At 40.6% G+C, this 57,671-nt stretch carries 58 protein-coding genes, 1 tRNA gene and 2 pseudogenes (2 of these 61 only partly in view); 30 read left to right on the top strand and 31 right to left on the bottom strand.

All coding sequences use genetic code 11. The features are described 5' to 3' along the window. The 18 genes and pseudogenes from rplO to rplC all read right to left on the bottom strand — a co-directional run. Positions 1–190 carry the 5' end (the start) of a 50S ribosomal protein L15 gene (gene rplO, locus AC504W_RS01815; RefSeq protein ID WP_015113414.1) on the bottom strand. Its footprint begins 257 nt before the window's first position, so the window shows 190 of its 447 coding nt (coding positions 1–190); the start codon lies at positions 188–190; its stop codon lies off the left edge, out of view. Between the two features lie 113 nt (positions 191–303). Then, entirely contained in the window at positions 304–828 is a 525-nt protein-coding gene (gene rpsE / locus AC504W_RS01810; protein WP_096584530.1) for a 30S ribosomal protein S5, read from the bottom strand. Positions 829–920: 92 nt separating this feature from the next. After that, positions 921–1,283, bottom strand: a complete 363-nt coding sequence (gene rplR, locus AC504W_RS01805; protein ID WP_015113416.1) for a 50S ribosomal protein L18 — start codon at positions 1,281–1,283, stop codon at positions 921–923. Positions 1,284–1,285: 2 nt separating this feature from the next. Then, positions 1,286–1,834 (bottom strand): 50S ribosomal protein L6, encoded by a 549-nt coding sequence (gene rplF / locus AC504W_RS01800; RefSeq protein WP_096584533.1) that lies wholly within the window; start codon positions 1,832–1,834, stop codon positions 1,286–1,288. 93 nt (positions 1,835–1,927) lie between these two features. Next, on the bottom strand, positions 1,928–2,329 hold the full coding sequence (rpsH, locus tag AC504W_RS01795; RefSeq protein ID WP_494875942.1) for a 30S ribosomal protein S8: 402 nt from the start codon (positions 2,327–2,329) through the stop codon (positions 1,928–1,930). Between the two features lie 20 nt (positions 2,330–2,349). Further along, positions 2,350–2,898, bottom strand: a complete 549-nt coding sequence (gene rplE / locus AC504W_RS01790; protein ID WP_096584536.1) for a 50S ribosomal protein L5 — start codon at positions 2,896–2,898, stop codon at positions 2,350–2,352. A gap of 97 nt (positions 2,899–2,995) precedes the next feature. Further along, positions 2,996–3,340 (bottom strand): 50S ribosomal protein L24, encoded by a 345-nt coding sequence (rplX, locus tag AC504W_RS01785; RefSeq protein WP_015113420.1) that lies wholly within the window; start codon positions 3,338–3,340, stop codon positions 2,996–2,998. Further along, positions 3,340–3,708 carry a 50S ribosomal protein L14 gene (rplN, locus tag AC504W_RS01780; protein ID WP_015113421.1) on the bottom strand — a complete coding sequence of 123 codons (369 nt, stop codon included), beginning with the start codon at positions 3,706–3,708 and terminating at the stop codon, positions 3,340–3,342. Before rplN ends, rplX begins: the two co-directional genes overlap by 1 nt. Positions 3,709–3,747: 39 nt before the next feature. Then, on the bottom strand, positions 3,748–3,996 hold the full coding sequence (gene rpsQ / locus AC504W_RS01775; RefSeq protein WP_015113422.1) for a 30S ribosomal protein S17: 249 nt from the start codon (positions 3,994–3,996) through the stop codon (positions 3,748–3,750). Between the two features lie 6 nt (positions 3,997–4,002). Then, positions 4,003–4,230, bottom strand: a complete 228-nt coding sequence (gene rpmC / locus AC504W_RS01770; protein WP_015113423.1) for a 50S ribosomal protein L29 — start codon at positions 4,228–4,230, stop codon at positions 4,003–4,005. Positions 4,231–4,233: 3 nt separating this feature from the next. After that, positions 4,234–4,663, bottom strand: a pseudogene (rplP, locus tag AC504W_RS01765) (50S ribosomal protein L16). Positions 4,664–4,707: 44 nt separating this feature from the next. Continuing rightward, entirely contained in the window at positions 4,708–5,463 is a 756-nt protein-coding gene (gene rpsC / locus AC504W_RS01760; RefSeq protein WP_096584542.1) for a 30S ribosomal protein S3, read from the bottom strand. A gap of 27 nt (positions 5,464–5,490) precedes the next feature. Continuing rightward, the gene (gene rplV, locus AC504W_RS01755) at positions 5,491–5,850 is read right to left on the bottom strand and encodes a 50S ribosomal protein L22 (protein ID WP_096584545.1); all 360 of its coding nucleotides are present in this window, start codon (positions 5,848–5,850) and stop codon (positions 5,491–5,493) included. A 95-nt stretch (positions 5,851–5,945) separates the two neighbouring features. Beyond that, positions 5,946–6,224, bottom strand: a complete 279-nt coding sequence (gene rpsS / locus AC504W_RS01750; RefSeq protein ID WP_015113427.1) for a 30S ribosomal protein S19 — start codon at positions 6,222–6,224, stop codon at positions 5,946–5,948. A gap of 97 nt (positions 6,225–6,321) precedes the next feature. After that, positions 6,322–7,185, bottom strand: coding sequence for a 50S ribosomal protein L2 (gene rplB, locus AC504W_RS01745; RefSeq protein ID WP_096584548.1), 864 nt, complete (start codon positions 7,183–7,185; stop codon positions 6,322–6,324). 6 nt (positions 7,186–7,191) lie between these two features. Beyond that, positions 7,192–7,506: a 50S ribosomal protein L23 gene (locus AC504W_RS01740; protein WP_096584551.1), complete on the bottom strand. Its 315-nt coding sequence runs from the start codon at positions 7,504–7,506 to the stop codon at positions 7,192–7,194. Beyond that, on the bottom strand, positions 7,499–8,131 hold the full coding sequence (gene rplD / locus AC504W_RS01735) for a 50S ribosomal protein L4 (RefSeq protein WP_494878527.1): 633 nt from the start codon (positions 8,129–8,131) through the stop codon (positions 7,499–7,501). Before rplD ends, AC504W_RS01740 begins: the two co-directional genes overlap by 8 nt. Before the next feature lie 105 nt (positions 8,132–8,236). After that, a complete protein-coding gene (gene rplC / locus AC504W_RS01730) occupies positions 8,237–8,872 on the bottom strand; it encodes a 50S ribosomal protein L3 (RefSeq protein ID WP_096584554.1) in 636 nt (211 codons plus the stop codon). A gap of 943 nt (positions 8,873–9,815) precedes the next feature. Between rplC and AC504W_RS01725 the strand changes: the two genes are divergently transcribed. After that, a complete protein-coding gene (locus AC504W_RS01725; protein ID WP_096584557.1) occupies positions 9,816–10,304 on the top strand; it encodes an NAD(P)H-quinone oxidoreductase subunit N in 489 nt (162 codons plus the stop codon). On the opposite strand, the gene AC504W_RS01720 is transcribed toward AC504W_RS01725, so the two are convergent. Next, positions 10,292–10,417, bottom strand: coding sequence for a hypothetical protein (locus AC504W_RS01720; RefSeq protein ID WP_494875939.1), 126 nt, complete (start codon positions 10,415–10,417; stop codon positions 10,292–10,294). The genes AC504W_RS01725 and AC504W_RS01720 overlap by 13 nt on opposite strands. 435 nt (positions 10,418–10,852) lie before the next feature. Between AC504W_RS01720 and AC504W_RS01715 the strand changes: the two genes are divergently transcribed. Continuing rightward, entirely contained in the window at positions 10,853–11,653 is an 801-nt protein-coding gene (locus AC504W_RS01715; protein WP_494875938.1) for a hypothetical protein, read from the top strand. A gap of 335 nt (positions 11,654–11,988) precedes the next feature. On the opposite strand, the gene AC504W_RS01710 is transcribed toward AC504W_RS01715, so the two are convergent. Continuing rightward, positions 11,989–12,537, bottom strand: a complete 549-nt coding sequence (locus AC504W_RS01710; protein WP_494875937.1) for an NUDIX hydrolase — start codon at positions 12,535–12,537, stop codon at positions 11,989–11,991. A gap of 98 nt (positions 12,538–12,635) precedes the next feature. Here AC504W_RS01710 and AC504W_RS01705 point away from each other — a divergent pair, with 98 nt between their 5' ends. The 3 genes and pseudogenes from AC504W_RS01705 to AC504W_RS01695 all read left to right on the top strand — a co-directional run bounded on the left by AC504W_RS01705 (position 12,636) and on the right by AC504W_RS01695 (position 15,425). Beyond that, positions 12,636–13,688: a dipeptide epimerase gene (locus tag AC504W_RS01705; RefSeq protein ID WP_494875935.1), complete on the top strand. Its 1,053-nt coding sequence runs from the start codon at positions 12,636–12,638 to the stop codon at positions 13,686–13,688. Further along, positions 13,672–14,725: pseudogene (locus AC504W_RS01700) on the top strand (N-acetyltransferase DgcN family protein). The gene AC504W_RS01705 and the pseudogene AC504W_RS01700 overlap by 17 nt, the downstream one beginning before the upstream one ends. A 91-nt stretch (positions 14,726–14,816) precedes the next feature. Next, complete coding sequence (locus tag AC504W_RS01695) at positions 14,817–15,425, top strand: cold shock domain-containing protein (protein ID WP_494875931.1); 609 nt, start codon at positions 14,817–14,819, stop codon at positions 15,423–15,425. An 88-nt stretch (positions 15,426–15,513) separates the two neighbouring features. Here AC504W_RS01695 and AC504W_RS01690 read toward each other — a convergent pair whose 3' ends face one another. After that, complete coding sequence (locus AC504W_RS01690; RefSeq protein ID WP_494878525.1) at positions 15,514–15,945, bottom strand: Fur family transcriptional regulator; 432 nt, start codon at positions 15,943–15,945, stop codon at positions 15,514–15,516. 258 nt (positions 15,946–16,203) lie between these two features. On the opposite strand from AC504W_RS01690, the gene AC504W_RS01685 reads away from it, so the two are divergent. From AC504W_RS01685 to AC504W_RS01645, 9 genes are all read left to right on the top strand, one after another. After that, entirely contained in the window at positions 16,204–17,787 is a 1,584-nt protein-coding gene (locus tag AC504W_RS01685; protein ID WP_494875930.1) for a M48 family metallopeptidase, read from the top strand. 69 nt (positions 17,788–17,856) lie between these two features. After that, positions 17,857–18,654, top strand: a complete 798-nt coding sequence (locus AC504W_RS01680) for a COP23 domain-containing protein (protein ID WP_103125867.1) — start codon at positions 17,857–17,859, stop codon at positions 18,652–18,654. Positions 18,655–18,869: 215 nt separating this feature from the next. Continuing rightward, entirely contained in the window at positions 18,870–19,571 is a 702-nt protein-coding gene (locus tag AC504W_RS01675; protein ID WP_494875929.1) for a cyclase family protein, read from the top strand. A gap of 333 nt (positions 19,572–19,904) precedes the next feature. Beyond that, the gene (locus tag AC504W_RS01670) at positions 19,905–21,248 is read left to right on the top strand and encodes an adenylosuccinate synthase (RefSeq protein WP_494875928.1); all 1,344 of its coding nucleotides are present in this window, start codon (positions 19,905–19,907) and stop codon (positions 21,246–21,248) included. A gap of 65 nt (positions 21,249–21,313) precedes the next feature. Further along, positions 21,314–21,613 (top strand): 50S ribosomal protein L25, encoded by a 300-nt coding sequence (rplY, locus tag AC504W_RS01665; RefSeq protein WP_494875927.1) that lies wholly within the window; start codon positions 21,314–21,316, stop codon positions 21,611–21,613. Positions 21,614–21,807: 194 nt separating this feature from the next. After that, on the top strand, positions 21,808–23,358 hold the full coding sequence (locus tag AC504W_RS01660) for a bifunctional aminoglycoside phosphotransferase/ATP-binding protein (protein ID WP_494875926.1): 1,551 nt from the start codon (positions 21,808–21,810) through the stop codon (positions 23,356–23,358). A gap of 84 nt (positions 23,359–23,442) precedes the next feature. Then, positions 23,443–23,937, top strand: a complete 495-nt coding sequence (locus AC504W_RS01655) for a hypothetical protein (protein WP_494875925.1) — start codon at positions 23,443–23,445, stop codon at positions 23,935–23,937. Positions 23,938–24,039: 102 nt separating this feature from the next. Next, positions 24,040–24,831, top strand: coding sequence for a YdcF family protein (locus tag AC504W_RS01650; RefSeq protein ID WP_494875924.1), 792 nt, complete (start codon positions 24,040–24,042; stop codon positions 24,829–24,831). Between the two features lie 249 nt (positions 24,832–25,080). Continuing rightward, positions 25,081–25,305, top strand: a complete 225-nt coding sequence (locus AC504W_RS01645) for a hypothetical protein (RefSeq protein WP_096584591.1) — start codon at positions 25,081–25,083, stop codon at positions 25,303–25,305. 5 nt (positions 25,306–25,310) lie between these two features. On the opposite strand, the gene AC504W_RS01640 is transcribed toward AC504W_RS01645, so the two are convergent. The 3 genes from AC504W_RS01640 to AC504W_RS01630 all read right to left on the bottom strand — a co-directional run bounded on the left by AC504W_RS01640 (position 25,311) and on the right by AC504W_RS01630 (position 30,658). Beyond that, positions 25,311–25,583, bottom strand: coding sequence for a ferredoxin-thioredoxin reductase variable chain (locus AC504W_RS01640; protein WP_494875923.1), 273 nt, complete (start codon positions 25,581–25,583; stop codon positions 25,311–25,313). Positions 25,584–25,969: 386 nt separating this feature from the next. Next, complete coding sequence (locus AC504W_RS01635; RefSeq protein ID WP_494878523.1) at positions 25,970–27,904, bottom strand: 4-Cys prefix domain-containing protein; 1,935 nt, start codon at positions 27,902–27,904, stop codon at positions 25,970–25,972. Between the two features lie 159 nt (positions 27,905–28,063). Beyond that, the gene (locus AC504W_RS01630; RefSeq protein ID WP_494875922.1) at positions 28,064–30,658 is read right to left on the bottom strand and encodes a CHAT domain-containing protein; all 2,595 of its coding nucleotides are present in this window, start codon (positions 30,656–30,658) and stop codon (positions 28,064–28,066) included. Between the two features lie 144 nt (positions 30,659–30,802). On the opposite strand from AC504W_RS01630, the gene AC504W_RS01625 reads away from it, so the two are divergent. Both AC504W_RS01625 and AC504W_RS01620 read left to right on the top strand, forming a co-directional pair. Then, positions 30,803–31,033, top strand: coding sequence for a hypothetical protein (locus AC504W_RS01625; protein ID WP_494875921.1), 231 nt, complete (start codon positions 30,803–30,805; stop codon positions 31,031–31,033). An 86-nt stretch (positions 31,034–31,119) separates the two neighbouring features. Next, a complete protein-coding gene (locus AC504W_RS01620; RefSeq protein ID WP_494875920.1) occupies positions 31,120–31,488 on the top strand; it encodes a hypothetical protein in 369 nt (122 codons plus the stop codon). Between the two features lie 96 nt (positions 31,489–31,584). Here AC504W_RS01620 and AC504W_RS01615 read toward each other — a convergent pair whose 3' ends face one another. After that, positions 31,585–31,881, bottom strand: a complete 297-nt coding sequence (locus tag AC504W_RS01615; protein ID WP_494875919.1) for a hypothetical protein — start codon at positions 31,879–31,881, stop codon at positions 31,585–31,587. A 226-nt stretch (positions 31,882–32,107) separates the two neighbouring features. After that, a complete protein-coding gene (locus AC504W_RS01610) occupies positions 32,108–32,698 on the bottom strand; it encodes a hypothetical protein (protein WP_494875918.1) in 591 nt (196 codons plus the stop codon). Positions 32,699–33,022: 324 nt separating this feature from the next. Between AC504W_RS01610 and AC504W_RS01605 the strand changes: the two genes are divergently transcribed. From AC504W_RS01605 to AC504W_RS01595, 3 genes are all read left to right on the top strand, one after another. Beyond that, positions 33,023–33,904, top strand: coding sequence for a hypothetical protein (locus AC504W_RS01605; protein WP_494875916.1), 882 nt, complete (start codon positions 33,023–33,025; stop codon positions 33,902–33,904). Between the two features lie 294 nt (positions 33,905–34,198). Beyond that, positions 34,199–34,630, top strand: coding sequence for an NfeD family protein (locus tag AC504W_RS01600; protein WP_494875914.1), 432 nt, complete (start codon positions 34,199–34,201; stop codon positions 34,628–34,630). Positions 34,631–34,687: 57 nt separating this feature from the next. Next, positions 34,688–35,686: an SPFH domain-containing protein gene (locus AC504W_RS01595; RefSeq protein ID WP_494875912.1), complete on the top strand. Its 999-nt coding sequence runs from the start codon at positions 34,688–34,690 to the stop codon at positions 35,684–35,686. A gap of 61 nt (positions 35,687–35,747) precedes the next feature. Here AC504W_RS01595 and AC504W_RS01590 read toward each other — a convergent pair whose 3' ends face one another. Next, a complete protein-coding gene (locus AC504W_RS01590; RefSeq protein ID WP_096584615.1) occupies positions 35,748–36,134 on the bottom strand; it encodes a Fur family transcriptional regulator in 387 nt (128 codons plus the stop codon). Positions 36,135–36,280: 146 nt separating this feature from the next. Here AC504W_RS01590 and purS point away from each other — a divergent pair, with 146 nt between their 5' ends. The 3 genes from purS to AC504W_RS01575 all read left to right on the top strand — a co-directional run bounded on the left by purS (position 36,281) and on the right by AC504W_RS01575 (position 39,691). Continuing rightward, on the top strand, positions 36,281–36,559 hold the full coding sequence (gene purS / locus AC504W_RS01585) for a phosphoribosylformylglycinamidine synthase subunit PurS (RefSeq protein ID WP_015113453.1): 279 nt from the start codon (positions 36,281–36,283) through the stop codon (positions 36,557–36,559). A 108-nt stretch (positions 36,560–36,667) separates the two neighbouring features. Next, positions 36,668–37,345, top strand: a complete 678-nt coding sequence (gene purQ / locus AC504W_RS01580; RefSeq protein WP_494875910.1) for a phosphoribosylformylglycinamidine synthase subunit PurQ — start codon at positions 36,668–36,670, stop codon at positions 37,343–37,345. 420 nt (positions 37,346–37,765) lie between these two features. After that, the gene (locus AC504W_RS01575; protein ID WP_494875908.1) at positions 37,766–39,691 is read left to right on the top strand and encodes a hypothetical protein; all 1,926 of its coding nucleotides are present in this window, start codon (positions 37,766–37,768) and stop codon (positions 39,689–39,691) included. Here AC504W_RS01575 and AC504W_RS01570 read toward each other — a convergent pair whose 3' ends face one another. Both AC504W_RS01570 and AC504W_RS01565 read right to left on the bottom strand, forming a co-directional pair. Beyond that, the gene (locus AC504W_RS01570) at positions 39,692–40,780 is read right to left on the bottom strand and encodes a glycosyl transferase (RefSeq protein ID WP_494875907.1); all 1,089 of its coding nucleotides are present in this window, start codon (positions 40,778–40,780) and stop codon (positions 39,692–39,694) included. A 90-nt stretch (positions 40,781–40,870) separates the two neighbouring features. Then, the gene (locus AC504W_RS01565) at positions 40,871–42,058 is read right to left on the bottom strand and encodes an aminotransferase class V-fold PLP-dependent enzyme (RefSeq protein WP_494875906.1); all 1,188 of its coding nucleotides are present in this window, start codon (positions 42,056–42,058) and stop codon (positions 40,871–40,873) included. Positions 42,059–42,247: 189 nt separating this feature from the next. On the opposite strand from AC504W_RS01565, the gene AC504W_RS01560 reads away from it, so the two are divergent. The 7 genes from AC504W_RS01560 to gltX all read left to right on the top strand — a co-directional run bounded on the left by AC504W_RS01560 (position 42,248) and on the right by gltX (position 51,297). Continuing rightward, entirely contained in the window at positions 42,248–43,738 is a 1,491-nt protein-coding gene (locus tag AC504W_RS01560) for a TM0106 family RecB-like putative nuclease (RefSeq protein ID WP_494875905.1), read from the top strand. A gap of 204 nt (positions 43,739–43,942) precedes the next feature. Beyond that, positions 43,943–44,590, top strand: a complete 648-nt coding sequence (locus AC504W_RS01555) for a DUF642 domain-containing protein (protein ID WP_494875903.1) — start codon at positions 43,943–43,945, stop codon at positions 44,588–44,590. A gap of 103 nt (positions 44,591–44,693) precedes the next feature. Further along, positions 44,694–45,869, top strand: coding sequence for an esterase-like activity of phytase family protein (locus AC504W_RS01550; RefSeq protein WP_494875901.1), 1,176 nt, complete (start codon positions 44,694–44,696; stop codon positions 45,867–45,869). A gap of 349 nt (positions 45,870–46,218) precedes the next feature. Beyond that, positions 46,219–47,808: a serine/threonine protein kinase gene (locus tag AC504W_RS01545; protein ID WP_494875899.1), complete on the top strand. Its 1,590-nt coding sequence runs from the start codon at positions 46,219–46,221 to the stop codon at positions 47,806–47,808. A gap of 64 nt (positions 47,809–47,872) precedes the next feature. Continuing rightward, a complete protein-coding gene (locus AC504W_RS01540; RefSeq protein WP_494875897.1) occupies positions 47,873–49,399 on the top strand; it encodes a serine/threonine protein kinase in 1,527 nt (508 codons plus the stop codon). Between the two features lie 158 nt (positions 49,400–49,557). After that, positions 49,558–49,631 (top strand) — tRNA-Asp (locus AC504W_RS01535). A gap of 226 nt (positions 49,632–49,857) precedes the next feature. Then, on the top strand, positions 49,858–51,297 hold the full coding sequence (gltX, locus tag AC504W_RS01530) for a glutamate--tRNA ligase (protein ID WP_494879517.1): 1,440 nt from the start codon (positions 49,858–49,860) through the stop codon (positions 51,295–51,297). Between the two features lie 123 nt (positions 51,298–51,420). Here gltX and AC504W_RS01525 read toward each other — a convergent pair whose 3' ends face one another. Beyond that, the gene (locus AC504W_RS01525; protein ID WP_494875896.1) at positions 51,421–53,991 is read right to left on the bottom strand and encodes a PAS domain-containing hybrid sensor histidine kinase/response regulator; all 2,571 of its coding nucleotides are present in this window, start codon (positions 53,989–53,991) and stop codon (positions 51,421–51,423) included. 395 nt (positions 53,992–54,386) lie between these two features. Here AC504W_RS01525 and AC504W_RS01520 point away from each other — a divergent pair, with 395 nt between their 5' ends. Next, positions 54,387–56,489 carry a tetratricopeptide repeat protein gene (locus AC504W_RS01520; RefSeq protein WP_494875895.1) on the top strand — a complete coding sequence of 701 codons (2,103 nt, stop codon included), beginning with the start codon at positions 54,387–54,389 and terminating at the stop codon, positions 56,487–56,489. A gap of 131 nt (positions 56,490–56,620) precedes the next feature. Here the strand turns inward: AC504W_RS01520 and AC504W_RS01515 are convergent, their stop codons facing one another. After that, positions 56,621–57,671, bottom strand: partial view of an aldehyde dehydrogenase family protein gene (locus AC504W_RS01515; protein ID WP_494878521.1) — the 3' portion only. Its footprint extends 446 nt past the window's final position; only the last 1,051 of its 1,497 coding nucleotides appear in the window; the start codon falls outside the window, past its right edge — the gene reads right to left on this strand; it ends in the stop codon at positions 56,621–56,623.

Below are 57,671 nucleotides of genomic sequence, written 5' to 3'. Positions count from 1 at the left end.
GCTTGGGTATACGACGGTACAGTGGCTGTTGACCACCTTCAAATCCTGGTCTGGTACTGCTACCAGAGCGAGATTTTTGACCCCGCATACCGAGACCAGCACTGGCACCTTGACCAGCCGAAATACCTCTACCTACACGGCGACGGCGTTTTTTCGAGCCTTTTTGCGGCTTAACATCGTTGAGTCTCATAATTTAAAAATGTCAAAGGTCAATAGTCAAAAGTCAATAGTCAAAGGTCAATGGTCAATGGTCAAATTTTTTTACTTTTGACAAATGACTAATGACGAAGGACTAATGACAAATTAAATGTAGAGTTTGTCAATAGCAATACCTCGGTCTTCAGCAACTTCAGCCAAAGTACGCAGGGTTGATAAAGCATTGACGGCGGCTCTAGCATTATTAAGTGGGTTGTTAGAACCGAGTTGTTTAGCGAGAACGTTACGGACTCCAGCTAATTCCAGTACAGTCCGGACAGCACCACCAGCAATTACACCAGTACCAGGTGCGGCTGGACGCATGATGACTTTTGCACCACCACCAATGCCATCAATCGGATGAGGGATAGAATTAGATTTTGTAATGGGAATATCAATTAGGTGTTTTTTACCATCAGCTACACCTTTTTTAACAGCACCAATTACATCCGAGGCTTTCCCTACTCCGACACCAACTTGACCCCGTTCGTTACCAACGACGACGATCGCCCGGAAGCTGAGTTTTTTACCACCCTTAACGACCTTGCTCACGCGTCGGATTTGGATTACGCGCTCTTGCCAGTTGGTTTCTTCTTTTTTCGCGCGGTTAGCTTTACGACGACCTGTTGCCATAATCAATGCCTTTAAAAGTCAAGAGTCAACAGTCAAGAGTCAAGAGTCAATAGTCATTACTTTTGACTATGGACTATGGACTTTTGACAACTTTAAAAATCCAAACCAGCTTCGCGTGCGGCTTCAGCTAGTGTTTTGATTCGACCGTGATATAAGTTACCACCGCGATCAAAGACTACTTTATTAATGCCTTTTTCGAGCGCTCGTGCTGCAATTAACTTACCAACTTTTGCTGATGCTTCACAGTTAGCACCAGAAGCTAAATTTGCTTTTATCTCTGTATCTAAAGTTGATGCAGCCACTAAGGTTTGATGTTGAGTATCATCAATTACTTGCGCGTAAATGTGTTCGTTAGACCGAAATACGGCTAGGCGTGGGCGTTCAGGAGAACCGTTAACCTTGCCACGGACGCGGCGATGACGACGCTGTTTTGATTCTCTACGAGTAAGTTTCATGTTTATTTCTTACCTTTACCTCCGGTCTTACCAGCTTTGCGTCTGACTACTTCACCCGCATAGCGAATACCTTTACCTTTGTAAGGTTCTGGTGGTCTGACGGCACGAATTTTAGCAGCTGTATTACCGACTATTTCTTTGTCATAGCCGCTAACTATGACGTTAGTGTTACCTTCTACAGCAAACTGAATTCCATCTGGTGGCTCAATGTTTACTTGATGGCTGAAACCCATGTTTAAAACTAGGTTACGCCCTTGTACTTGCGCTCGATAACCAACCCCTTGAATTTCCAAACGACGTTGAAAACCTTGGGAAACTCCCTCTACCATATTGGCTACCAATGTCCGGCTTAAACCGTGCATTTGACGAGAGGTGCGGGAATCATCTTTACGAACTACTTGTAAGGTTTCCCCTTCTTGACTCACTGTCACGTTAACAGGTAGATCTCGTGAAAGTTCACCTTTGGGGCCTTTAACTACAACCTTTGTGCCATCAATGGTGATTTGCACTTTGGCGGGAATAGTAATTGGTCGTTTACCAATACGAGACATGATCTTTTGTCCTTTGTTATTTGTCCTTTGTTATTTGCCTTTTGCCAGTTGCCCGTTACTAATGACACATGACTAATGACAAATGACTAATGACTACCAGACGTAGCAAAGTACTTCACCACCCAAGTTCTGACGGCGAGCTTCGCGATCGGTCATAATGCCACTAGATGTAGAAATAATGGCAATACCGATGCCGCCTAGTACTCTGGGTAAGTCTTTTCGGTTGGAATAAACGCGTAAACCTGGTTTACTCACCCGTTTTAAGGCGGTAATCAAAGGCTGACGATTTTTACCCTTGTATTTTAAGGCAACCACTAGATGACGTTTTACGCCTTCTCCGGTTTCTGAAAATTCCGAAATAAATCCTTCTTCCTGTAGTACTTTGGCAATACTACGGGTCATTTTAGTGGCTGGCACTTGTGTTGTTTGATGCCTTGCCATGTTGGCATTGCGGATGCGCGTCAGCATATCTGCAATTGTGTCGTTAGCCGCCATCGTTCCCTCTTTAGATGAACTTATTGATCGCGAAAGGGCATTCCCAATTCTTTGAGTAAAGCGCGGCCCTCTTCGTCATTTTTTGCTGTAGTAATGATAGAAATATCCAGACCGCGAACTTGATCAATGCTATCGTATTCGACTTCTGGAAATATTAGCTGTTCTCTTACGCCTAGAGTATAGTTACCGCGTCCGTCAAAACTTTTAGGACTAATACCTCGAAAGTCACGAATTCTCGGTAGTGTCAAGCTGATCAGACGATCGAGAAAAGCATACATTCTCTCGCCTCTGAGAGTGACCATAATCCCGACTGGCATACCTTGACGAATTTTAAAGCCTGCGATCGCTTTTTTCGCCCTTGTCACTACAGGTTTTTGACCTGTAATCAGTGCAATTTCGTTGATAGAAGCTTCCAGCGACTTAGCGTTTTGTGCGGCTTCGCCCAAACCTCTATTAACAGTAACTTTAATCACCTTCGGTACTTGATGAACGTTGGTGTATTGAAACTGGTTTGTCAGTTTAGGGACGATTGTCTCTCGATATAAGGTTTTGAGTCTTGTTGTCGCCATAGTTTTTTGTCCTGTTATCCCTGGTCTTGGTCAGGGAAGATTATGAAGGATGAAGATAAAATAAGGAGTATTTAGACTTCAGGCTTTACATTCATCCTTAATCAATAATCTCGCCAGTTTTTTTGAGTTTTCTCACCTTCTTACCTTCTGGTGTAAAGGTATAGCAAACGCGACTAGCGACATTTTGTTTTGTGGAATAGAGCATCACATTAGAACTATGGATCGGGTACTCCTGAGTCATGATCCGCCCAGATTCCCCTTCTTGTTGGGGTTTAAGGTGCTTAGTCTTAATGTTGACACCTTTAACAACAACTTTGCTCAGTTCCGGTAATGCTTTAATGATTTCGCCAACTTTGCCTTTGTCTTTGCCAGCAATCACTTGCACGGTGTCGCCAGTTTTGACGTGCATTTTATGAAATTCTTTTTCCTTTTGCCTTGCCATTACAGCACCTCCGGGGCTAAGGAAACAATTTTAGTAAAGTTTTTGTCTCGTAATTCCCGTGCTACTGGGCCAAATACCCGTGTGCCTCTGGGATTACCATCTTTGTTGATGATCACTGCGGCATTATCATCAAAGCGGATAGTCATACCGCTATCACGATGAATGTTGTGACGAGTACGAACAATCACAGCTTCCACAACATCTGATTTTTTCACAGCCATGTTAGGAATAGCATCTTTGACAACAGCAATAATTTTGTCGCCGATAAAACCGTAACGACTGTTACCCGCGCCTAGAACTCGGATACACATCAGTTTACGAGCGCCGCTGTTATCTGCCACATTCAAGTAAGTTTGGGGTTGAATCACAATTGGTCTCCCTTGTGCAGTTGCTAGTTGAATAACAACTTATGAATTTTTAGTGTTGAGGATTTCTGTGACTTGCCAGCGCTTGGTTTTGCTCAGGGGTCTGGTTTCCTGAATCCGCACGCGATCGCCCACTTTGCATTTATTTTCTTCATCGTGAGCTTTATAGCGGCGGGTTTTCACTACAATCTTGCCGTACTTGGGATGGGGAGCGCGGTTTTCAATGGCAACTACCACTGTTTTCTGCATTTTGTCGCTCACTACCAAGCCAACTCGTTCTTTGATTGCCATAATCTCTTATTTTTCTTCCTTAACCGGTTGATTTGCTGCCCGTTTGCGTTCTCCCTCTACCGTTAAGAGTTGGGCGAGGCGATGGCGAGCATGGCGGAATTGGTGAGGTTTTTCTAGTTGTCTGGTTGCCTTTTGCAAGCGCAACTGAAACAGTTGTCTTTTAGTGGCGATAATTTCCTCAGATAATTTCTCGTCACTTAATTCTCTAGCTTCTGAAATCTTGGGAAGCGGCATAACCTACTCCTGCTCCTCTTCTATTTGAGGGCGCACAATAAATTTGGTTTTAATTGGCAGCTTAAATGCAGCTAGGCGCATAGCCTCACGGGCAATTTCTTCCGAAACACCAGCGATTTCAAACAAAATCCGCCCTGGTTTAACTACAGCTACCCAAAATTCTGGATTACCTTTACCAGAACCCATCCGGGTTTCTGCGGGACGCATGGTAACAGGTTTATCTGGGAAAATCCGAATCCAGATTTTGCCACCCCGACGAATATAACGAGTCATCGCCCGACGGGAAGCCTCAATTTGCCGAGAGGTTATCCAAGCTGGTTCTTGTGCTTGGAGTGCAAAATCACCAAAGTTGAGGGTGCTACCCCGATGGGCTAAATACCGCCATCCGCCCGCGCTGTTGTTTGCGGAATTTAGTTCTTCTAGGACTTAACATGATTTGTCAAGGGTCAAGGGTCAAGGGTCAATAGTCAATATTGACTATCCTTCATTGGAACGGTCTTCAAACTGCTGGCGACGGCGCTGTTGTTGGCGGCGACGAGGTTCACGTTCGCGGGTTGTGGGTTGGGGTTGAGTTTCTTCCTGTCCAGGAATAATTTCTCCTTTAAATACCCACACTTTGATGCCCAAAATACCGTAAACAGTTTTTGCTGTGCAGTAAGCGTAATCAATGTCAGCCCGCAAGGTGTGTAAGGGTACTCTACCTTCACGCGTCCACTCTGTCCGAGCAATTTCTGCACCGTTGAGCCGACCACTGACTTGAATTTTAATTCCTTGAATTCCAGCGCGTTGCGCCCGTTGAATTGCTTGGCGGACTACGCGACGGAAGGAAACACGGCGTTCTAGTTGTTGAGCAATGTATTCTGAAATTAAGTAAGCATCAGCATCAACTCGTTGTACTTCGACAACGTTGATCCGAATTTGGCGATTGCTACCCAACAAATCTTGTAATCCGGTGCGTAAGGATTCGATACCTTGTCCACCACGTCCTACGACTACGCCTGGGCGTGCTGTCCGCACTTCTAAATCAATTTGATCTGCTTTGCGCTCAATTCTGACTTCAGAAATGCCAGCATTATTTTGAGCAAGTCTACCCAGTTTTTGTTCTATATACTTACGAAGTTTGTGATCTTCTTGTAAAAGTTCTGGATAGCGTTCAGGATCTGCGTACCAACGGGATTGGTGTTCTTGGGTAATTCCGAGGCGAAAGCCAACTGGATGAATTTTTTGTCCCACAAATGCTTCCTCTAAAGTTTCTGGTAATTATTCCGCAGTGTCGCCAGCAGCTACAGCTACTGTGATGTGACATGTAGGTTTGCGAATTTGGTAAGCTCGACCTTGCGCTCTAGGTTGGAAACGTTTCAGGACTGGGCCTTGATCAGCGTAAGCTTGGGTAATCACCAGTTGAGCGCGGTCTAGACCTGCATTATGTTCAGCATTTGCGGCTGCGCTTCTGATCAGTTTCAGTACTGGTTCACAAGCCCGATAAGGCATGAATTCCAGGATTATCAGCGCTTCTCTATAAGACCGCCCCCGAATTTGATCAAGTACACGACGCACCTTAAAGGGAGACATACGTATATAACGGGCGATCGCTTTTACTTCTGTAGTATTAGTTGCCATGTTTTTCTCCTTGAGTCGGTCAATGGTCAATGGTCAATGGTCAATGGTCATTTGTTGGGACTCTTGACTATTGACTTTTGACTTTGGACTCTTTCTTATCTACCCGCTTTTTTGTCACTTTTGCCATGACCCCTGTAGGTGCGTGTTGGGGCAAATTCTCCCAACTTGTGTCCTACCATTTGATCACTGATAAACACAGGTACGTGCTGTCTGCCATTATGAACAGCAATAGTGTGTCCTACCATTTGGGGCAGAATTGTTGATGCTCTTGACCAAGTTTTAATAACTTGTTTTTCGTTTCTATCATTCAGCTTTTCAATTTTGCTGAGTAAATGATCGGCAACGAAAGGCCCTTTTTTTAGTGAACGACCCATAGTTAAATTTAAGATTTAGGATTTGGGATTTTGGATTTATTAATTTGGACTTTGGATCATGTATCAATCTAAAATCCAAATTTTGAAATCTAAAATTTTAAGACTGACGACCACCACGACCACGTTTGGAAGATTTGCGCCGACGACGCACAATCAACTTACTGCTAGGTTTCTTGGGTTTGCGTGTCTTGGCTCCCAATGTTGGTTTACCCCAAGGTGTGACTGGGCCAGATCTCCCAATGGGCGCTCTACCTTCACCACCACCATGTGGGTGATCCACTGGGTTCATAACGCTACCTCTAACCTTTGGACGGCGACCTTTCCAACGGTTGCGTCCCGCTTTACCAGCACTTAGGTTTCTCGCATCGGTGTTGCCTACTTGACCGATGGTGGCGTAGCATTCACGTCGCACCATCCGCACTTCTCCTGAAGGCAATTTGAGAGTTACATAATTACCTTCTTTTGCAACTACTTGGGCTGTAGCGCCAGCAGAACGGACAATTTGACCACCTTTACCAGCGGTAAGCTCAACGTTATGAACGCTTGTACCCAAAGGAATGTTTGCTAATGGTAAGGCGTTACCATCTTCAATAGGAGACTCAGGGCCAGCAATTAAAGTTTTACCTACAGTCAATCCATTGGGTTGGAGAATGTAGCGTTTTTCCCCATCCTGATATTGCAGCAAGGCAATGCGAGCGTTCCGGTTAGGATCGTACTCAATTGCTAATACTGTAGCGGGAATGTTTCGCTTATCTCTTTTAAAATCGATAATCCGATAAAGTTTTTTGTGTCCGCCACCCCGACGACGGCTGGTTATCCGCCCTTGATTATTGCGACCTTTGGCGCGATGGATATAAACTGTCAGAGACTTTTCCGGCTCAGTTTTGGTAATTTCTGAAAAGTCGGAGATAGTAACTTGACGAGTGCTGGGGGTATAAGGGCGATAAGAACGAGTACCCATCTTGTGTTAGACCTCTGGGAATAGAATCTGTCTAATCTTCTGTGCGTCCCCAGGTGAGACGGTGACAATAGCTTTTTTATATTGAGGCTTGTAGCCAACAAATTTGCCAACACGACGTTTTTTACGTGGCTGTGTAGCAGTATTAATTTTGACTACCTTGACTTGAAACAAGTCTTCGATCGCTGCTTTAATATTTGGCTTGGTTGCTTTAAGTACTACTTCAAAAGTGTATTGATTCTGTTCCATCAGAATCGTCGCTTTTTCAGTAACAATTGGGCGACGTACCAAGTCAGGCAGATCACGGGGGTCAATTTTAGGCACTGTAGACCTCCTGGATTTTTTCTAATGCTGGTGCGGTGACTACAATTTTGTCAGCGTGCAGCAAGTCATAAACATTGAGCTGATCTGCTGCAATAATTTTTAAATTTTCTACGTTGCGTCCAGACAAATAAATGGTATCGGCAAGCTCAGACAAAATTAATAAGCTCTTTTGCTCTGGATTTGCTCCCCAACGTGCCAAAGCGGCAACTAAGTCCTTCGTTTTTGGGCGAGAAAGTTCGTTACTGAATTCCTCTACCACAATTAAGTCATCAGCACGACTTACGAAAGCTGTCCGTAATGCTAACCGCCGTTCTTTACGGTTCATTTTGAGGTCGTATTCTCTGGGTTTTGGCCCAAAGATCACACCACCACCACGCCATAATGGCGAACGAATAGAACCTGCACGAGCGCGACCTGTACCTTTTTGCCGCCAAGGTTTGCGTCCACCACCTCGAACTTCCGAGCGAGTTTTTGTACTAGCGGTTCCTTGACGAGCGTTGGTCGTTTGTCTAACTAAGGCGCGGTGTACAATATGCGCCGCTGTTTCTTCTTTGGCAACCCGTAAGTCGAACGTTTTTTGTCCAACTTCCTCTCCTTGCCAGTTTTTAACTACAGTCTCAACCATTTTTTTGTCCTTTGTCATTTGTCCTTTGTCATTTGTCATTTGTTCTTTGTCATTTGTCTTTAGCTAATGACTAATGACTCATGACTAATGACCATTGACCATTGACTATTTACCAACTTTCTTTGCAGGTACAACACTCACTAAGGCACCTGGTTTACCAGGGATTGCTCCTTTAATGAGTAACAAGTTGCGTTCTGCGTCTACACGCACAACTGTCAATTTACTAATGGTGACGCGGGTACCACCCAAACGCCCTGCCATTCTTTTTCCTGGATACACACGACCGGGTGTTGTACCAGCACCAATGGAACCGGGCGCTCTGTGGTTTTTGGAACCGTGAGACATTGGCCCGCGACCAAAGTTATTCCGTTTTTGGTTGCCTGCAAAACCGCGACCGATGCTTGTACCGATTACATCTACGATTTGACCAGCACTAAAAATATCTGCTTTAATTTCTTGTCCTAATGTGTATTCGCCAGAATTATCTGTGCGAAACTCACTCAGGTGACGTAAAGCTGGGGCTGATGATTTTGCTAAGTGACCCAACAAGGGTTTGTTGAGTGCTTTTGGTTTGACTTCGCCGTAACCAAGTTGAATGGCGGCGTAACCATCAGTTTGTTTTGTTTTAACTTGGGTAACAGTGCATGGCCCCGCTTGAATGACTGTGACAGGAATTGCTGCTCCTGCTTCGTCAAATACTTGGGTCATGCCCAGCTTGGTGCCGAGAATACCTACAGACACAGTAACTGGTTCTCCTTTTTACTTACTGAGCAGATTCATGGGGATATTCGGCGTTGTTCCGACTGAGGGAGGACGATCCTCAGCAATTTCCAGCAGTAATTACTGCTTTCTCTTATCCGGAAAACAAAAACCGTTCCCTTACTTTTTAGTGAATCCGTTTACTTGAATTCAGTTGCTTACTAAAACAGCCAAGAGTTGAATTCCCAAAGGAATTACCAACTTTTGACTTTAAGGCAATGCTCTAAAGCTTTGCACTTTGTGCAGCAATGCTTTCGTCCAAGCAATTGCTTAGGCACATTCTGGAGACGGCTCTTTGGGTTGTCTCCATTTTGTAGAAGGACTTAAGTAGTTATTTACCACTCAGTATCCTGATAACTAAGATTCTTGTACTACTACAGCGCTAGTATTACGACTCAGTTTCTACTTTAAACATCACCTTAAACTATTGTTCAAGGTTTTGCCTAGTTTATCCGGTCTATAGGATGGAATATAGATTCTATCCTGCTTATGGCTTTGAGTACTTAGCCATAATTTTGTTAGTGAACATTCAGGCTTTCTTAGTTTAGCAGTCTCTTGCCATCTTGGGCTAAATCGTAACCTGATTCTACTCAATCAGCTGTTTAGATGTTATCCCCATATAAATGAAAAAGAAAAGCGCTATTTTGCCATTTGGTCACAATCTCACATTATAGATGAAGGTGGTGATATTTGTCGAGTATTTTGCAAGATAGTTTGTGACAAGGCTTTGGCGAGTCAAGACCACATATATATTATTGAATTATTGAGCGAATAAATTATTAGAGGCCAGTTGTCTGAAGAGATTTGCCTTGTCAGTCAAGGCTTTTGGCTGTTTTGGACTAGTTACTATCCTACAGCACCTTAAATATTTTACTTAACAGTAAATAATAGAGATATGTAAGTGGGATAGGATAAACAAAAATCTATGGCTCTAATTACCACTGGCAATGGTTTCATCCGAGATTTGGAAAAATTTGGCGCTCTCGGTACGTACGTCCCTTTAGAGGGAGGTTTTGAAGGTCGATATCGCCGCCGACTGCGTGCAGCTGGCTATGTGACTTTAAATATGACTGCTAGGGGATTGGGCGATGTGGCTGCTTATCTCACAGGAGTTCATGGAGTCAGACCACCGCATCTGGGTAAGAAAAGTTCTGGTAGTGGTGCGGCTGTGGGTAATGTCTATTATTTACCTCCAATTGTTAACTATCAGTTAGAACAGCTACCACCCAAATCTAAGGGTTTGGTTTTGTGGATTATTGAAGGGCATATTCTGTCTGACCAAGAAATTGAGTTTTTAGCAGAATTGCCTAAATTGGAACCAAAGGTAAAAGTAGTGGTGGAAAGAGGCGGTAGTCGTGCTTTCAACTGGAAGCCTTTGACAGCTACCTTCGCGGTTAGTTCTCAGGCTGTGTAATTATTTTGGATTAATCTTTGGGCGATCGCATCTCTTGTTTTATAGATGCGATCGCTTTTTATATTAAAGTGCGATCGCTCGTAAGTATTAGCTCTCTCGTCTACTGATATCAAGTTAGAAAGCGTACTTTAAGAAAAATGTAACTCCACAGTAATAGAAAAATTTTTATTGTAAACATTTATTTGGACGATCGCTAGTTTGCATTATAGGTGCGATCGCTCAATTTTTGTGATTAAGTTGCGATCGCACTGGTTATCTCATAGCAGAACTTTTAGTTCTATTTGCTGATAGCCAATTTGTGGTGGATAGGTTCGAGATAGAGAAGATAATAAGTTTCGATAAATTGTAAGTATCCTGTCGTATAAGTACTGAGTATAAAGTATTAAAAATATTATTTATTTGAGATAGTAGACAAAGAAATATACTGAGAAAACAAACCAAAATAGTAGGATAAAGTTTATTCTAAATTTGCTTAATATATAAAAGAATTTATACATTCTACGGAACTTATTCCTTATGCTAGAGAAGTCGGAAATGAGTATAAGAAAATGAATAAACTCTGGCGTATTTTAATGGTTTCCAGCCTAGTTGGATTAGGTACTTTATTTAATGCTAAAGCTCAAGCCGCTTCTTTTGAGATTGACTCTACCTACACTTTTTTGAAAACCCAAGCTGATACAACTTATTACAATAGTGTTCAGACAATTGCTGGTAATACTAAAGCAATCTCTTTAGCAGATTTGGGTCTTGAAGCTGGAAATACAATTCGTTTAACTACTTCTGGTGCATTTAACTGGAGTGTTTGGAACCCTGGACAAAGAAACGATATGATTGGGGTCTTCAGTGCGTCAGATACATTGCTTGATTCGTCTTTTCAACAGCGCATAGCTGATGCTATTAGCCTTGATTCTGAAGATGCGAGTAAGTATGGCTATACAGAAGCAAGCTGGACTTCTAATACTTTATTTGATTCCAGTTATTCTGCTGGCGCTACATTTGATTCAGCAAAGAATGCTTATATGTGTGATGGTGCAAGTTTGAGCGACCCTACTAGAACTTGCGGTCAAAAAACGCTGTTTGATGGTGTGTTTGGAATCTTAGGCGAGATGACAATTAAGATTCCCACTAACGCTAAGTTTTTATTCTTGGCGGTTAATGATATTTTTTACAGCGATAACACTGAAAAAATGTTGGTTGATATAACTAATGCAGAATCTGTAAATAACTTAGCCAGCGCCAAATATGTAAATGATACAACCTCTGTTCCTGAACCAAGTGCAGTTGTTGGGATTGCGGCTACACTTGCATTGGCTTTAAAAATGAAGTCGAAAAGACAGGTTGCTAATTAATTTGTTTGTAAGAACTCACGAGTCAGAATCCTAGATAAATAAAGAGTCTGCTAGATAGAAATTTTATTATTCTAATAGTATTTGTTATCAAACTCTAAACAATCTTACTTCTGTATTCTGCATTCTTACATTTTCTTGCCGATTTTATTAGAGAAGGAGAGACATATTGATTTTGGGGACTTATATTTATTAATTCTCCAGCTTTGAATTTAATGGACTAAAGTTTGGGCGATCGCTTTTCTGAATTATAGATGCGATCGCCTATTTTTTAAGTCATATTTACATATTAGAAAATTTAGTACTTAATAATAAGCTAATTTTCTCAGAAATATTATCTATGAGACAAGTTGTAAGCCTAAAAATAGAGCAGCAATAGTTCCTGATACTGAAATTTCACCTTGATATATTTTATCTAACACTTCGGTAACAGGAATTAAAATTACTTCAATTTCTTCTGTAATATCTAAATTCTGTTCCCCAATTTTTATGACATTCTCAGCTAAAAATAAATGTATGCGATTTGTATCTTTGCTGGGTTTATCATAAAAAACAGTGACTTTTTTGATTTGTTGAGCAAGATAACCAGTTTCTTCTTGTAATTCTCGTATGGCTGCGATTTCTGCACTTTCTTGTGTGAGGTCAAAATGTCCGGCTGGTAATTCGATAAAAAAATCTGCAACTGCGTGTCGGTATTGTCGGACGAAAACAATTTCTTGATTACTGGTAATTGGCAAAATAATGGCAATTTCTGGTTTAATACTGACAAAATAATCATCAATGACCTTACCATTAGGTAATTCGATTTTATCTTGCCTAACTCTGCACCAAGGATGGTTTAACACCATTTCTGATTGCAAGATTTTCCATTTCTTGAGATTGCTCATAGATGCTAATTAATAAATGTAAAAAAGTATAACAGATGCAGAAAATCAGCTAAAATCCCTTAAACTATTTTCTGCCCTAGCCATGATAGAGCAGACTTATGCAAGTAGAAGTCAAGGTATTTACTGTCAATAAACGATTTCCCTTAACTATTAGTCGGGGTACAACTGCACAGACAACGAATGTATGGGTAAAAATTTCACAAGATGATATTGAGGGCTGGGGTGAAGCATCACCGTTTGGTGTTGGGAATCATGCTCAAAAAACCGAGCAAATCAAAGATGCTATCGAGCAAGTTATACCATTATTAACAACTTTTAGTCCTTTGCAGAGACAGCAAGTTGAGCAGTTGTTAATTCAACAGCAGATTCCTTCTGCGGCGCGGGCGGCGGTGGATATGGCGATGCACGATTGGTTGGGTAAGTTTGTTGGCTTACCACTGTGGCAGATTTGGGGATGCGATCGCAATCTCATTGTCCCGACTTCGGTAACTATTGGCATAAATTCACCAGAGGGCGCTAGGGAGAGGGCGCGAGACTGGTTAAATTATCTGGATGTCCGGCTGTTTAAGGTGAAATTAGGTAGTCCCGATGGTATTGATGCAGATCAGCAAATGCTATTAGCAGTCCAACAAGAAGCACCACATCTAGAATTTTTTGTGGATGCAAATGGCGGTTGGAGTTTGCCAGATGCAATTAAGATGTGTCATTGGTTAGCTGATTTAGGTGTAAAGTATGTAGAACAACCACTGGCAAGGGGTCAGGAAGAAAGTTTAGCCGCACTCAAACAAGAGTCACCCCTACCGATTTTTGTTGATGAAAGTTGCTTTACTAGCGTTGATATTCCCCATTTGGCGAACTACGTGGATGGAATTAATATCAAACTGATGAAGTCAGGGGGCTTAACTGAAGCATTGCGGATGGTACACACAGCGCGGGCTTACAATTTACAAGTGATGTTTGGCTGCTATTCTGACAGTTCACTCGCTAACACAGCCGCAGCACAATTAGCACCACTCGCTGATTATTTAGATTTAGACAGTCACCTGAACTTAGTTGATGACCCGTTTATGGGTGCATTAGTAGTAGAAGGAAAAGTTTTACCAAACGATTTACCAGGCTTGGGGGTACAATACAGTGCGTTTGCCGCTTAATCAACGAATCGCTATTCTGCTGCATGAAGGAACTACAGGAACACAGGGCAAAACAGGGTTGGCAATTTTACGCTACAGTGAAGCCCCGATTGTCGCAGTTATTGATAAGGTAAGTGCTGGTAGGTATTTTGCCAGAATTAACAGGTATCAAGCGTGATGTGCCGATTGTGGAATCTGTCACCGCAGCTTTGGCATATAAACCAGAAGTATTAGTAATTGGGATCGCACCCAAAGGTGGTGCTGTACCCGATGATTATTGGGTAGAAATCAAAGATGCGCTAGAGGCTGGGATGTCTTTAGTGAATGGTTTACACACACCATTGGCGACAATGGCAGAGTTAAATGCAATTCTCAAACCAGGACAGTTAATTTGGGATGTCCGCAAAGAACCACCAAATATAGAGGTAGCGAGTGGGATGGCGCGGACGCTTCCCTGTCGCCGTGTGTTGACGGTGGGAACAGATATGGCGATTGGGAAAATGTCTACTAGTTTAGAACTGCACTGGGCGGCAAAGTTGCGGGGTTGGCGTTCTAAGTTTATCGCTACAGGTCAAACTGGTTTGATGTTAGAAGGGGATGGTATAGCTTTAGATGCAGTCCGAGTAGATTTTGCGGCTGGTGCTGTGGAACAAATAGTGATGCGTTATGGCAAAAACTATGACATTCTGCAAATTGAAGGACAAGGTTCGCTGTTACATCCTGGTTCTACAGCTACCTTGCCTTTGATTCGCGGTTCCCAACCTACACAACTGGTATTAGTACATCGGGCGGGACAAACCCACAACCGGAATAATCCTCATGTCCCAATTCCACCGTTAACGAAAGTGATTCAAATGTATGAATCTGTAGCGAGTGCTGGTGGTGCTTTTGGGAAAGTACCTGTGGTGGGTATAGCATTAAATACTGCACATTTAGATGAATTTGCTGCCCAAGAAGCGATCGCCCAAACTACAGCCGAAACCGGTTTAGCTTGCACCGATCCGGTGCGTTTTGGTGCTGGGTTGTTGTTAGATGCAGTGATGCGGAGTGAAGTATGAAGTGTGAAGTCTGAAATTTCACACTTCTATTGAGATCAAAGATCCTACATTTGGGAAAACTACCAAATAGGCATCACCTTGAGACTGTTGTATGAAACCTACTTTACACAAAGGGAAACTAACAACTTGGAAGGATGATAGAGGCTTTGGCTTTATCAAACCTGATGGTGGTGGTAAAGAGGTTTTCTTACATATCAGTGCTTTAAAAGGAGCAGGTCGTCGCCCAAAGCTTGGAGATACAATTCTATACGAGCAAGTTGTTGAAGCAAATGGCAAGATACGTGCTACCAAAGCCTCAATTCAAGGTGTTGTGCCTCAAACTTCGTCAATTAAGAGAAAAAACAGAAAAGGTGGATCGCTCAAAACCGCTGTTGGGGTCGTAATTTTAGCTGCCATTGCTCTGTTTAGTCGTAGTCCTTTTCCCCCACCAATTAGTCGTAGTCCTTTTCCCCCACCAATTAGTCGTAGTCCTTTTCCCCCACCAATTAGTCGTAGTCCTTTTCCCCCACCAATTACATTTATTATGCAGCCAGGATGTAAGATTAAAGGCAATATTTCAATTGCTACAGGAAACAAACTATATCATCTTCCGGGTATGGAAGATTACAGATCAACTGTTATTGATCCATTTAAGGGAGAGAGGTGGTTTTGTACAGAGAAAGAAGCGATCGCAGCTGGTTGGCGTAAAGCTCCAAGGTAGACGCAGCAACCCAATACATCATAACTACAGCCTGCACTCAAATTTCAGACTACCCTTCGGGAAGCCGCGCAAAGCGCGTCTACATACTTCATACTTCAGACTTTGTTTCACAGCGATCGCAAATTCCCTGCACAGTCACTTCATATCTTTCTGCTTTCAATCCAGACCGCAGTTTGTTCAAATCAATACACTCAAATGTATCCCAGCCAATATCTTCAATAGCACCACAACACTTGCAGCGAAAATGATGATGTAGTCCCACGTTGGCATCATAACGAGATACACCTTCTTCTAAAAGCACTTCTCGGACTAAGCCTACCTCGCGTAATGCTTGCAATGCCGCATAAACAGTGGCTTGGGATGAAGTTGGCGCATCCTGATTCAAGTTTGTCAGAATTTGATCTACCGTAGGATGGTCTTCTCGTGCCAGTAGATTTGCGTATACTGCGAAGCGCTGGGGAGTCACTCGCAATCCCTTGCTCTTGAGTGTTTTGACAATCTCATCAGCTTTTTGCTGCATAGCATTTACTTGAATCACATTAACAGACCTAAGATTGTTATTATAACGTTTCTTTTCTTGGCATTTCACCTATTTCAGAAATATAAATTTAATAGAGTATTTATAACTATTTTATCTTTCTGAAATCATAATTATTCTGGTTTCAAAATATGAAAGTTTATACCTTGAGATTGTAGTAAAACAGTGGCGATCGCTCTAGGCGGATAGGGTCAGTTACTCATAGCATTAAAACAGCCCCTTTGCATAAACAAACTCAGCATGAACCGAACCAGGAAGTCTCTGCTGTTAACCTTGAGTTGGATTTTGTTGTCAGTTAGTACATCAATTGTAATTATTCTGACGCAACCTTTAGCACCTGTTCCAGCCCAAGAACCTGCAACTACAACTGTAGAAACAAAAGATACACCCAATTCCGAAAGTCCAAAGCCAAATCAGACCGAAAAACCAGATGCGGCGGCGGAACCTGCACTCACTTCCGAAGAAATTGCGCGTCAACAGAAGTTTATCGCCGCAGACAAGTTATATCTCGCCGGAAATATTACTGAGGCGGAAAAACTCTATCGGGAAGTAAAAACTCCATTTACCAACACAGATATTACAACTCAAGAACGCAAACCAGCAATTCTTGACGCGATGCAACTATCACCAGCTGGCAAAGTTTACTGGCGAGAATCAGAGGCGGGAATTGCGGCTAAGTTGCAAACTAGAACAGAAGTACCGCTGAAATTACTAGTCGAACAGTATCCTGAATTTATTCCTGGTCATATTCGCTATGCTGAGATTCTCAAGCAATATAATCGCCCTAAAGAAGCTGTAGATATTTTAGAACGAGCATCGTCACTATATCCCGATCAGCCAGATTTAATTAAAGCCAAAGTTACAGCACTAGCTGATGAAAAAAAATGGATGGAAGCATCGTTAGCAGCGCGTCAATTTGCGATTCTTTATCCTAATGATCCGCAAGCCGAGGAGTTTACCCAACTTGCAGACAAAAATCTCAAACGCTACAAAGCCCATATCCGCGAAGAGATTAGAGGCAATACTCTCGCTAACATCATCACAGGTGCAGTGGGCTATGCGGTGACAGGTAGTTTGTTAGGGCCATTTTCTGCGTTAGACTCTACCATCTTGCTGCTGCAAGGCGAAGGTGCGGTGGGTGAGTCGGTAGCTAAACAAGCCAAACAACAGCTACCATTAGTTAAAGATGAGGAAGTGCTGGCCTACATTAACGAAATTGGGCAGAAACTAGTAAAAGTTTCAGGACGCACCGAGTTTAAATATGAATTTTTTGTTATTCCCGAAGAAGAACTGAACGCCTTTGCCTTACCAGGGGGTAAAGTTTTTATTAATGCAGGCGCGATCGCTAAAAGTAATTCCGAAGCTGAAATAGCTGGATTAATCGGTCATGAATTATCTCACGTAGTTTTATCCCACGGTTTTCAATTAATTACCCAAGGAAACCTAATTTCTAACGTTACTCAATATCTGCCTTTTGGTGGTACATTCGGTCAACTCTTTTCTCTTAGCTACAGCCGTGAAATGGAACGTCAAGCAGATGTTCTTGGTACTCGCTTGATTGTGGCTAATGGCTATGCTGCTGATGGGTTGCGTAACTTAATGGCGACGCTGCAAAAGCAACAAAAAAATGCTCCTCCTACTTGGTTATCATCCCACCCAGGCGGTAAAGAACGAGTGAGTTATCTAGAAAACTTGATTACCCGTGGTAACTACAACCGCTACAGCTACGAAGGAGTCGAACGTCACACAGCCATTCAAGCAAAAGTCAAACAACTGTTGAAAGAGAAAAAAGAACGAGAAGAGAAAAAGCGGCGTTCTGAATGAATCAAAAAACAAATTTCTGCGTCACTGTAATTATCAATTAGCTAACCTCATATCTACTAAAGGTAATTTATGAAATTACAACCCTTGAAGCTATTATGTTTAAGCGGTTTGGGCTTATCTTTGTTTTTGGGTAATTCTGCCGCCTTTGCCCAAGTTAACGACGGTGGTGGTATTGTTGTACCTACTACTTCCGATCCCTATCCATCTGGTTCATCAAATCCTGTTGATACAACAACAGGTGTACCCACTTCCTCAACAGGTACTGTAGTTACTGGTACCAGATTTAGCTGTCAAAATACTAACGGTCAATACGTTGTTATGTATCAGCCCGAAAGTCAACCAGGAAGATTCTTTCCTTGGGCGGCTCCTGCACAATTGGGCGGTGGTTGGGATCCCTATAAACGTTGTGTTACCATTGCTCAACGCTTAGAAGAATATCGTCCCGATGGCTTGCAAGAACTCCAAACAGGTTTTTTAAATAACGAAAATATTGTCTGTGTTACTACCGAAGCTAACTCTAGCTGTCGCATTGTCTTGACAGTACCACGGGACAAAGACCCATATACTGTCCGCAATAGCATTTTCCAAAACTTAATTTCTGCGGATGATGGTCAACAAACTACGGCTGTGAATACTTTCCGCAACAATAGAGGTGGAGTAGATGAAATCTACAACATAGGTCGCACAATTTTGGGTGGAAGCAATCGTCAAGTTAGCTCATCAAAAAGTGGAATTAATCTCAAACCTTTTCTCGACCGCAAAGATGGTGGAACTGGGACAAAGTTACGCAATGGTGTCGCAATTCGCCGTCAAACTCCTACTCAATCTCAAAATCGGACTCGCTTAAATCCTGGCAATTTCCGTTAACAGATTGTGATTTTATAGTCTCAAATGTTGTTTTTCAGTAGATAGGGAAAGAGAGGAAGCTAAAGAAAACGCGAAAAGTTATAGTTTTCCTCATTCCCTTTATCGTACTCATACTGTACGTTTCAGTAATCAACAAATCAACGCCATCAGTACGAAAGCACTCAGTTGCTAAGGGGTGGGATACTGGAAACTGCGAAGAAAGTTCCTGCACTTTTATGCAAATTAATTATTCCCGCGTTATACATTTAAGCCATATTATTGATAGAAATATTCCTTTATGGCCGGGCGACCCACCAGTAGAATTTACCACTGTTGCGGATATTGCCGACGATGGTTACTATCTGCGGCGTTTTGCTTTGGGTGAACATAGTGCTACCCATATCAACGCCCCCAATAGTTTTGATCCTGCTGGCGCGGGAATTGATGAATATGCGGCGGACTCACTAGTGTTATCGGCGGTAGTGATAGATATCTGCGAAGTTGCAGTTGATAATCCTGATTATGCTTTGACTACAGCTGATATTCTGGCTTGGGAGGAAAAATATGGTGTTATTAAAAGCGGTAGTTTAGTGCTACTTTACACTGGCTGGCAGCATAAGTGGACAGATAGAAACGTATTCTTTAACCAAGATGCTCAAGGAATTATGCACTTTCCAGGGTTTAGTAGTGATGCTACGCAGTTTTTGTTGGATAAACGACAAATTGCAGGTGTAGGAATTGATACTCACGGTGTTGACCCCGGACAAGACCACAGTTTTACGACTAACCGTTTAGTGTTGGCACAACAAGGCATTATTTTGGAGAATTTGACGAATTTAGATAAATTACCACCTCAAGGTACTACATTAGCGATCGCAATTCTCCGATTACGTGGCGGTTCTGGTTCTCCTGTGGGTGTGTTGGCTTTTCTGCCTTAACTTTTGTGTATAAATTTCGCATCTGATTTAATTTAAAAAACAAATCAAACAATTTGACCTGTGAAAACTTTTCAAACATCATCTAACAAACTCAACTAATTGCATAGTTGCATTTATGTAAAAAGAGTTATAGAGAAAGTGCGATCGCACTTTCTCTATAAAATGCTCAGATACAGAAATAAACAGTATAAATTAATATAAAAACTTTGTTATTCAGATTCAAATACATGTAAGCCAAAGGATGGGATATTTTTTCTCCCATATTATTGACATAATTAGCAGTATATGTATAGAATAGAAATTTGTGGAAACTTTACCTCTTAATATAAACGCTTGGCTAACGTCATTGTCATAGGTGCTCAGTGGGGCGACGAAGGGAAAGGCAAAATCACTGACTTACTCAGCCGCTCCGCAGATGTAGTGGTACGTTACCAAGGGGGTGTCAATGCTGGGCATACGATCGTAGCCCAGAATCAAACTTTTAAACTCCACCTGATTCCCTCTGGTATTTTGTATCCAGATACCGAGTGCATCATTGGCTGTGGGACAGTCATTGATCCACAGGTTTTGATTGCAGAACTCGACCAACTAGAAAAACTTAATATTTCCACTGCCAAACTGTTGATCTCTGAGACAGCCCACGTCACGATGCCCTACCATCGGTTGATTGACAAAGCATCAGAAGAACGGCGGGGAACTCATAAGATTGGCACTACAGGTCGAGGAATTGGCCCAACTTATGCTGATAAATCAGAGCGTACAGGCATCAGAGTTTTAGATTTGATGGACTCAGAAGGTCTGCGCGACCAGTTAGAGTGGACAATCAATTATAAAAATGTCCTTTTAGAAAAACTTTACAACCTGCCGCCCCTAGACCCCAAGCAAGTAATTGACGAGTATTTGGGGTATGCTGATCGATTGCGTCCTTATGTAATTGATACATCGTTGAAAATATACGATGCCATCCTCCGGCGACGCAACATTTTATTTGAAGGAGCGCAAGGTACACTCCTAGACTTAGATCATGGGACTTATCCTTATGTTACCTCGTCTAACCCCGTAGCAGGTGGAGCTTGCGTCGGTACAGGGTTAGGGCCGACAATGATAGACCGGGTAATTGGAGTATCCAAAGCCTACACAACCCGTGTGGGAGAAGGGCCTTTTCCCACAGAGTTAGACGGAGATTTGGGAGAACATCTGTGCGATCGCGGTGCGGAATTCGGCACAACCACCGGACGTAAACGGCGCTGCGGTTGGTTTGATGCGGTAATTGGTCGCTATGCTGTCCGCATTAACGGTATGGATTGTATGGCAATTACTAAACTTGATGTTCTCGACGAATTAGAAGAAATTCAAGTTTGTATTGCCTATGACATAGATGGTGAACGTTGCGAACACTTCCCCACCAGTTCCCGTCAGTTTGCCCGTTGTCGCCCCATCTACAAAACCATGCCAGGATGGCAGAAGTCTACAAGCGACTGCCGTACCCTAGAAGACTTGCCACAGCAAGCACTAGACTACCTCAAATTCTTAGCAGAATTGATGGAAGTGCCGATCGCGATTGTCTCTTTAGGCGCAAGCCGAGACCAAACCATAATTGTAGAAGACCCCATTCACGGCCCCAAACGTGCATTGCTGCACGCAGACGGCACACCCGCCTCCTTGCTGAGTGCATAGTATTTAGTCAATAGTCCATTGACCATTGACCATTGACCATTGACCATTGACAAAGGACAAATAACATGGCTGTGACAGTTGAATCTCAAAAGCGCCCAGAAGGCAGTAAACCAAATGCTTTGCGTCGTTCTGGTTTAATCCCCGCCAACTTGTATGGACATAACGGTACAGAGTCTATTTCTTTGGTAATTGATGCCAAAGTTGTTGAGCGCCTGCTGAAAAAAGCTGCGGTTAACAAGACAGAAATTGAACTCAACATTCCCGATCTTGAGTGGACGGGTAAAACAGTTTTAAAGGAAGTTCAAGTTCATCCAGCCAAGGGTACACCTTACCACTTAAGTTTTTATGCTGGTACTAAACGTTAGAACAGGTGTATAACCTGTCTTTAACAACACTCTAAATTAGTAATAATTGCTGATGATGCCAGGGGTAAAACCCTGGTTTTTTGTTAAGCTACAAACGTGAATATTTAAATTAAAAATTGCAACCGCCGATTTACGCCGATGCACGCCGATGATTTGAGATAATAATCTGCGGTTTAAAAACTAATACTGGCAATATGACAGAAGTAACTCTTCCAGCTTTAATTCAGCAGATGTTACAGCCGGGATTTTATCCCCATCCTGTAACGGAACCTATTCAACTCAGCCAAACCCACGTTTCTTATGTATTGCTGACGGGAGATTACGCCTATAAGCTAAAAAAACCAGTCAATTTTGGGTTTTTGGATTTTTCGACTTTGGAAAAGCGGCGGCATTTTTGTCAGGAAGAGTTACGCCTGAATAAACGAGGAGCCGCTGAACTGTATTTGGAAGTGTTACCCATAACTTTGGAAGGAGAGGAATATCGTCTAGGAGGAACAGGAGAAGCTGTAGAATATGTAGTCAAAATGCGTGAGTTTCCCCAAAAAACCCTATTGAGTAACTTATTTGCAGAGGGCAAGTTGAATGAAGCTAACTTGAAAGAATTGGGACGGGTTGTAGCTCAGTATCATGCCAAAACCGAGACAAATGATTACATTCGGAGTTTTGGCGAAGTATCGCAAGTGCGGGCTGCATTTGATGAGAATTATGAGCAAACTGAGAAATATATCGGTGGCCCCCAGACACAGCAGCAGTTTGACGAAAGCAAAGCTTATACAGATAAGTTTTTTGCTGAAAGGCAAGAGTTATTTCAAAAAAGAATTCAAAACCACCGTATTCGAGAATGTCACGGAGATTTACACCTCCGCAATATTTGTTTGTCGCAAGATAAAATTCTGCTATTTGATTGCATAGAGTTTAACGAACCATTCCGCTTTGTTGATGTCATGTTCGATGTTGCTTATGCGGTGATGGATTTGGAAGCGCAAGAACGTCAAGACTTAAGTAATGCTTATTTAAATACTTATTTAGAGCAGACTGGTGATTGGGAAGGCTTAGAGGTATTGCCTATATATTTAAATCGGCAGTCTTATGTAAGGGCAAAAGTAACGTCATTTTTATTAGATGATCCTGGTGTACCAGCAGAAGTAAAACAAGAGGCGACAAAAACCGCAGCCAAATATTACAAGCTGGCTTGGGAATATACTCAACCCAAACAAGGACGGCTGATTTTAATGTCGGGGTTATCAGGTTCTGGTAAGAGTACAACAGCCAAATATTTAGCTCGACAATTTAATGCGATTCATATTCGCTCAGATGCTGTACGCAAGCATTTGGGAGGAATTTCTTTGTCAGAACGTGGGGGTGATGATTTGTATACCCCAGAAATGACCCAGAAAACATATACACGGTTGTTGAACTTGGGAACTATACTAGCTAATCAAGGTTTCACCGTGATTTTAGATGCTAAGTATGACCGACAACAACAACGCCAAGAAGCTATTTCCCAAGCAAAAAGCTACCAACTACCTCTTCAGATTATCCACTGCACAGCACCCGTCGAAGTAATTCAAGAACGTCTAATTAATCGTACTGGTGATATTGCTGACGCTACGGTAGATTTATTAGCATCACAACTCAAACAAGCTGAAGTTTTTACTGAAGCAGAAACACCCTACGTTCATACTTGGGATACGACTCAAGCACACGAGACACAATTAAAACTTCTGAGCGAAAAAAGGGTTTAAAGGCAAGGGGGTAAGGTATTAGTTAAATTTTCTCCCTACCCCTACACCCTTATACCCCTATACCCTTACACCCTTAGTAAACTCATGGCTAAAAATAACAACTTATTTAATTTCACCCCTGACTTTATTTCGCAGTTAATATTTGGGTCATTTTTAACCTTCATTTTAATATTGACTGGTTCACCCGCATCCTTGAGTATTTTCTTAGGAATTCTCGGTGGGTTCACCTTGGGTTGGATGACCAGTACGAGTAAAAATAGTCCCCAAGCGCCAACAGTTGCCTCTTCTGATGGTATTGATGCCGGACTTAAATACTGGTTATTTTTCTTACTAGGCTTTGTGTGGCTGGGTTACTCAGCACCGATGAGTATCTTGCTAGGGGGAATAGGTGCTATTGGTAGCGGCTGGATTATTGCTTGGTGGGGTAGCAAAGAAGAAACTAGAACACAGTTACCAGTTGAAACTTTAGAAGAGGGAGACGAAAGACCAAGTCTCAGATCTACTACACAGCAAAAAAGAAGACCTATTCGTCGCTTCCGTCGCGTTAGAGGGATTAATTTTAGATTTTGGCAAAGGTGATGAATAAAGGCAAAGGGTAAAAGTCAAAAGGTAAAAGGTAAAAGGCAAAAGTTATTGTTACTGGCATCTTTTTACTTGTAATTTAAGTATTAGTAACCAATTATGTTTTTATACCTTTCCAAGTTGTTACCACTGTTGTTTTATCCTTTAGGATTAGCCAGTGTGAGTTTAGTAGTGGCTTTGATCACACTATGGAAACAACCGCGCACAGCAACAGCAGCGATCGCTTTTTCATTAACTTTATTATTATTTTGTAGTAATGCTTGGGTGGCTAAGGCATTGGTGCGATCGCTAGAATGGCAAAATCTCCCATCTCAGCAAATGCCAAATGCTGAAGCAATTATAGTTTTGGGTGGTGCAACTAAATCAGCCTTTTTTCCGAGACCTGATGTTGATTTAAGTGAACAAGGCGATCGCATCATCTATGCAGCACAGCTATATCGTCAAAAAAAAGCACCTGTAATTATTGTGAGTGGTGGTCGCATCGACTGGCGAAATGGTGGTACGCCAGAATCAACAGACATGGCCAGTATTCTGACAGAAATTGGTGTACCATCACAGGCAATTATTGAAGAACCATTATCTCTCAATACTTATCAAAATGCTGTGAATGTCAAAAAAATTTTGCAGTCTCGTGGTATTCAAAAAGTATTATTGGTGACTTCGGCTATGCACATGCCGCGATCGCTGAAAATTTTCCAACGTCAAGGTATTGATGCTATCCCTGCACCAACTGACTTTCTCGTTAGTCAAGGCGAACTACAAGAACTTGGTAGTACACCCAAAGCAGCTTTGCTCAATTTGTTACCGAATACAGATAACCTACATCAATTTACTAATGCTTTGAAAGAATATATAGGTAATTTGATTTATGGCTTACGAGGCTGGCTTTAAAAATTGTTGCGTGGTCGCCAGTTATCTCATACCATTTCACGAAAATCTTGATACAAATTCATTGGTTGTTTACTCTTTTCCCCTGCCCCCTGCTCCCTGCTCCCTGCTCCCCTGAGGTCTATTTGTATCAGACTTAAAGTGAAACGGTATCAGCCGCAGTCGTGTTGTTGCTAATAGCTATAATTTCAATAGTCTGGAAGTTTTGGTGGTTGAATCTCTCAAGACCCAGAACACTATGTTGTGAGAATCATGCGTCAAGAATTACCTCATATTATTCCCTCTCCCCAACCTGAAGTTGAAGCAACTTTTAGTGGGTACCAAACCACCCATGAATTTTATTATGAAGTTCAGCAACGCTTAGAGTTTCAGCGTTATTGTCAATGGTATGACGCTGAAGCAAAATATCACCGTCAAGAACTTAAAAAAATGCGCGGCGAACTCAACATTTTTCGGTGGTTCCTTCGCCGCTTTTGAGAAGTTTAGATAATTTCTAACTCATTCTCGCGCAAGTGGGCTTTAAATTTTTTACTAAACTGAACTAATACTGGCAAGTTAGCACTTACAGGTCTACCTTGCCATTGAGTCACAATATCCACAATTTCGCCTTCTGAGCCTTTGAGGTCAAAAGCTTGAGAGCGATGTTCAGGATGATGGTAGACTACTACCGATTGATTAACACGGACGCGATCGCCAACTTTCATAAGAACATTTATACCTAGCTTTTGCGGTTCTACAAGCATCTCCACAGCCATCCCTCATCGAACTTGCTGCTTGAAAAACAAACTGTTGAGAACAGTTTTTTCCCATATCATCAAGACAAACGCTTTATTTTATGCGTTTATCACTTTTATACAAACAAAGCCTGACCGTGCAGGCTTTGTTCATAGTTAATCAGCGACAAATGTCTCACTGCTTTTTTCCTCGTTGCACTTGTCCACTCTTGCTGGTGTCTCAAAAGCGCTTTTTTGAGGATTTGTCAGCTAACAGGCTAAGAAAGACTCGTTTTAGTTTTTCTGTGCGTTTTAACGACAGTTCCAATTCTACATCAAATGGATATTACGTTCCTAGATGCTGTGTCTGACAGTCATAGAACTTATGCACAAAGGTTTGTTGTTGAGATTGAGTATATAAGTTTTGATTACTGGCGCTGTGGACAGGCTGACTGTATTGGTTGAGGTAATTTCTGACATCCTTGCTGGAATGTTTGGGGGTTTAGTAGCCACCAAGCGAATAATCCCAAAGTTGTACCCCCAACTAACAAAGCTAATAATCCGCCAACGGTTACTAAAGGCTTTTTACGTTGATGAGGTTTCTTGATTGGTGTGGGTATTGGTGGCGGTGTTGGTTCCTCTGTCAAATCCAAGTCTAATAAGGCTTGAGCGCTTTCTGCCAAAGCAGGTTCTTCTAATTCTGGTGTTTCTGGTTCGACAATCTCTTCTGGTGGCGATACTAAAGTTACTGGCACTAAGTATTCTTTAGAAAGACGGCAAAGAGTGAGAACCACAGAAGTATTATCATGACCATTTTTTTGGTTGGCAAGATTAATCAAATTCTGCACAGTTTCTGCAATGGAAGCTTCACCTGCTAACACAGGAATAGCAAACTCTTGCCAAGAATGTTCCACCCAATCGTTATCACTTAAACCGTCAGAACACAGCAATAATAATCCTTCTTCATCAATGATGAATCTTTGAATTGAGATTCGCAGAGATTCTGCATCTTTTGTGCCTAATGCTTGAGTCAAAGCTGTTGCATCTTGTCTCTGGAGTGCTTGACGATATAAACTTCTGCTATAGCGGACTTCTCGCCACGCTACATCATCATCTACCGTTAGTAACTGGCAGTAGTTACGGGTTATCCAGTAAGCGCGGCTATCGCCAATATTAGCTAAATAAAGTTCATGGGCATTATCGGATATCCATCCTGAGATTGTGGCGATTCTTTGGGGTAATTGCAGTGCCATGACCAAGGTTGTTGCCATTCGTTCTCTACCTTGGCGTTTTTGTTCATCATTGCGGGAGGAAATTAAATTATTGACTACCCGCAAACTGGCTTCTAGCTGTTCTTGCAATAATTTTGGCGCTACGGGTTCAGTTTGTTCGGCGACTTCTGCTAATAAGGCACGGATTTGCAATTTTAATGATTGTACTGCCATTTGGCTGGCAACTTCACCACCTTGATGTCCACCAATGCCATCACAAACCATTGATAAGCGTGGGATGAGTGGATTATATGGTTCATCGGTACTGGGATAGCAAGTGTCTTCGTTTTGGGTGAGTTCTGTGCCTATGTCTGTTGCGCCTGCAACTTGCAAACTAAGAGGTAATTCGGCAGCGGCTGAGAGTAACAGTCTATTAAGTTGAGTGGTAATAGTTTCTAAATCTACTGGGCGATCGCACATTTGCTCAACTATCTTCTGCAATGATTGAGCTATCTGTGGTTGAGCTAATGCTATCAAAGACTGCCAAGATTTTCTTAAATCCCTTAAGCTGGGTTTTTCATCAACTTGGGTGGGATGCAGTTCTAACAAACGCACACACCAACCTTGAACGCGTAAATTATCGGGAATGAGTAAACTTTGCTCAACTTCTAGTTCTGCTAAAGGTTGCCAAAGTTGGAGAATTTGCCATAGCCAATAAACTTGTCTAACTGCTGTGGCTTGTTCCCAAGCATCAGTAATGGTGGGGTAAAGATTGCCTGTTGCATCTATCGGCACATTTTCTAGTAAGAGAATATCATCTTCATCCTCAAAAGAAGCCACCCCATAGACTTGCGGAAGATGTAACTGCTGTTGATATAGCTTTAAGTAAGGAATAACGGCTTTTGGTAAGTCTTGTAAGGTTTCTGGTGGTAGACCTGGTTGAGTATCCAGCCATATTTGTTGTTGAATAACTTCATATCGCTCTGCAACTTGCGTTTCGGGTAGAATATTGGCGGCTAAAGTGCCAGTAGCCCAAAGGTAACGGTGAATTAAGGGAGTTTGACAATTAGCACAGATGCGCTCTTCTATTGGGTTAGCCGGGCGATCGCAGCTAGGATTTATACAATAAATTATGCGTTCAGTTGAAATCATCATAAATAAGACTTACGCATTGACAAAAATTTTGTCGAGATATTGGCAATCATTATAGGACTCATACTAATTTGCAATTCGTAATTCGTAATGACAAAAGTCTCACAGTTATTCCTTCTGCCTTTTGCCTCCTGCCTTCTGCCTTCTGCCTCCTTCTCTTCACCGTGCATCGCCAATGATGACAAATGGCGACCAATAAAAGGGATGGCGGTCAATTTGCTTTAACTTGGCTTGTTGTAGTGCTTCTCCTTTACTCTTACCTTGCTGGAGATTTGTATAAAAATCAATCATAAGTTTTTGGGTTGATTCGTCTTCAACCGCCCACAAACTCGCCATTACTGCTTTAGCGCCAGCGCGTTCAAATATATAGGCAACACCAGCAATACCTACGCCTTTATCATCAATTTTTTTGGCAGTTTGACAAGCACTAAGGGTTAATAATTGTGTACCTTTTAAACCTAAAAATGCTGCATCGGCGATGTTAAACTGTGCATCGGCAAACAGCAATGAATTATTTTTTAAATTTATTGTTGTACAGTCGGCATTTTGGAAGCAGCCATGAGTTGCTAAATGGACAAAATTAAAGCGAAAGACCTGATTTTTGAAATTTGCTAGGGTGGCTTTATTGCCAGGATAAACTTCGCTTCCTGGTAGTAATTTCTCGATTTCGTTAACTTCTGTTTCTGCACCTGGTAAATTCTGTGATTCACGAGGTACAGGATTACCAAAAGCCAAAACTTTTGGTGCTTGGCTTGTAGTTTCTTTTGATGAACTTAAAGAACTTGTAGAAATGCGGCTGAGATAATTAACGGGATATTTTTGGATTAAATACTTATCTGTTTTCCTGTCTCTGAGGGTTTCAAAAGGGAGATAGCTGAATTTGCCTGTGGCGATGATGCTTAATTGCTTGGGTTGCAATTTTTGGATTTCAGCTTCTACAGGTCGAATGAGAATATCATATAATTTAGTGCTATTTTCTGCAAAACCAAAATCACTGTCATCTTCTAATTGCTCTAGATATTGGGTAAGCAGTTGATCAAAATCATCTGGTTTGATTAATGTTTTAATAACGGTTACTTTATTTTTAGTTAAGATAAATATTGCTAAAGATTTTGGTATATCTCTTGCATTTGTTAGCAAGACGGGTTGAATTACTACCGTATCGGCGGAGATAGATGATTTAAGCTTGTCAATATCGGCGGGTGTGGTTTCAAAGAGTTCGGCAACTTCGGGAAATTGGCGAGATATATCTGTGGCTTGCTGATAGATTTGTGTTTCTAATTGGCGAACTTTTTCAGCAAAGTCTGCGGAAAAGTTATTTTGCAGTTGTTGTCGTTGAGTTTCTAGTTGTTGATTTTTAAAATTCCAATTATTAATAGCTTGTTGGGCTTCGGGGTTAGCAACTTTGGCATTAATTAGACGATTGTAGTCAGCTAAATCAGCAGTGCTGAACAGGTTAACCCAGGCAAAAGCTTGGTCATTTTTCTTTTGATTAATCAAGACATCAACTAAAGCAGTTGCACTCCAGTCATTTTGCTGTAAAAACTTTTGGCGATTTTCTTGCTGTAAACCCCGACGCAATTCTAAGTTGATTTGCAGAGATTTTTCTAAATCAGTAATAGCTTCACTTGGTCGATTAGTATTTTGAAATAATATACCTCTATTAGCCAATGTAATAGCTTCCCCAGAGCGATCGCCCACAGCACGTCTAAGGGGCAGAGCTTGGTTGTAAAATGACAGTGCTTTCTCCTTTTCTCCTAAATCGTCGTAGACTGAACCAATGTTATTGAGAGTGGTGGCTTCCCCAGAGCGATCGCCCACAGCACGTCTAAGGGGCAGAGCTTGGTTGTAAAATGACAGTGCTTTCTCCTTTTCTCCTAATGCGTTGTAGACTGAACCAATACCAGTGAGAGTAGCAGCTTCCCCAAAGCGATCGCCCACTGCACGAAATAGGGGCAGAGCTTGGTTGTAAAATGACAGTGCTTTCTGCTGTTCTCCTAATGCCCAGTAGACTGCACCAATGTTATTGAGAGTGGTGGCTTCCCCAGAGCGATCGCCCACTACACGAAATAGGGGCAGAGCTTGGTTGTAAAATGACAGTGCTTTCTCCTTTTCTCCTAATGCGTCGTAGACTGCACCAATACCAGTGAGAGTAGCAGCTTCCCCAGAGCGATCGCCCACAGCACGTCTAAGGGGCAAAGCTTGGTTGTAAAATGACAGTGCTTTCTGCTGTTCTCTTAATGCCCAGTAGACTGAACCAATGTTATTGAGAGTGGTGGCTTCCCCAGAGCGATCGCCCACAGCACGTCTAAGGGGCAGAGCTTGGTTGTAAAATGACAGTGCTTTCTCCTTTTCTCCTAATGTGTCGTAGACTGCACCAATGTTATTGAGAGTGGTGGCTTCCCCAGAGCGATCGCCCACTGCACGATATAGGGGCAGAGCTTGGTTGTAAAATGACAGGGCTTTCTGCTGTTCTCCTAATGCGTCGTAGCAAAACCCTAGATTATTAAGCACTATTGCTTCAAGTTTTTGGTCTTTCTGTTCTTGTGCCATAACCAAAACTTGCTGGAATATGGGGATGGCTTGTTGATATTCTTGTTGTTCTCTCTTTTGTATTGCCTGTTGTAGTAGTTTTTCAGTTGTTTGTGCTTGGGGTGTTTCTGTTTCTCCCCAACTGGGTTGAGCGATGAGTGTCACTGTTAAGGGCGTTAGGTAAACACATACAGCTAATATACTGGTAAGAATTTTTTGCATATTGCAATTTTTTATAAATAGAGAGCCTTAGATCCCCGACTTCTTAAAGAAGTCGGGGATCTTGTCGTTCACAAATGCTCAAGCGATCGCACTTTTGCAAACACTACATTTTTATATAGTAGGGCGATCACCAACTCAAATTTGATGCTATTTAAAGTAACTTCCGCTTTCCCTGAAGTAACTTCTGCTTTCCCGGAAATAACTTCCGCTTTCCCTGAAGTAACTTCTGCTTTAGGGAAACTAACTTTTGTTTTCCTGGAAGTAACTTCTGCTTTAGGGAAACTAACTTTTGTTTTCCTGGAAGTAACTTCTGCTTTTACATTTCCGTATTTTCTTCAGTCTGTAGTAGTTTCCGCTTTAACATTGATTATTTAACAAAAATCAATAATTTTACGTATGGCAACTTTTTATACAATTGTTCACTATAGAGTAAAGGTTAACTCAAAAAATGAGTATTAATTATGTCAAGAAGAAAGCGCACTTCACGTATTCTCGAAAAAGCCGAAATGCTTCTAGCCAGCATTAAATCTATCAGTTCAACTCTGGATGTAGGGGAAGGATTAACAGTCACAGATTATACTGAAAAAATAGAAAAGATGAGACAATTACTGGAATCGTATAATACTACTCTTTCTAGTATTGATGTTTTATTAACCCAGATTGTGGAAAATGAGGAATATTTAGCAGATTATTCTGAAAATATTTTGCGGGGAATTGCTTATAAGTTTGGCAACAATAGCCACGAATATCAAATGGCTGGAGGAACTCGAAAAAGCGATCGCAAGCGTGCAATGCGTCAAGGTATGGCTTTAAGTATTACCTCAAGCTAAATATTGGTGTTGGTTTTCCTTACGTCAACCCTACTCAGATCCCCGACTTCTCAAAGAAGTCGGGGATCTTGTAATCTAAAAAGTCAAGCGATCGCATTAATAATTAGTTTGAGAGCTAATTTCTTGTAAAATCTCTGAAATTTCTGCTTCTGATTGAATATGTTGTGCCAGAACTTGCGCGGTAACTTCTAGCACGCGGTTAGAAAATAACTTAGCTACATCTTGGCGTAACCCTTGCCCAATATAAAATTTAAGTAATGCCTCACAAGACATATCTCGACTGTTTGCTATTTTCTTGAGCGATTCTAAGGTATCTTTGGGGATTTCTAGAGATACTGTTTCATGAGGGCGTGGGCGCAGTTGTAATATATATTCTTCTTCAGAATTGTTCATAAAGTTTTCTTTCTGTACGAGTTGCTAGACGAGCAGAAATGATCCGATTTCGTAATCCACATACGTTACGGCTTAAGCTGTTAAGCATTTAATTTGCACATTGAGGCCGCAGGGGGGCAGGGAGCAGGGAGCAGGGGAGAGGGTTTGCAGCTTTTATTCCCATGAACATGGTGCAACTTAAATGACGATTAGCTTACTAACTGATAACTGATAACTGTGTACTGATTTAATAAGGTGTTGCTTGAATAGTCATTGTTTTTTTCTGCGGATCAAACTGGATTCGATCTACTACATATCGCCGATCTTTAGCTACTGATTGAATACCTAACAACCCCGCGCGGGAAACTACAGGGGGAGCCAACGTAACTTCTGCTTCACCTTTAACTGGATTTTTAATTGTAAAAGTATTTAGAGGTACACCATTCCAAGTTATTGGTTTACCTATAGGGCGTTTGCGTTCACCGCGCATTCTTGGATAAACGCGAGTTACATAAGCAGCGGCATTTTTGAACAGCACTTTGTCAATTTTATTTAGAGGAATAGAGCGAGTTTTGCTACTACGCTGAATTGTTAATGTTTGTCCTTGAGCATCTACTCTAATTACCCTACCACTCACGGATTCTCCATCTTTTAAAGAAATATCCGCTGAATCTGGTAAAGCGATGGGCAATGCTATAACCTGTGATTTTGCTGGTGTTTGTGCTATTAATAAACTTCCCGTCTTGACTTCTTTGGCAATTGCAGATATGGTGTTTGCTGCCAGCACTCCTCCTGTCATCACAACTCCTGCAAACATTACTTTCAGAAAAGCTGCCATAGTCTTTACACTGTTTCTTATGTATTAATTTTTTATTTAACTTCCTTACTATTTAGCAAATTTCCGTAAAATAACGGAAAATAAATTGATTGATTTAAGAAATACGGTGTTTTTCGTTGTTTATTGCAATGTGCAACTTATTTTTAAAACCCCTCTCCAAACCTCTCCCCCAAAGGGAGAGAGGCTTTGAAACTCTATTTTTTCGGTGAAAACAAGTAATATCTCTGCCCCTTTCCGCTTCGGAGAGGGGTTGGGGAGAGGTTCATTCAACTCACATTAATTTATTGAATAATCTATTTTTTGCTAATTCCTTGGAGTGCTTTTGTGACTTCCAACCCCAATCCGACCGCAGATCCAAATATTTTAGGCAAGTTTACTAGTGTAATTGGTTTACTAGGTGCGGCTCTTTTCTTTGCAGGTTGGATTTACCGTTGGGCATATTTTTCTTTTTTCCAACTAGAAATTTCTAACCTAGATTTACCTGCACAGTCGTTTCTTATAGTTCCCATACAAATATTTCTTGGGGATGGTTGGACAATATGCAGAACAGCGATCGCTTTTTTGTTGGCGGCGATCGCTATTAACGTGACTCTATGGTTAATTAGAGTCACTAGCGAATTTATAGTTAACAGTTTTCACGATTTATCACATCGCCTCATCCGCGCAACTCAACATCGGCGGTCAATCACAGCTAGATTTATCAATTCTCTGGTTAACTACAGTTCTCAACAGCTGCGTTTAGTAGATTTTTTGCGATCGCTTGTCAATGAAATTGTCATTGTATCTTGGGTTTTAATTGTCATCTTTTGGTTAGCCCAGTGGCAAGGCATTGCTGATGCAAGGCGAGATGCGGGGCAAAATTCCACCTTACCTGTAATTGCTCTTATTTCCCCAGCAGACAAATTTGTCGCGGGACGCAAACTTGAAGATGAGTTTGCTGATCCGCCATTAAAAGGCTACAAAATAATTGGCGATAGAGGTTTATTTGAAGATCTCCGCGGTCAAGAAGATACTGATGTCAGTAATCCCCAGCAGCCGAGAGTTTGGCGTTTACTTCTAGAACGTAGCGGTTGGATTTATTTGTTTTCCACACTACCACCAAATGCCCCACCGAATAACCGTCCAGCAGTCATCGCTATTCAAGAAGGTGATCCAGGACATTTGCTCATTCTCGCGCCAGATGTTTCTAAAACCATTGCACCTTAAAACTAAGGTATAAATACTACCAAAGAAGGCGATCGCTTAAACACTAAATTTGTAGTGTATGAAAAATGGCGAAGTGCGTAGGTAGTTGATCTCATGAATTTCGATTACATTCAGATGTCAAAGACTTGCTGGCTAGAATAGACTGGTTTTGTGTACATCTGGCTACATCTTGTCACTGAAATTAATCAAAATTAATTTTCAAAAGATAAAGGTTAGCTTTGTGTAAAACATCTATTTATCAGTGGATCTAAACTTAGAAATCCTTTTCGTAAATGTAGTGTCTAGGATGGCTCTATGCCAAGTTTTACTTTAATTTGGCTCCTAGCTGGATCGGTTTTGTGTTTATCGGAACTGTTTTTACCGTCAGCTTTTGTAGCCTTCATGATGGGAATTAGCGCCTTTGTAGTGGCACTACTTTCCCAACTTGGTTTGAGTTTATGGTTACAAGTAGCCGTTTGGCTATTGCTTTCAACAATGTTGGTGTTACTATCCCGGCGATTTTTGCAACCGCGACGACGCAAGTCAAAAATTCAAGATGCAGTTATAGCTGAAACATTAACAGAAATTCCGGCTGGTAAAACAGGGCGAGTGCTATATGAAGGCAATTCTTGGCGTGCTAGATGCGATGATGACAAACTCGATGTTGCTCCCCATCAAAGAGTTTATGTAGTCAGAAGAGAAGGCACTACGTTAATTGTCATGCCAGAAAATTTATTGCATTCATAGGAAGTATGAAGTGTGAAAGTTGAGATTTGAAAATATTTAATAACTAGGAGATTTACAGTGGAACAGTTTTTTTTACTAGTATTTTTAGCCCTTGGTGGTTCTGCGGTTGCAGGTTCTGTGAAAGTTATTAATCAAGGTAATGAAGCTTTGGTAGAAAGGTTAGGTAGCTATAACAAAAAGCTAGAACCAGGACTCAATTTTGTTCTACCTTTTTTAGATAAAGTCGTCTACCAACAAACCATCCGCGAAAAAGTTTTAGATATTCCCCCACAAAAATGTATCACCCGCGATAACGTGAGCATTGAAGTAGATGCGGTAGTGTACTGGCGGATTGTTGATATGGAAAAAGCCTGGTATAAGGTAGAAAATCTCCAGTTGGCAATGACAAACTTGGTACTAACTCAAATTCGCTCAGAAATGGGACAACTGGAGTTAGATGAAACTTTTACCGCCCGGACACAAATCAATGAGCTTTTGTTACGCGATTTAGACATCGCCACAGATCCTTGGGGCGTAAAAGTAACAAGGGTAGAACTGCGAGATTTAATCCCTTCCAAAGCAGTACAAGAATCAATGGAAATGCAAATGTCCGCTGAACGACGCAGACGGGCGGCAATTTTAAATTCTGAAGGTGAACGGGAAGCAGCCGTTAACAGTGCTAGAGGTAAAGCGGAAGCCCAAATTTTAGATGCAGAAGCCCGGCAAAAATCCGTAATTTTAAATGCTGAAGCGGAACAAAAAGCGATCGTCCTCAAAGCCCAAGCCGAACGCCAACAGCAAGTTCTTAAAGCCCAAGCCATTGCAGAATCAGCCGAAATTATTGCCCAAAAAATCAACACCAACGCCAATGCTAATAAAGCGTTAGAAGTTCTGTTTGCTTTAGGTTATCTAGATATGGGCGCGACTATTGGTAAAAGCGATAGCAGCAAGGTCATGTTTATCGATCCTCGCACCATTCCGGCGGCCTTCGAGGGTATTCGCTCCATAGTTTCTGATACTCAAACAGACTCGAACTCTTTGTTGGCTAAACAAATGAGCGATGTCAATGGTCAATAGTCAATGGTCAAGTGTCAAGGGTCAATGGTTTGACTATGGACTATGGACTTTTGACTCTGGACTATTCATTAACCTGACATTGACCACACAAACCAAAGAACTCTAAAGTGTGGTAGAAAATTTTAAATTTATGATTGGTTTGTAGTTGGTCTTCTAGGTCATGAACTGGACATTGATTAATGGGTATTGAAGTGCCACATTGTAGACAAGTTAAATGGTGTTTGTCTTGCTGCGCTAGGCTGTAGAGGGCTTCACCATTAGCTAAAGTCCGCACTTGCACCAAACCTTCAAGTTTTAAAGCTTCCAAGGAGCGATAAACGGTAGCTAAACCCATATTCTGATTGCGATTACGCAATTCAATATAAATATCTTGGGCGGAAATGCCTTGTTTCATGCTTTTCAGTAGGTTTAAAATCCGCTCTTGACTGCGGGTGCGTATGGCTCTCATAAGCAATTGGGGATATTCGCCACTGTAGTGGAAGCTGTTATACTGGCTATCTAATTAAATTAACTTTAACTGTTTCACAATCTTATTTTCACTCAGTTGGAACAGAAAGTTATAGTATAGCGATCGCAGCATTCAGCAAAAAAACTGTGCAACGGAAGTATCTAGCTAAAATTCTCGTAACGCTTCGTCCTTCAGTCCTAGACCCTGCTGGTGTGGCTGTACAATCTGGTCTCAAGCAAATGGGATACGATACTGTTGACCATGTGCGGATTGGTAAGTACATAGAATTCACCATCATCTCCCCTGATGAGACAAAAGCACGTCAAGATTTAAACATCATTTGTGACCAGATGTTAGCAAATCCCGTGATTGAGAACTATCGGTTTGATTTAATTGAAGTCGAAACACAGACGGGAGTGTTTTAAAAGTTAAACGGTAAAAGGTAAAAGTAAAAGGACATCATCTTTTGCCCTTTTACTTTTTACTTTCTACTTTTTACTTTTTACTTTTTACTTTTTACTTCTCAATGACCAATGACAAAATTCGGCGTTATTGTTTTTCCAGGGTCTAATTGCGATCGCGATGTTGCATACATCACCAGAGACTTGTTAGGTCAACCAACGCGCATGGTTTGGCATCAAGACACTGATATTGCTGATTTGGATGTAATTATCATCCCCGGCGGCTTTAGTTATGGTGATTATCTGCGCTGCGGTGCGATCGCTCGGTTCTCGCCTGTAATGCAACAGGTGATTGAACATGCACAAAAGGGGAAGTTTATTCTCGGTATTTGTAACGGGTTTCAGGTATTAACTGAAGCTAAACTTTTACCTGGGGCATTAACCAGAAATCGTGATTTGCATTTTATTTGCGATCGCGTCCCTTTAAAAGTAGAAAATGCAAATACTCCTTGGACAACAACTTACAGCACTGGTGAAGTAATTACTTTACCTATTGCCCACGGAGAAGGTCGCTTTTATGCTGATAAATCAACTCTATCGGCAATAGAAGACAATGGACAGGTAGTGTTTCGCTATGCAGGCGAGAACCCTAACGGTTCACTCAACAAAATTGCGGGAATTTGCAATCGTCAAGGCAATGTCTTGGGGATGATGCCACACCCAGAAAGAGCATCTGATGCCATGCTAGGTAACAGTGATGGCTTAAGTCTATTTCAAGGGTTATTAGAGAAAGTTGCTGCTTTAGTGTAAATTTAACTTTTTCGGTAAATATAGCAAGTAAGCAGAGGGGAGCAGTGATGTTCCCTAATTTTTTTTGTAACCTGATTAACTGTAAGGTAAGCAATGTCCACAACGTAAAACTCAGGTTTTTAGCAACTTTCCATCATTTCCCACCCGACTTTAGTGCCAATAACCTGATTTTTTGTATAAAGGCACATAGAATTTATCAGATATTTTTGTCAAAATTTGAAATCTCTGTGGCAACTGGCAGAGTATTCGCAATTACTATCTTAGAAAAACTGACTTGATAAATTGCTAATTAAACCTGAGTTAGATGAACCTCTCCTCCACAGGAAAAGGCTTGCAGAGGGGTTTTGATATCCATCAAACTCGCATCAGTTAATTAACCATTACCGCAAAGGCAAATTTATACAAGCAGTGGATTCTCTAATGTATATTCCTGACTCGCTGCAATTATTTATTAAGTGGATACAAGTTTTTGATATTCTGATTTTACAAACCGTAGAAGATGTAGAAAAAAAGTTTATTTTGCCGATGTTTCAGCATTTAGGTTATCCAGATTCCTGTCGGCAGAGTAAGTATGCTTTAACAAATAATTTAGATAATCCAGCCAAGCAACTTAAAAATGCTCAAATTTATTTTGCAACCGATGATGTTATTCAACAAAATGTATCCACATCATTAGTAATTGTTATTTATTTATCGCCAAATACACAATCTTTCTCAGAAGCAATTAATCAAGCTAAATTTTATAGTAATTATCTAAAACCTTTAATTTTGCTAATTACTAATGGCTACAGTCTTAAAATATTTAAATGTTTTCCTTACCATCGAGAAGAACTAATATTTGATTCGATAATTGATACATTGAGAAATAAGCAAGTAGCTGAAAATATTTATTATCAACTTCATTTTGATTCACTTAAAAAAACTAATAAAGCTACACTAAAAAACTTTAGTTATACTGAATTTAGTAATATAGAGAAATATTTAAGCAGACATACGAAATTTGGCAAGATTCTGGAAAAGTCTGAATTTGAGCCTTGTTTACTTAAAACAGGTCATCACTTAATTGTTGTCAAACCCAAAGTTTTAATTGAATGCAATTTACCACAAGCATTTGGCAAAGGTGATTGTGTAATTCAATTTAGTAGCATAATTTTAAGAGGTTTAAAAATTTCTCTAACCCACCCACAAATTTTAGGACAATTGATAACAGGACTTTACACTAAGCCTGAATGGGGTTGTCGTCGTTTTCTCAAACAAATAGATGCAGACACATTTGAGGCATCTTTAGGACAAACAACAGTTATTTTATCTGAGTTAGAAGCAGCAGACTTATGCTTATGTATAGATGCTATTTGTCAAGAATATAAAAAGAGAATTATCGAATTTGAAGATAATTTAGAAACTTGGGATTTTAAATTGGTAGAATTCTCTGATGTCAGAGGATTTCACCTATTTTCTATAGATGTCAAACTATGGAAAATTATGCACAATTTTATAAAAAAATTTAATTATGCTCAAGGAAAATCAGAATGGCATTTATTTGATCAGGGAAATATTTCTATTCGCATCAGTCGAGGAATTCGTGACCATACCTTTATTGTGCCGCGCCTGAGTAATTCTTACTCTGCATTTTCTAATAATCAAGTTGATATCTTCTACGAAATTAATGATATCCACATAGCAACCTTAGAAAGAAGTAACTTAAATTCGTGGCAAGAAGATATTGGTATAAGAGGAACATGGACAGCCAAATATACCAAAACTTGGTTGATAGAAAAATTTATTCCCAAAGTAATTAATTATTATTCTCAGGAATTTCAAGTTTTAGAATTTGACTTAGATAAAAATATCTTAAATTATCAAAATCAACATACAATAATTAGAGAGATGAATGAGATTAAAGATTTATTGCCTTATCTACGAGATATACAAGTATGGCTAGAAAAATATATTGAAAATATTGCAGCTACAACCTTGAAACAATATTATCAAGTATTCACAGATTTAGTGAGAAATACTGATTCTGCGATCGCAGGTTTAGATTACATCACAATGAATTTACAAAAAATCATTTGGAAACTTCCCTCAGCAGAGATATCCAAAGAAGAAATTTGGAATTTTAACGATGTTATCTATTGCTTAGATACACAAGTAGCAAAAATAAATAATTGTCAATACGAAAGTAGTTCACAGGCAGATTTAATCACGCGAGTGTTCATTTGGATAATTGATAATGGGAAAATTAATCATTCTCAAGGGCAATTAAATGTGGCAAAACAGGCTTTATTACCGCTATGGGAACAATGTCGGTTTGAGATGCGCCATGTTTATCCTCATCGTCAATAGTTATTCTGATTTACTTCCTATTTGATTAATAATAGCTTGAGCGATCGCCTCATTTCCATCCTTGGCAATTTTTTGGGTTTGCTTTGGTGGTTGGGGTATTTCATGGAGGAAATTCCAATCACCTGCAAAAAATTCTGCGGGTGTAACAATTTGATGATAATTGTAATTAGTAATTCCTTCTAAAAGATAACTGGCTTCGGCAAAATCATCGCGGGGAATTGTCACCATTGGGATATCCAAACGCGTCGCCTCGGAAAAAGTTCCGTAACCCGGTTTAGAAACTACTCTTCCACAAATTGGCATAAAATCTACAGGGCGGTATTTATTGTCTTGAATTTTGACTAAATTAGGTAAATTAGGTGCAGATTTGTCAAAAGTGATAAATTGCCAATCAGGGAAATTTTGTAAGTTTGTGTAAGGGATTTGCTGTAAACCTAAGCCGCCAAAGGTAAGTAAAATAGTTTTATCTTGTGGTGCAGTTATGCCCCAATTAGTATGTAATTCATCAGCAGAATAACGTGGTAAACCACCTGTTAAACCAACATCGGTAATATTTTTAAAAGCCTGCATTGGTTCATGAAATGGTAGCCGGAACAAGCGATCGCACTTAGAATAACATTCACTAATCCAATCTGCGATCGCGATAAATTCACCTCCCCAATCTCTGTAAATTAAATCCCAACCAAAGTTACTCATCATCCAGCAAGGAATATCTGCGGCTTTGGCAAATAAAGGCGCAAGAAACGGAATATCAGCCAAGATTAAATCAACCCGATTTTGTCGGATAAAATTAACTTCGGAAGCAATTAAAGAATTTTGGTGCTTTTTAATATCTAATAATTTTGCTAAAGTTGCGTCTTTATCCATTGTTAAACTATCGGCTTGTATCACCCCTAAATCAAAAGCGCGGGGACGATGAATAAAATCGCCTTCGATATATGACTCCAGCAACCAGCGTGGCGCAGTCGTCACCATAATTAAAAGTACATCTGGACACAACTTTTGGATAGTTGCAGCTACCGATGCAGTACGAGTAGCATGACCAAAACCGTGATTCGTAATGGCTACGTATAAAATTGGGCGTTTCATATAAAAGTAGGAAGTTTGTAGACGCGTAGCGGCTTGCCGCAGGCTAGTATGAAGTCGGAAATTTTAATTATTTAGTCTTTTGAGAAATGACTATTGACTAAACTTGTCTATTTGTTCGACTAACTCATCCATTTCTGACTCTAAAGTAAAGTAGTGAACGGTGGCGCGAACACAGTCAGGCTTGGCAATTGTGCGGGTGAATATCCTATTTGTCTCTAAAAATTGGACTAATTTTAAACTAATTTGAGAATCATGCTGGACAAATTGAAACGAAATTAAACCGCTTTCTGGTGGAGAAGTTCGCAGACATTTAATTTGCGGTAAGGCTGATAATTTCCGCCAGAGATATTCACTGTTGCGGCAAATTTGCTGATAACGTTCCTCGGCTGTACCCCATTTTTGATGCAGGGCGATCGCCTCCACCAATCCCGCATAAAATGAATAAGCCGATGTCCCGACTTCATATCTCCGTCCATCGGGTAACAAATCTATCGGCTGACCTTGACTATCTTTAATTACACCACGCCAACCAATAAACGTTGGGGCAAGTTTTTCTAATGCGTCTGGTTTAACATATAAACCACCCACCCCAGCCGGGCCACACCACCATTTATGCCCGGTAAAAGCATAAAAATCTGCCCCCAATTCAGTTAAATTTAAAGGTAATAAACCCACAGATTGAGCCGCATCTACTAATACTAAAGAATTATTATTTCTGCATACTTCGATCATCTTTTCCAGCGGTAAAACTTGACCAGTATTCCAAAGGACGTGGCTGAGAATAACTAAGCGAGTATTAGGGCGTAAATTTTCGCTAACAACCGCTACAGGGTCGCCCTCATTTAAAGTTGACATTAACGGACAGGTGGTAACTTCCACATTAAACCGCCGCCCAATTTCTTTCGCTGCGGCAATTACCCCTTGATGTTCGCAGTCAGATAGCAACAGATGGTCGCCAGAATGCCAATCAATTCCCCACAGAGGAATATTACAGCCCACAGTCACATTTTCGGTGAGGGTGATGGTTTCTGATAGTGCGTTTAACTCCGATGCGATCGCTTGTTTGATAGTTTGAGTATATGATCCTATCCAGCGTCCAACTTCATTACCAAAAGGGCCTAGCTGCTGAATATGAGTTTCAGTTTCGATAATGGCATCCATTGCCTTTTTAGGTAACGGCCCTTGTCCACCATAGTTAAAATAAATCTTATTAGCTAAAGCGGGAAATTGTTCTTGATGGCGATGCAAATCTGTTTGGATAGCAGAAATACTGGTCATAAATAATGCCAAAAATCAACATTGTTACTCGTTTAGTGTTTCATTTTCCCACCAATGAGCAAGGTCGCATAGCTGTGCGCCCTTTTTTCAGGGTATAAAAAACCCTTAAGGTTAGGGAAAAAATAATTCTTGTTGCCCGTTCTCTTTTACTCAGTCCCAGAAAGCCATAATTATTGTTAGCTTAAATGAATGTTGATTAATGCTGAACACTTACTGCAATACCAACGCTGCAAACGCCGGCCTATTTTAGATATCAATGCTGACAAAAACCAGCGAGATGCACCTAATGACTTGTTGACTAAACTGCAACAAGACAAAATTGCTTATCATCGCGGTATTTTGGCAGAGTTTAACTATGAACAACCCCAATATCCTTTTGGAAATAGGGAAGCAGCGCAAGCAGCGACTTTAGAATTAATGCAACGGGGAGTTGAGTATATTTATCATGGAGTGCTGTTAAGCAATTATCAAGATTGGGTAGAAACAGCTAGTGATGAATATACAATCCTCAGCCGTCCAGATTTACTGATTAAACAGCCAGGAGAATCTTGTTTTGGTGATTGGATGTATGTTCCAGCGAATATGGAACTGGGTAAACGTCCCAAACAAGAATATCAAGTTGTGGCGGCATTTCATACCCAAGCTTTAGCAACCGTGCAAGGAGTAACCCCCGATAAAGCTTGGTTGATATTGCGTACCAAAGACATTAGTTATTCCGTCGATTTAGCGAAATGGACACCACAGATGTTACAAATTCTGGCGGAGTTCATTCAAGCGCTAGAGTTATCAGAACCGCCAGAGATGTTTATTTCACGGCAAAAATGCAATCTTTGTCACTGGCATAGTCAATGTTACGCGATCGCCCAAGCACAAAAACATCTCTCATTATTACCAGGCGTTACACCTGTGCGCTACGCCCAACTCCAAGAACTTTCTTTAACAACACTGGAATCTCTGGCTAATGCAAGCCCCACCATTCTGGAAGATTTACCTGGATTTGACAGTGTAGTAGCCACTAAATTGATCATTCAAGCGCAAGCTGTGATCGAAAAACGTCCATTGATTTTACCAACGTCTCTACCACCAACAGAACTCGCATTTACTGCACCTGTAGAACTGTATTTTGATATTGAAGCCCAGCCAGACTTAGATTTAGATTATCTTTTAGGTGTTTTAGTTGTTGATAGACAAAACAATACACAACAGTTTTATTCGTTTTTAGCCGAAACACCCGCTGATGAAGAATTGATCTGGCAACAATTTCTCGACTTAGTTTGGCAATATCCTGACGCGCCAATTTATCATTTTTGTGTTTACGAATTTGATACAGTCAAACGATTAGCCAAGCTATATCGTACGCCGAAATCTTTAGTTAATCCTGTTCTTTATAGATTTGTCGATGTATACGAACAATTAATTCAAAGTGTCGCCTTACCTGTAGAAAGTTACGCCCTAAAAGTGATTGCCCGATGGCTGGATTTTGAGTGGCGTAATAAAGAAGCTAGTGGTGCTAAGTGCATTTACTGGTATGATCAATGGTTGGAAACAGGCGATCGCTCTTTCTTAGACATCATCCAACGCTACAACGAAGATGACTGCCATGCTACTCGTAGCGTGAAAGATTGGCTGGCAAATTTTTTTCAAAATGCCCATCAAGTAGCAATACCTAAAAGCTCCTAATTGTATAGATTGACAGTACCCGTAAAATTCCTTAGTATTTGATTGTTCAGACATTTTACTGGTTAAGCCAATTTCTGGATTAATCAAGGGTATGTGTCTGCTTTAGGTGAAGATTGCGTATTATTTCGGATTATAATTATCAACCCTATTAATTGGTAACATCTCAAGTTATTGCAAAATCAGGCAACAAAATACAACAAAAATATGCTTAAAAAACTGTTAATAACTGCATCTAGCGCTGCATTGATGTCTCTGGTAATAGCTGGATCAGCATCAGCCGCTAGTTTAAACTTACTTGTTAACGGTAGTTTTGAATCCCCTGACATTCGTCCCAGAAGCTACTCAACCATTAACCCTATTCCAGGATGGAGTCTTACGCCTGACTCTGCTCCCGGTGCTGGTATTGAGATTCAAGATAATGTTGCTGGGAGTCCATTTGCTGGTAGTCAATTTGCCGAGCTAGACGGTAGGGCTACATCGGGAATTTTCCAGAATATCTCGACAGTTGTGGGTCGTCAGTATCAGTTGAGTTTTGCCTTTTCACCACGTCCTGGGGAGAGAGACAATAGACTGAATGTTTTTTGGGATGGAGCGACCGTAGCAAATTTAACAGCTAGTGGTGCGGGGCGTTCTAACACAAATTGGAACGTTTTTACTTACAATTTAGTAGCCAATGACACTATAACCACTTTACGGTTTGATAACTTTGGTGAGTTGTCTAATACCCGCGGAACTTACATTGATGATGTTAGTGTTGTAGCCGTGGCTGTTCCTGAAGCAGGATCTATCCTGGGCGTGCTAATGGTAGGTGTTTTTGGGGCTAGTTCAGCTATCAAGCGTAAACATGCTTAATTAAGGAAAGTGCGATCGCCTGATATTGTAGGGTACGTGATATTTCATTCACGTACCTTTTTGCATTAAAACTGCGATCGCCTGCTCTTGTAGAATTACCAATATGAAAATAGTGAGAAAAATCTGGGACATTCCCAAGATTTTTTATGTAGGAATTGCTATTTTAATTAGCATACTTTTAATTATAAATTTTTCCACCCATACTGTTGAAATCAGCAGCATTGATTTCATCGGAGAAGCCACATTATCCAAAGGATTATCTTTCCAAAAAACCGAAGTTGGTGGTTTATCAGGCATTACTTATGATGCTAAAAATGACCTTTATTATGCTATTTCCGATGACCGAGGGCAAAAAGCTCCTGCAAGGTTCTATACTTTAAAAATTAATTTGAGTAAAGGTTTGCTAGAAAACGGTGATGTTATGCCTGTTGGGGTAACAATGCTGTTAAATCAAAATGGTCAAAACTTTCCGCCAACAACAACCGATACAGAAGGGATTGCTTTAACTGATAAAGATACTGTCTTCATATCTTCTGAAGGTGATGTTGAAAAATTAATTAATCCTTTTATTCAAGAGTTTTCCTTATCTTCTGGTAAAACAATTACAACACTACCTATACCAAAAAAGTTCTTGCCAGATAAAAGGGGTAAAACTGGTATACGTAATAATTTGGCGTTTGAAAGCCTGACTATTACACCCAACAATCAGCATTTATTCACCGCAAATGAAAATGCCTTAATTCAAGATGGGTCAGTGGCGAAACCAAATGTTGGTACACCTTGCCGAATTTTGCAATATAACCTGCTTACTCAGCAACCTGAAAGGGAATTCTTATACCAAACTGAACCAGTTGCACCCTTACTAGACATAACGGGTAGATTTGCTAGTGGCTTACCCGATTTACTCGCCTTAGATAATCAAGGACACTTCTTGAGTATAGAAAGGTCTTTTACTGGTTTAGGATTTGCCATTTTTCTATTTCAAGTTTCCTTAGCCGATGCTGATGATATTCACAATATCAGTAGCCTTTTAACCAACTCCCAAAATATTCGCCCAGTTACAAAAAAACTCTTATTAGATTTGCGAACATTGGATGTAGCCCTAGATAATATTGAAGGGTTAACACTCGGCCCTTGGCTACCTAATAGACAGCGTTCATTAATTCTTGTCAGCGATAATAATTTTAATTCTCTACAACGTACTCAGTTTTTAGCTTTTCAACTTAAAATTGAACCACTAATTATCAGATGGTTTCGCCGGATATTAAATTTTTCCTAATTGCTAAATTATCAGGAGATTTGCATTAATTTTCAGGCGATCGCTTTTGAAAATATTTTCAGTAATTATCACTATTAACCGTAGATTTACTGTTATTAGAGAGGTACCACCTTCAGATCCTCTTTCGTTTCAGTGGATTTCCTCATTTATTTTGCTTAATTAATATGTTACATAATGTTTAAGCAATTTTGCAGAAAAATCATTCACTCTTTTATTAAACCTTTATTGCCTTTTAAAGTGAGTTTTATACTTTATAATTGATTCTCTAAAATTAGTGAAATTATTCATGGTTACAATTAAACCTTGAGCAATATGTATCCAAAAATTTTATAGCGTAACATTTCCAAATATGGTAGTGCCTAAAACCGAAATAGATGTTTATATTGGAAAGTTTTTAAATAATCGCTATTTAATAAAAGATTTAATTGGTAAAGGCGGTATGGGTAGGGTTTACTTAGCAGAAGATGCAGCTAAGGGCGGAATTTTAGTAGCTGTCAAAATTTTAATGCTAAGTCTAGGAAACCAGCAAATATCGCAACGTTTTGCCAGAGAAATTTTTATTGGCGCTCAGTTAGGTCGTAAAAGCAAAAATATTGTTCAGGTATTAAGCTATGGCATGACAGATGATAAAACACCTTTTTATGTCATGGAATATCTGCAAGGTAAAAACCTCAAGCAGATTCTTAAAGTACAACCATTAACACTTGTCAAGTTTGTCGACATTTGCCAGCAAATTTGTTTAGGTTTACAGTGCGCTCATCAAGGTATCAGCCTTAAAGGAGAAATTTATCCGATTGTTCATCGAGATATTAAGCCAGAAAATATATTTATTATTGATGATGGCAAACACGGCGAAATTGTTAAAATTCTTGATTTTGGCATTGCTAAATTTTTAACAGAACGCAGTGGGATGACCCTGACTGATTCTTTTATTGGGAGTTTGCCTTATTGCTCTCCAGAACACATGGAAGGACGTAAACTTCTAGATGTCCGTTCTGATATTTACAGTTTGGGTGTATTAATGTTTGAAATGTTGACAGGTAAACATCCATTTCAAATAGAAAGTAATACCTTTGGTAGCTGGTATCAAGCGCATCGTTTTCAAGCTCCACCAACACCAGAACAAGTAAATCCCGAAGTCAAAATACCTCAAGTATTAAAAAAATTATTACTAACTTGTTTAGCTAAAGAAGTTAATGAACGCCCTCAAACTATTAGTCAAGTTTTAGTAGTTCTAGAGAAAATTAAACGACAGGTTGCCAGAGATTTTTCGCTCGAAAATGATAGCGTTTCATCTCCTGTTACCTTAGTACCAGTAACTTCAATTTCTGAAAAAGAATGTTTACAAAAAACATGGCCTAAAAATAAACCAATTGCATCTATTGGTTTTCCACATTTATTACATACTACCCAAGGAGTTATCCCAACTTTTTGGGCAATGTTACCTAAACAAGAAATTACTAATTTTTCTGATAAATATCACAGTACAGAATTTATTGACAAAATGAATTTATACCCCATGCTGTTATGGGTTACAGTTCTATACAATGCTCAATTCTCTCTGACTAAATGGCTATCTTATTTCTTAGATTTAAAAGATAATAGAGGTCAGAGAATTGCTAAACTTTTAGCAGATAGAGGTTACTATCATCTACTATTTTTCGCTCTGGAAGAACCAACTCAATGTGCTAATGTGATGACCTTAACTCTGACAGCCAAGCAAAGACAGCAACTTACTGATTGGCTGGAATTAGAGGAAAAATCTCATGAGGCGATCGCATCTGAACAAGCTAAAACTATTTTGAAAGCAGAATACCTAAACTTAAAATCAGAAATTTTACAAAAATTAGTAGAAAGACAACAAATTGCCAAACTTGGTTTTAGAGCTTGGTTATCTCAACTATTTGATAAAATCCTCCAAATTATATCACGTTCTTAAAAATAAATTTGAGATGGAGTGAATTTGTAGTTATTTAATTACGGCAATATTAGAGGTTGTAAAAGTGAATCAAAGTGCATTCATCTCTCCACACATTACAGGATTGCTGGCCAATCGCTATCAGCTTAAACAGTTGATTGGTAGTGGTGGCATGGGTGAAGTTTTTTTAGCAGATGATATTTTACTAGGTGGAACACCTGTTGCCGTCAAATTTTTAACTCAAACATTTTGTGATGAAAAAATGCAGCAAGACTTTGCAAGGGAAGCAATGTTAAGTGCAGCTTTAAGTCAAAAAAGTCTCCATATTGTGCGAGCCTACGATTATGGTGTGAGTGCCGAAGGTAAGCCATTTTATGTGATGGAATATCTTAATGGTAAAAGTTTAAAAGATTTAATACCTATGCCTATACCTAAGTTTTTGACGTTAACGCGTCAGATTTGTTTAGGTTTACAATGCGCCCATCAAGGTATTAATATTGATGGCAAAATTTATCAATTAGTTCATAGAGATGTTAAACCCGCTAATATATTAGTCTTGCCTGATCCAATTTTAGGAAGATTAATTAAAATTCTTGATTTCGGGATTGCTAAATTTATTAATTATACGAACAGTATTAATACTAATAAAGGTTTTCATGGCACCTTGCCATACTGTTCTCCGGAACAGTTAGAAGGCACAGAAATTGATAGTCGCTCGGATATTTATAGTTTAGGTGTGATGATGTTTGAGATGCTGACAGGTGCTAAACCTTGGCAGCCAGAAACAGATTTATTTGGGGCTTGGTATAAAGCACATAACTTTGAAGCACCAAAGGCGATCGCAAATGTTAGCCCCCAACTCAAATTACCCCAACAACTCAATAATCTCATCATGGCTTGCTTGGCTAAAAAACCAAGCGATCGCCCTCAAAATATGACAGAAATTCTGCAAGTTCTAGATAGTCTCGAAAAGTCGAGTTGTCAGAGTTTACCCACACCTTTAGCATCACAATATAACCCTAGTTTGACTTTTGGGGCTGATTTGCCTCCAGTACTAAAAACAAACTTTGAACAACTGCGATGGCCACAAAATAAACCCATTCAAGAAATTGTATTTCCCCAAGTTTTAGACCAGTCACAAGGCAATTTGCCAGCCTTGTGGCTGATGTTACCTAAACAAGAAATCAAAAAACGAGTTTTGTGTCAGCGTTACAACCATTTTGTTTTTATTACAGCACCACACCCAATGCTGCTGTGGATCACCCTCCTCCACGATCCAGAAATTGGCTCGAAATGGCTACCTTGCTACTTAGATATGCAGAATCCTCAAAACCAAGAACTGGTTTCTCGTTTAATAGAACATGGACGCTATTCCTTAATTTGCTTTACCTTGGAAGCACCTCATAGCTGTGTCACTGTTTTGAACACTCACATTATTAATACCCAACGACAAAGATTAAAACAGTGGATTGAACAAAGTAAAAGCCAGCCTCAGTCCGATCAAGCCTTGAACAGTAAGAATTTGTTAAAACAGCAGTATAAACAAATACAAGTTCATATCCTAGAACATTTATCCTCTAAATCAAAGATTGTGGCTGCTTCAACAACTTAGAAAGTTATATAAAAGACCACTTGCAAAAATTCGTTTAAACGTTATAATAATAAACTGTTGAGTAAAAATCGCAGCCCTAAAAGCTTAGGTAAACAAAAAAGCAAAAAATACTTGACAAATCAAAAGAAAAGTGCGACAGTAATAAAGTTGCAAATTAAGGGACTGTAGTTCAATTGGTTAGAGCACCGCCCTGTCACGGCGGAAGTTGCGGGTTCGAGCCCCGTCAGTCCCGTTAAAAAACCAAATTAGTTAATAGCAATTGCTAATGTAAGCGTTATTTATAATTAGCCTGTTATTTTTGAATCCTCTGACATTAGTTTAATACTCAGCTCCGAGAGGGAAGTCAAAGTGAGAGTGAAAACCTACACTTCTAAAGTGTCACTTGCCACAGGTATATGAACCTGAGTGACTCAGCACTTGTTATATTGATCATGCTTTTGTGAAAGAGAGAATTAACTGTGACTGTTAGAGTCCGTATTGCGCCAAGCCCAACTGGAAATTTACATATTGGTACAGCCAGAACTGCTGTATTCAATTGGCTATTTGCCCACCACCACGGTGGCAAGTTTATTTTACGCATCGAAGACACAGATTTAGAGCGATCGCGCCCCGAATACACAGATAATATCCTTGCTGGCTTACGCTGGCTGGGACTGAATTGGGATGAAGGCCCTTTTTTCCAATCCCAACGTTTAGACCTTTACAAAACAGCAGTACAAAAGCTTTTAGATCAAGGTTTAGCTTATCGTTGCTACACCACCTCAGAAGAATTAGAGGCACTGCGGGAAGCCCAAAAAGCTAGAGGCGAAGCCCCCCGCTACGACAACCGTCATCGTCACCTCACCCCAGAACAAGAAGCTGCTTTCAAAGCTGAAGGGCGTAACTTTGTCATCCGCTTCAAAATTGATGATGACCGCGAAATTGTCTGGAATGACCTAGTACGCGACAAAATGGTTTGGCGGGGTAGTGACCTGGGTGGTGATATGGTAATTGCGCGTGCCTCAGAAGATGGCATTGGTCAACCACTGTATAACTTTGTCGTGGTGATCGATGACATTGATATGCAAATCACCCATATCATCCGGGGCGAAGACCACATTGCTAACACCGCTAAACAAATTCTGTTATACGAAGCTTTAGGCGCAAACATCCCAGAATTTGCCCATTCACCACTAATTTTGAACATGGATGGGCGCAAGTTATCAAAGCGAGATGGAGTAACTTCTATTTCTGACTTTCAAAAAATGGGCTTTACAGCGGAAGCTTTGGTAAATTATATGACTTTGTTAGGCTGGTCGCCACCAGAGTCTACTCAAGAAATATTTACTTTAGTAGAGGCTGGCAAAGTTTTCACCTTTGACAGAGTCAATAAGGCAGGTGCTAAATTTGACTGGGCAAAACTCGATTGGTTGAACAGTCAATACATCCACAATATGCCAGTAGATCAACTCACAGATTTACTGATTCCCTATTGGCAAGAAGCTGGCTACCCAGTTGCGGAAGGGCGAGAACGTCCTTGGTTAGAGCAGTTAGTCGCTTTAATTGGCCCTAGCATGACTCGCTTAGTAGATGCTGTAGAAATGGGTAAATTGTTTTTCAGCGACACTGTAGAATTGAGCGAAGAGGGCAGTAAACAACTGCAACAAGAAGGTGCTAGTGCTGTTTTGAGTGGGATACTCGCCGCCTTAGAAAATCAGTCCCAACTAACTGAAGTTGTTGCTCAAGACATAATTAAACAGGTGGTTAAAGAACAGAACGTGAAGAAAGGCTTAGTGATGCGATCGCTCCGAGTCGCTTTAACTGGAGATGTTCATGGCCCCGACCTGATCCAATCTTGGTTACTGTTAAATCATCTTGGTTTAGATAAGTCAAGATTGAATCAAGCAATGAGTTTGTAATTTGTCATAGCGTCTTTACTTTCAAGAAAGACAGGGGTGTAAGGGTGCAAGGGTGTATGCTCATATCTTGCACCAAGCCCTAGCCATAGAGAAATCGCGGCTAGACAATAGACCTTGCTGTAGCTAACGCTTAACTAAACTAGCGATCGCACTTACTAGAGCATCTGGATCGACTGGCTTGGGTATGTGCAATTGAAATCCGGATGTGAGTGCTTGCTGTTGGTTTATTTCCCCAGCGTAGGCTGTGAGGGCGATCGCGGGGACATTTCCGCCTTGTTGGGGCGATCGCTGGCGTAATTGACGAATTAGCATATAACCGTCTACTTCGGGCATTCCAATATCACTAATCAAGATATCAGGTAAGGACTGCGACAGTTCATTTAGGGCTGCGGTTGCGGATGTGACTGCGGTAACATCCACACCATAATCATGCAAAATAAACGTAATTAAGTCGCGGATATCAGGTTCGTCATCCACTACTAAAACTTTGATACCGGCAAGATGGGGAGATTCAGACTCAGAAGATAAAAATTCATTCTCTCCTCGCTTGACTGGTTCGTTAATCACTAACAAAGGTATCCTCACTGTAAAGGTAGCACCCAAGCCCTCACCGGGGCTGTCTGCCTTAACTGTACCGCCGTGCATTTCTACTACCTGACGGACAATCGCCAATCCTAAACCCAAGCCGCCAAATTTCCGGGTTGTAGTCCCATCTGCTTGACGAAAATAATCAAAGACGAATGGTAAAAATTCTGGTCTAATGCCTTTTCCCGTATCACTAACTTGAATTTGCGCTTGACCATCAATTTCTTTAACTTGAATTTCTATCTGTCCAGATGCTGGGGTAAACTTAACTGCATTGGAAAGTAAATTCCACACCACTTGTTGTAAGCGATTTGGATCACCCATAACTTGACCGATATTAGGGTCAAACACGGTATGAATTTGCATAGATTTGGCTTCTGCTGCCAAGCGTACTGTTTCTAACGCTGCTTGCACAACCATTACCAAACTTACTGGACAGACATTTAAGCTTAATTTTCCTTGCAGGATGCGCGAAACATCTAATAAATCTTCAATTAATTGAGTTTGTAATTTGGCGTTGCGTTCAATAGTTTCTAAAGCTTGTTTCGTAGTTTTTTCATCAAACTGACGATTTCGCAGCAATTTCGCCCAGCCTAAAATTGGGTTGAGTGGAGTCCGCAGTTCGTGGGAGAGAACCGCGAGAAATTCATCTTTAATGCGGTTAGCAAATTCTGCTTCTTGACGGGCGATGCGTTCTGTTTGTAAGAGTCGATCGCGTTCTTGTTCAGCGCGTTTGCGATCGCTAATATCTAAAACAAAAGCCACACCCCTGTCTTGACAGTCGGCTAACAACGCTATTCCTAAAACTACCGCTACTCGCTGACCGTTGCGGTGGATATATTCTTTTTCGTAAATCTGCGAAACTCCGTTTTTTTGGACTTCTGCTAGGGCGTGATTGTCTAAAATTAGATATTCTGCTGGTGTGAGTTCTCGCCAATCAATTTTCCCTACAACCGCAAACTCATCACGGGTGTAACCAACTAATTGTAAATAAGCATCGTTGGCATCAGTAATATAGCCTTCCATATTCCAAAAAGCTACGCCTATCAAGTTAGACTCAAACAAGCGGCGGAATCGAGCTTCGCTTTCTCGTAACGACTGTTCAACTTTTTTATGTGCAGTAATATCACGCGAGACGATAATTACACCTTCAATGCTTTGAGTATGATTGCGTAAGGGCGTGAGAATATATTCGTAGTCACGCAATCCTTCGATTGTGAGTAGTTGACATTCATCCTTGACTGATTCTCCAGATTCCATTACAGCTTGTTGCTGAGTTTCCACTTGTTCAGCAAAATCATTCGGTAAATTCAAGTCTCGTAAGGTTTTACCCAAAAGTTCCTGGGGTTGTAAGCCTAAGATAGCCGCGCCACCATGACTAATATACTGATGGCGACCTGTGCGATCAAATATATAAATATGATCTACGGACGTTGCCAAAATAGCATTTAACAAATTTGCTTGTTCTTGAACTTGGCTGGTGAGTTGGCGAGTGTTTTCTTCTGTCTGTTTATATCCAGTAATATCCATACATACGCCGAACATCCGCACCGCCTGTCCCTGCTCGTCATAGTAAAATTTTCCCTGAGAAGAAATCCAATGCAGGCTTTGGTCAGGCCAGATAATCCGAAATTCGTCTTTATAGTCAGTTTTGTTTGATAAAGCAGCAGTAATATTTATCGTGACAGATTTTCTATCTTCAGGATGCAGACAAGCTAAAAAGGCGGGGTAAGTGCGTTCAAAGCTACCTGGAGTTAAACCAAATAGCAGTTCATGACTTTCCGACCAAATTAATTTATCGGTAAAAATATCCCAGTCCCAAAAACCCATCCAAGCAGCATCTATAGCCAATCTCAAGAGTTGTTCACTTTCTTGTAGGGCGACTTCAACTTGTTTTCTTTCAGCTTTTTCTTGTTGAAGTTGTTGCAGCGTCCATGCCATATCTGCTTGACTATGAGGATTAATATTTGCTGTTGTCAGTTTTGCTTGTAGTTCAATTAATTGCACCTCAAGTGCAACTTGCTGACACTGATAGTGAATTTCTAAATGTTCTAACTCTGCAACACGCTGCCGTAAAGCTGCTAATTCATCTCGATCATGGTCTGGCATCTTGAAAACCACTTGCAATAAATAATCTCAATTGACACGGCAGAGACCCTATCGTGTGAATGAGTATGGATTTTTTTGGGCAAAAATACAATCTCTCACTGGGTACATAAAGTATTCAGCCGCAAGGTATATGTTCAATTTATCAGGCTAGGCGATCGCTTCATTTACCCCAATTAATTTCAACTCAGGTCTAACTGAAGTTCCCCAAGATTAATGCCCATCAACCAATAATTGACGATTGCTTTGCTAGGATAATGCAGGCGATCGCGAATCAAAATTATGGGAATTAGTCAATAGTTTTTTGTCAATGGTCAAAAGGCCAAATTTTACACTTCATACTTTTCCTTGTGTCAATATTGGAATCAGACTGCGTTGCATTTAGCTAGGCAAACGAAATGCTGGGAAACACACTTGTTGGAAGATACCAAATTATTAGCCATTTGGGAGGTGGGGGATTTGGTGAAACCTTTGTAGCTTGTGACACTCAACTTCCAGGTTCGCCGCAATGTGTTGTCAAGCAACTCAAACCCCAAGTTAGCAATGCAGCCACATTAGAGATAGCTAGGCGTTTATTTGACACAGAAGCTCAAGTTCTTTATAAATTAGGCACGCATGATCGCATTCCCCAACTGTTAGCATATTTTGAAGAGAATGCCGAATTTTATCTTGTACAAGAATTTATCCCTGGTCATGATTTAAGTAAAGAGTTGGTTCCAGGAAAAACTTTCAATCAAGACCAAGTTATCTTACTCTTACAAGAAATATTAGAAATATTAGAATTCGTTCATCAACAAAATGTTATTCATCGTGATGTTAATCCCCGCAATTTACTCAGGCGGGATGATGATAACAAGTTAATTTTAATAGATTTTGGGGCTGTGAAACAAATCACTACTCAAGTAGTAACGCCCGAAGGACAAACAAAGGCTACCGTTGCAATTGGTACTCCTGGTTATCTGCCTAGCGAACAGGCGCAAGGTACACCAAAATTTAGCAGTGATATCTATGCAGTGGGGATGATTGCAATACAAGCTTTAACTGGATTACCTGTTGAAGAACTAGAAAAAGATGCCGAAACGAATGAAATTATTTGGGAAAATAAAGTGCAAGTTTCACCAGAGTTATCCAGATTTTTAAATAAAATGATTTGTTATGATTTTCGGCAAAGGTATACTTCAGCAAGAGTAGCATTAGAAGCATTAAAAAAAATTAATCAGCCTGAGAATAAAACCGTTAATATATCTCCTAAACTTTTGCCAAAAAAACTTAAGGTTGGCAAGTCTGATAAAAGTTTAGTTGTTAAATTATTCTGGGCTATTTTTTTATTAGGAATTACTGGCATAGCATCTTTATTTGTGGTGAATAAAATTAATGCTAATAATGCAATAGAATTATCAAAGCAAGGAAATACCCTGTTTGAATTACAACGCTATCAAGATGCTTTATCAGCATACAAAGAGGCAGTGAATATTAGACCAGATTATGCTCAAGGCTGGAATGGTCAAGGTAAAACATTATTTAAATTAAAGCAGTATGATGAAGCTCTGACTGCTTATGAAAAGGCAATTCAAATTCAGCCAGATTATGTAGATGCTTGGAGTGGTAGAGGTTTTACCTTACAAAAATTACAACGCTATCCAGAAGCGATCGCAGCTTTTGATAAAGCTTTACAACTCCACGATGATTACCCAGAAGTTTGGAATGCGAAGGGTGAAGTATTTAGCGAATTAAAGCAATATGATAACGCAATTAAAGCTTACGATAAAGCCATAGATTTAAAATCAGATTATGTCGAAGCTTGGTATAGTAAAGGCTTGGCGTGGCAAAATTTAAAAAATTATGATGAAGCGATCACCGCCTACAATAAAGCCCTAGAAATTAAATCTGATTATTACCAAGCTTGGTATAATCGAGGCAATGCTTTGGTAAATTTAAACCGCTACGAAGATGCTTTTACAGCTTATGATAAAGCGGTACAATACCAGCCGAGTTATTATCCAGCTTGGTTATCGAGAGGCAATGTTCTCATCACTTTACGACGCTATGCAGAAGCAGTAGAATCATTTAACCAAGTAATCAAAAATGATTCAGATAACTATCAAGCGTGGTATAATATTGGTTGGTCACAACATCAATTGCAACGCTACGCAGACGCAATTACAGCTTATAATAAAGCCGCAAGTATTAAACGCAACGATGATCAACTGTGGTACAGTTTGGGAAATTCTCAATATAATTTGCAGAAATATCCAGAAGCGATCGCAGCTTATAATAGAGCATTACGCTACAACCCCAAACATTACGAAAGTTGGTATAGCCGAGGCAATGCCTTACTCAATTTAAACCGCTATCCAGAAGCGATCGCATCTTATAATCAAGCTATTAAATATAAGCCAGATTATCAAGAAGCGATCGCTGCACGTAATCAAGCTGAGAATCAACTACACAAAGATAAATCAAAACCCATCAATGTTCCCACGATACCTAATGCAAATTAACCGCAGATGGACGCGGATGTAGCGTTAGTGGCTCACCGCAGGCTACGCAGATAATCAGAGAAATTAGGTTAAATCCTAGGGATAGCGAAACCCAACAAAGTTTGGATAATGTTGGGTTCCGTTCCTGTGGACTAACTTCGATTATCTATTTGAGCGCGTTGTAAACTACCAGAAAAGTCAACATACACACTCTTCCATTCTGTGAACACATCTAAAGCTGTGGTTCCGGCTTCTCGGTGTCCGTTACCTGTTTGTTTCACACCACCAAAAGGTAAATGTACCTCTGCGCCAATAGTCGGGCCATTAATATAGGTAATACCTGCTTCAATGTCGCGCATTGCGGTAAACGCCCGGTTAATATCGCGGGTATAAATTGAAGAAGAAAGACCGTAATTAGTATCATTGAGAATAGCGATCGCTTCTTCAAAAGAATTAATCTCAATTAATGCCACCACAGGCCCGAATATCTCTTCACGGGCAACGCGCATATCTGGTGTAACATTATCTAAAATCGTTGGCAAAAAGAAATTCCCCTCTTTTAGTTGTCCTTCACTAGTTATTCCCCCACCAATTAATATTTTTGCCCCTTCTTCACGGGCGATGTTCATATATTCATTCACCCGTTGCAGTTGCTTTTGATTGATTATCGGCCCAATTTCTGTATTTGGGTCATTACCAGCACCCAAGCGTAACTTACTAGCACGCTCATACAGCATAGCCGTAAACTCTTCTTTAATGTCACGATGCAATATTAGCCGACTCGTAGCTGTACAACGTTGCCCAGTTGTCCCAAAAGCCCCCCAAACAGCACCGTCTAAAGCCAGTCCTAAGTCTGCATCTTCCATCACAACTTGAGCATTTTTGCCGCCCATCTCCAAACAGACACGCTTGTGAGTGCGTCCGCAAGTTGCGCCCACAAAAGCACCTGTTTCCGAAGAACCAGTGAAAGAAACTAAATCAACATTGGGATGTTCGACTAGGGCTTTACCGACTTCTTCACCAACACCATGCACTAAGTTAATTACACCGGCTGGTAAACCTGCGGCGGCGAAAATTTCTACCAGTTTCGTTGCACAAGCAGGAGTATCTTCTGCGGGTTTGAGGACGACGGTATTACCGCATACTAAAGCTGGCAGAGCTTTCCAGCAAGGAATAGCCACAGGGAAATTCCACGGTGTAATT

This window comes from Nostoc sp. C96, assembly GCF_059384975.1.
Note: the sequence above shows the minus strand (reverse complement) of the source record. Positions and strands in the feature narration are given on the sequence as shown.

What these genes read in the sequence shown, in the direction of transcription:
- rpsE (WP_096584530.1), bottom strand. Translation starts at nt 828, where the DNA reads ATGGCAACAGGTCGTCGTAAAGCTAACCGCGCGAAAAAAGAAGAAACC.
- rplR (WP_015113416.1), bottom strand. Translation starts at nt 1,283, where the DNA reads ATGAAACTTACTCGTAGAGAATCAAAACAGCGTCGTCATCGCCGCGTC.
- rplF (WP_096584533.1), bottom strand. Translation starts at nt 1,834, where the DNA reads ATGTCTCGTATTGGTAAACGACCAATTACTATTCCCGCCAAAGTGCAA.
- rpsH (WP_494875942.1), bottom strand. Translation starts at nt 2,329, where the DNA reads ATGGCGGCTAACGACACAATTGCAGATATGCTGACGCGCATCCGCAAT.
- rplE (WP_096584536.1), bottom strand. Translation starts at nt 2,898, where the DNA reads ATGGCGACAACAAGACTCAAAACCTTATATCGAGAGACAATCGTCCCT.
- rplX (WP_015113420.1), bottom strand. Translation starts at nt 3,340, where the DNA reads ATGGCAAGGCAAAAGGAAAAAGAATTTCATAAAATGCACGTCAAAACT.
- rpsQ (WP_015113422.1), bottom strand. Translation starts at nt 3,996, where the DNA reads ATGGCAATCAAAGAACGAGTTGGCTTGGTAGTGAGCGACAAAATGCAG.
- rpmC (WP_015113423.1), bottom strand. Translation starts at nt 4,230, where the DNA reads ATGCCGCTTCCCAAGATTTCAGAAGCTAGAGAATTAAGTGACGAGAAA.
- rplV (WP_096584545.1), bottom strand. Translation starts at nt 5,850, where the DNA reads ATGGCAACTAATACTACAGAAGTAAAAGCGATCGCCCGTTATATACGT.
- rpsS (WP_015113427.1), bottom strand. Translation starts at nt 6,224, where the DNA reads ATGGGTCGTTCACTAAAAAAAGGGCCTTTCGTTGCCGATCATTTACTC.
- rplB (WP_096584548.1), bottom strand. Translation starts at nt 7,185, where the DNA reads ATGGGTACTCGTTCTTATCGCCCTTATACCCCCAGCACTCGTCAAGTT.
- rplD (WP_494878527.1), bottom strand. Translation starts at nt 8,131, where the DNA reads ATGGTTGAGACTGTAGTTAAAAACTGGCAAGGAGAGGAAGTTGGACAA.
- AC504W_RS01725 (WP_096584557.1), top strand. Translation starts at nt 9,816, where the DNA reads ATGGCTCTAATTACCACTGGCAATGGTTTCATCCGAGATTTGGAAAAA.
- AC504W_RS01715 (WP_494875938.1), top strand. Translation starts at nt 10,853, where the DNA reads ATGAATAAACTCTGGCGTATTTTAATGGTTTCCAGCCTAGTTGGATTA.
- AC504W_RS01710 (WP_494875937.1), bottom strand. Translation starts at nt 12,537, where the DNA reads ATGAGCAATCTCAAGAAATGGAAAATCTTGCAATCAGAAATGGTGTTA.
- AC504W_RS01705 (WP_494875935.1), top strand. Translation starts at nt 12,636, where the DNA reads ATGCAAGTAGAAGTCAAGGTATTTACTGTCAATAAACGATTTCCCTTA.
- AC504W_RS01695 (WP_494875931.1), top strand. Translation starts at nt 14,817, where the DNA reads ATGAAACCTACTTTACACAAAGGGAAACTAACAACTTGGAAGGATGAT.
- AC504W_RS01690 (WP_494878525.1), bottom strand. Translation starts at nt 15,945, where the DNA reads ATGCAGCAAAAAGCTGATGAGATTGTCAAAACACTCAAGAGCAAGGGA.
- AC504W_RS01685 (WP_494875930.1), top strand. Translation starts at nt 16,204, where the DNA reads ATGAACCGAACCAGGAAGTCTCTGCTGTTAACCTTGAGTTGGATTTTG.
- AC504W_RS01680 (WP_103125867.1), top strand. Translation starts at nt 17,857, where the DNA reads ATGAAATTACAACCCTTGAAGCTATTATGTTTAAGCGGTTTGGGCTTA.
- AC504W_RS01675 (WP_494875929.1), top strand. Translation starts at nt 18,870, where the DNA reads ATGCAAATTAATTATTCCCGCGTTATACATTTAAGCCATATTATTGAT.
- rplY (WP_494875927.1), top strand. Translation starts at nt 21,314, where the DNA reads ATGGCTGTGACAGTTGAATCTCAAAAGCGCCCAGAAGGCAGTAAACCA.
- AC504W_RS01660 (WP_494875926.1), top strand. Translation starts at nt 21,808, where the DNA reads ATGACAGAAGTAACTCTTCCAGCTTTAATTCAGCAGATGTTACAGCCG.
- AC504W_RS01655 (WP_494875925.1), top strand. Translation starts at nt 23,443, where the DNA reads ATGGCTAAAAATAACAACTTATTTAATTTCACCCCTGACTTTATTTCG.
- AC504W_RS01650 (WP_494875924.1), top strand. Translation starts at nt 24,040, where the DNA reads ATGTTTTTATACCTTTCCAAGTTGTTACCACTGTTGTTTTATCCTTTA.
- AC504W_RS01645 (WP_096584591.1), top strand. Translation starts at nt 25,081, where the DNA reads ATGCGTCAAGAATTACCTCATATTATTCCCTCTCCCCAACCTGAAGTT.
- AC504W_RS01640 (WP_494875923.1), bottom strand. Translation starts at nt 25,583, where the DNA reads ATGGCTGTGGAGATGCTTGTAGAACCGCAAAAGCTAGGTATAAATGTT.
- AC504W_RS01635 (WP_494878523.1), bottom strand. Translation starts at nt 27,904, where the DNA reads ATGATTTCAACTGAACGCATAATTTATTGTATAAATCCTAGCTGCGAT.
- AC504W_RS01630 (WP_494875922.1), bottom strand. Translation starts at nt 30,658, where the DNA reads ATGCAAAAAATTCTTACCAGTATATTAGCTGTATGTGTTTACCTAACG.
- AC504W_RS01625 (WP_494875921.1), top strand. Translation starts at nt 30,803, where the DNA reads ATGCTATTTAAAGTAACTTCCGCTTTCCCTGAAGTAACTTCTGCTTTC.
- AC504W_RS01620 (WP_494875920.1), top strand. Translation starts at nt 31,120, where the DNA reads ATGTCAAGAAGAAAGCGCACTTCACGTATTCTCGAAAAAGCCGAAATG.
- AC504W_RS01615 (WP_494875919.1), bottom strand. Translation starts at nt 31,881, where the DNA reads ATGAACAATTCTGAAGAAGAATATATATTACAACTGCGCCCACGCCCT.
- AC504W_RS01610 (WP_494875918.1), bottom strand. Translation starts at nt 32,698, where the DNA reads ATGGCAGCTTTTCTGAAAGTAATGTTTGCAGGAGTTGTGATGACAGGA.
- AC504W_RS01600 (WP_494875914.1), top strand. Translation starts at nt 34,199, where the DNA reads ATGCCAAGTTTTACTTTAATTTGGCTCCTAGCTGGATCGGTTTTGTGT.
- AC504W_RS01590 (WP_096584615.1), bottom strand. Translation starts at nt 36,134, where the DNA reads ATGAGAGCCATACGCACCCGCAGTCAAGAGCGGATTTTAAACCTACTG.
- purQ (WP_494875910.1), top strand. Translation starts at nt 36,668, where the DNA reads ATGACAAAATTCGGCGTTATTGTTTTTCCAGGGTCTAATTGCGATCGC.
- AC504W_RS01575 (WP_494875908.1), top strand. Translation starts at nt 37,766, where the DNA reads ATGTATATTCCTGACTCGCTGCAATTATTTATTAAGTGGATACAAGTT.
- AC504W_RS01570 (WP_494875907.1), bottom strand. Translation starts at nt 40,780, where the DNA reads ATGAAACGCCCAATTTTATACGTAGCCATTACGAATCACGGTTTTGGT.
- AC504W_RS01565 (WP_494875906.1), bottom strand. Translation starts at nt 42,058, where the DNA reads ATGACCAGTATTTCTGCTATCCAAACAGATTTGCATCGCCATCAAGAA.
- AC504W_RS01560 (WP_494875905.1), top strand. Translation starts at nt 42,248, where the DNA reads ATGTTGATTAATGCTGAACACTTACTGCAATACCAACGCTGCAAACGC.
- AC504W_RS01555 (WP_494875903.1), top strand. Translation starts at nt 43,943, where the DNA reads ATGCTTAAAAAACTGTTAATAACTGCATCTAGCGCTGCATTGATGTCT.
- AC504W_RS01550 (WP_494875901.1), top strand. Translation starts at nt 44,694, where the DNA reads ATGAAAATAGTGAGAAAAATCTGGGACATTCCCAAGATTTTTTATGTA.
- AC504W_RS01545 (WP_494875899.1), top strand. Translation starts at nt 46,219, where the DNA reads ATGGTAGTGCCTAAAACCGAAATAGATGTTTATATTGGAAAGTTTTTA.
- AC504W_RS01525 (WP_494875896.1), bottom strand. Translation starts at nt 53,991, where the DNA reads ATGCCAGACCATGATCGAGATGAATTAGCAGCTTTACGGCAGCGTGTT.
- AC504W_RS01520 (WP_494875895.1), top strand. Translation starts at nt 54,387, where the DNA reads ATGCTGGGAAACACACTTGTTGGAAGATACCAAATTATTAGCCATTTG.